The sequence below is a fragment of the Streptomyces rimosus genome, from assembly GCF_008704655.1.
Classification (GTDB): Bacteria; Actinomycetota; Actinomycetes; order Streptomycetales; family Streptomycetaceae; genus Streptomyces; species Streptomyces rimosus.
This window is the reverse complement of the sequence record NZ_CP023688.1, coordinates 803,216-859,143: the sequence shown is the minus strand read 5'-3', so window position 1 is coordinate 859,143 and position 55,928 is coordinate 803,216. Positions and strand designations below refer to the sequence as shown.

At 71.0% G+C, this 55,928-nt stretch carries 60 protein-coding genes and 1 pseudogene (1 of these 61 cut by a window edge); 17 read left to right on the top strand and 44 right to left on the bottom strand.

From position 1 onward, the window contains the following. Window positions 1-91: 91 nt before the first annotated feature. The 5 genes from CP984_RS03445 to CP984_RS03425 form a co-directional block, all read right to left on the bottom strand. Window positions 92-1,147 (bottom strand): tellurite resistance/C4-dicarboxylate transporter family protein, encoded by a 1,056-nt coding sequence (locus tag CP984_RS03445; RefSeq protein WP_003985722.1) that lies wholly within the window; start codon window positions 1,145-1,147, stop codon window positions 92-94. A 118-nt stretch (window positions 1,148-1,265) separates the two neighbouring features. Next, window positions 1,266-2,057, bottom strand: coding sequence for a respiratory nitrate reductase subunit gamma (narI, locus tag CP984_RS03440; RefSeq protein ID WP_003985723.1), 792 nt, complete (start codon window positions 2,055-2,057; stop codon window positions 1,266-1,268). Next, window positions 2,054-2,680 (bottom strand): nitrate reductase molybdenum cofactor assembly chaperone, encoded by a 627-nt coding sequence (narJ, locus tag CP984_RS03435; RefSeq protein ID WP_003985724.1) that lies wholly within the window; start codon window positions 2,678-2,680, stop codon window positions 2,054-2,056. The genes narI and narJ overlap by 4 nt, the downstream gene beginning before the upstream one ends. Beyond that, complete coding sequence (narH, locus tag CP984_RS03430) at window positions 2,677-4,317, bottom strand: nitrate reductase subunit beta (RefSeq protein WP_078605324.1); 1,641 nt, start codon at window positions 4,315-4,317, stop codon at window positions 2,677-2,679. Before narH ends, narJ begins: the two co-directional genes overlap by 4 nt. A 1-nt stretch (window position 4,318) precedes the next feature. Next, window positions 4,319-8,008, bottom strand: a complete 3,690-nt coding sequence (locus tag CP984_RS03425) for a nitrate reductase subunit alpha (protein WP_139679716.1) — start codon at window positions 8,006-8,008, stop codon at window positions 4,319-4,321. Window positions 8,009-9,384: 1,376 nt separating this feature from the next. Here CP984_RS03425 and CP984_RS03420 point away from each other — a divergent pair. The 3 genes from CP984_RS03420 to CP984_RS03410 all read left to right on the top strand — a co-directional run bounded on the left by CP984_RS03420 (window position 9,385) and on the right by CP984_RS03410 (window position 12,024). After that, window positions 9,385-10,140 (top strand): GAF and ANTAR domain-containing protein, encoded by a 756-nt coding sequence (locus CP984_RS03420; protein WP_003986270.1) that lies wholly within the window; start codon window positions 9,385-9,387, stop codon window positions 10,138-10,140. Between the two features lie 117 nt (window positions 10,141-10,257). After that, the gene (locus CP984_RS03415) at window positions 10,258-10,947 is read left to right on the top strand and encodes an ANTAR domain-containing protein (RefSeq protein ID WP_003986271.1); all 690 of its coding nucleotides are present in this window, start codon (window positions 10,258-10,260) and stop codon (window positions 10,945-10,947) included. 183 nt (window positions 10,948-11,130) lie between these two features. Then, the gene (locus tag CP984_RS03410) at window positions 11,131-12,024 is read left to right on the top strand and encodes a DUF5655 domain-containing protein (RefSeq protein WP_003986272.1); all 894 of its coding nucleotides are present in this window, start codon (window positions 11,131-11,133) and stop codon (window positions 12,022-12,024) included. A 131-nt stretch (window positions 12,025-12,155) separates the two neighbouring features. Here the strand turns inward: CP984_RS03410 and casA are convergent, their stop codons facing one another. From casA to CP984_RS03295, 24 genes and pseudogenes are all read right to left on the bottom strand, one after another. Continuing rightward, entirely contained in the window at window positions 12,156-13,724 is a 1,569-nt protein-coding gene (casA, locus tag CP984_RS03405; protein WP_003986273.1) for a type I-E CRISPR-associated protein Cse1/CasA, read from the bottom strand. A gap of 1,360 nt (window positions 13,725-15,084) precedes the next feature. Further along, the gene (locus CP984_RS03400; RefSeq protein ID WP_003986275.1) at window positions 15,085-15,366 is read right to left on the bottom strand and encodes a hypothetical protein; all 282 of its coding nucleotides are present in this window, start codon (window positions 15,364-15,366) and stop codon (window positions 15,085-15,087) included. A 301-nt stretch (window positions 15,367-15,667) separates the two neighbouring features. Then, entirely contained in the window at window positions 15,668-16,306 is a 639-nt protein-coding gene (locus CP984_RS03395; RefSeq protein WP_226048600.1) for a ScbR family autoregulator-binding transcription factor, read from the bottom strand. Window positions 16,307-16,374: 68 nt separating this feature from the next. Then, on the bottom strand, window positions 16,375-16,677 hold the full coding sequence (locus tag CP984_RS41110; protein ID WP_003986277.1) for a hypothetical protein: 303 nt from the start codon (window positions 16,675-16,677) through the stop codon (window positions 16,375-16,377). Window positions 16,678-16,712: 35 nt separating this feature from the next. Then, complete coding sequence (locus CP984_RS03385; RefSeq protein WP_030185293.1) at window positions 16,713-17,834, bottom strand: DnaB-like helicase N-terminal domain-containing protein; 1,122 nt, start codon at window positions 17,832-17,834, stop codon at window positions 16,713-16,715. Further along, complete coding sequence (locus tag CP984_RS03380) at window positions 17,834-19,078, bottom strand: DNA cytosine methyltransferase (protein ID WP_003986279.1); 1,245 nt, start codon at window positions 19,076-19,078, stop codon at window positions 17,834-17,836. The genes CP984_RS03385 and CP984_RS03380 overlap by 1 nt, the downstream gene beginning before the upstream one ends. Then, window positions 19,075-19,953 carry an adenine nucleotide alpha hydrolase family protein gene (locus tag CP984_RS03375; RefSeq protein WP_032922125.1) on the bottom strand — a complete coding sequence of 293 codons (879 nt, stop codon included), beginning with the start codon at window positions 19,951-19,953 and terminating at the stop codon, window positions 19,075-19,077. The genes CP984_RS03380 and CP984_RS03375 overlap by 4 nt, the downstream gene beginning before the upstream one ends. Before the next feature lie 105 nt (window positions 19,954-20,058). Further along, the gene (locus tag CP984_RS42575; protein ID WP_129820972.1) at window positions 20,059-20,424 is read right to left on the bottom strand and encodes a hypothetical protein; all 366 of its coding nucleotides are present in this window, start codon (window positions 20,422-20,424) and stop codon (window positions 20,059-20,061) included. A gap of 181 nt (window positions 20,425-20,605) precedes the next feature. Beyond that, window positions 20,606-21,406 (bottom strand): hypothetical protein, encoded by an 801-nt coding sequence (locus CP984_RS03365; RefSeq protein WP_003987074.1) that lies wholly within the window; start codon window positions 21,404-21,406, stop codon window positions 20,606-20,608. A 327-nt stretch (window positions 21,407-21,733) separates the two neighbouring features. After that, window positions 21,734-22,345, bottom strand: a complete 612-nt coding sequence (locus CP984_RS03360) for a hypothetical protein (protein WP_003987073.1) — start codon at window positions 22,343-22,345, stop codon at window positions 21,734-21,736. 84 nt (window positions 22,346-22,429) lie between these two features. Then, window positions 22,430-24,217 carry a type IV secretory system conjugative DNA transfer family protein gene (locus CP984_RS03355; protein WP_003987072.1) on the bottom strand — a complete coding sequence of 596 codons (1,788 nt, stop codon included), beginning with the start codon at window positions 24,215-24,217 and terminating at the stop codon, window positions 22,430-22,432. 339 nt (window positions 24,218-24,556) lie between these two features. Beyond that, entirely contained in the window at window positions 24,557-24,838 is a 282-nt protein-coding gene (locus CP984_RS41870; protein WP_226048599.1) for a hypothetical protein, read from the bottom strand. A 307-nt stretch (window positions 24,839-25,145) separates the two neighbouring features. Next, entirely contained in the window at window positions 25,146-25,403 is a 258-nt protein-coding gene (locus tag CP984_RS42765; protein ID WP_003987070.1) for a hypothetical protein, read from the bottom strand. A gap of 40 nt (window positions 25,404-25,443) precedes the next feature. Then, window positions 25,444-25,752: pseudogene (locus CP984_RS42760) on the bottom strand (DUF317 domain-containing protein); the annotation flags it as partial. 223 nt (window positions 25,753-25,975) lie between these two features. Beyond that, window positions 25,976-26,332, bottom strand: coding sequence for a hypothetical protein (locus tag CP984_RS03340; RefSeq protein ID WP_003987067.1), 357 nt, complete (start codon window positions 26,330-26,332; stop codon window positions 25,976-25,978). Window positions 26,333-26,360: 28 nt separating this feature from the next. After that, the gene (locus CP984_RS03335; protein WP_030185265.1) at window positions 26,361-27,164 is read right to left on the bottom strand and encodes a DUF317 domain-containing protein; all 804 of its coding nucleotides are present in this window, start codon (window positions 27,162-27,164) and stop codon (window positions 26,361-26,363) included. After that, window positions 27,161-27,541 (bottom strand): hypothetical protein, encoded by a 381-nt coding sequence (locus tag CP984_RS03330; RefSeq protein WP_003987481.1) that lies wholly within the window; start codon window positions 27,539-27,541, stop codon window positions 27,161-27,163. The genes CP984_RS03335 and CP984_RS03330 overlap by 4 nt, the downstream gene beginning before the upstream one ends. 274 nt (window positions 27,542-27,815) lie before the next feature. Beyond that, window positions 27,816-28,223: a hypothetical protein gene (locus CP984_RS03325; protein WP_030185261.1), complete on the bottom strand. Its 408-nt coding sequence runs from the start codon at window positions 28,221-28,223 to the stop codon at window positions 27,816-27,818. An 86-nt stretch (window positions 28,224-28,309) separates the two neighbouring features. Beyond that, window positions 28,310-29,068 (bottom strand): hypothetical protein, encoded by a 759-nt coding sequence (locus tag CP984_RS03320; RefSeq protein ID WP_030185257.1) that lies wholly within the window; start codon window positions 29,066-29,068, stop codon window positions 28,310-28,312. A gap of 23 nt (window positions 29,069-29,091) precedes the next feature. Then, window positions 29,092-29,787: a hypothetical protein gene (locus CP984_RS03315; protein ID WP_003986992.1), complete on the bottom strand. Its 696-nt coding sequence runs from the start codon at window positions 29,785-29,787 to the stop codon at window positions 29,092-29,094. Window positions 29,788-29,800: 13 nt separating this feature from the next. Continuing rightward, window positions 29,801-30,658 (bottom strand): hypothetical protein, encoded by an 858-nt coding sequence (locus tag CP984_RS03310; RefSeq protein WP_003986993.1) that lies wholly within the window; start codon window positions 30,656-30,658, stop codon window positions 29,801-29,803. Then, window positions 30,655-31,440 carry a hypothetical protein gene (locus tag CP984_RS03305; RefSeq protein ID WP_003986994.1) on the bottom strand — a complete coding sequence of 262 codons (786 nt, stop codon included), beginning with the start codon at window positions 31,438-31,440 and terminating at the stop codon, window positions 30,655-30,657. Before CP984_RS03305 ends, CP984_RS03310 begins: the two co-directional genes overlap by 4 nt. Continuing rightward, window positions 31,437-31,874, bottom strand: coding sequence for a hypothetical protein (locus CP984_RS03300; protein ID WP_003986995.1), 438 nt, complete (start codon window positions 31,872-31,874; stop codon window positions 31,437-31,439). The genes CP984_RS03305 and CP984_RS03300 overlap by 4 nt, the downstream gene beginning before the upstream one ends. Before the next feature lie 98 nt (window positions 31,875-31,972). Continuing rightward, window positions 31,973-32,470 carry a hypothetical protein gene (locus tag CP984_RS03295; protein WP_003986996.1) on the bottom strand — a complete coding sequence of 166 codons (498 nt, stop codon included), beginning with the start codon at window positions 32,468-32,470 and terminating at the stop codon, window positions 31,973-31,975. A gap of 504 nt (window positions 32,471-32,974) precedes the next feature. Between CP984_RS03295 and CP984_RS03290 the strand changes: the two genes are divergently transcribed. The 3 genes from CP984_RS03290 to CP984_RS03280 all read left to right on the top strand — a co-directional run bounded on the left by CP984_RS03290 (window position 32,975) and on the right by CP984_RS03280 (window position 35,302). Beyond that, window positions 32,975-33,508 (top strand): hypothetical protein, encoded by a 534-nt coding sequence (locus tag CP984_RS03290; protein WP_003986997.1) that lies wholly within the window; start codon window positions 32,975-32,977, stop codon window positions 33,506-33,508. A gap of 251 nt (window positions 33,509-33,759) precedes the next feature. Beyond that, window positions 33,760-34,377, top strand: a complete 618-nt coding sequence (locus tag CP984_RS03285) for a GIY-YIG nuclease family protein (protein ID WP_003986998.1) — start codon at window positions 33,760-33,762, stop codon at window positions 34,375-34,377. A gap of 157 nt (window positions 34,378-34,534) precedes the next feature. Next, the gene (locus CP984_RS03280; protein WP_030191976.1) at window positions 34,535-35,302 is read left to right on the top strand and encodes an IS5/IS1182 family transposase; all 768 of its coding nucleotides are present in this window, start codon (window positions 34,535-34,537) and stop codon (window positions 35,300-35,302) included. A 68-nt stretch (window positions 35,303-35,370) separates the two neighbouring features. On the opposite strand, the gene CP984_RS03275 is transcribed toward CP984_RS03280, so the two are convergent. The 10 genes from CP984_RS03275 to CP984_RS03225 form a co-directional block, all read right to left on the bottom strand. Beyond that, window positions 35,371-36,477 (bottom strand): hypothetical protein, encoded by a 1,107-nt coding sequence (locus CP984_RS03275; RefSeq protein ID WP_003979455.1) that lies wholly within the window; start codon window positions 36,475-36,477, stop codon window positions 35,371-35,373. 90 nt (window positions 36,478-36,567) lie between these two features. After that, window positions 36,568-36,912, bottom strand: coding sequence for a hypothetical protein (locus CP984_RS03270; protein WP_003979454.1), 345 nt, complete (start codon window positions 36,910-36,912; stop codon window positions 36,568-36,570). Continuing rightward, window positions 36,909-37,364 carry a hypothetical protein gene (locus CP984_RS03265; RefSeq protein ID WP_003979453.1) on the bottom strand — a complete coding sequence of 152 codons (456 nt, stop codon included), beginning with the start codon at window positions 37,362-37,364 and terminating at the stop codon, window positions 36,909-36,911. The genes CP984_RS03270 and CP984_RS03265 overlap by 4 nt, the downstream gene beginning before the upstream one ends. A 32-nt stretch (window positions 37,365-37,396) precedes the next feature. Then, entirely contained in the window at window positions 37,397-38,515 is a 1,119-nt protein-coding gene (locus CP984_RS03260) for a hypothetical protein (RefSeq protein ID WP_003979452.1), read from the bottom strand. Next, window positions 38,508-39,248, bottom strand: a complete 741-nt coding sequence (locus tag CP984_RS03255) for a glycosyltransferase family 2 protein (protein WP_030181308.1) — start codon at window positions 39,246-39,248, stop codon at window positions 38,508-38,510. Before CP984_RS03255 ends, CP984_RS03260 begins: the two co-directional genes overlap by 8 nt. Before the next feature lie 43 nt (window positions 39,249-39,291). Beyond that, window positions 39,292-39,906 carry a hypothetical protein gene (locus CP984_RS03250; protein WP_003979450.1) on the bottom strand — a complete coding sequence of 205 codons (615 nt, stop codon included), beginning with the start codon at window positions 39,904-39,906 and terminating at the stop codon, window positions 39,292-39,294. 10 nt (window positions 39,907-39,916) lie between these two features. Continuing rightward, window positions 39,917-40,705 carry a hypothetical protein gene (locus tag CP984_RS03245; protein ID WP_003979449.1) on the bottom strand — a complete coding sequence of 263 codons (789 nt, stop codon included), beginning with the start codon at window positions 40,703-40,705 and terminating at the stop codon, window positions 39,917-39,919. A 354-nt stretch (window positions 40,706-41,059) separates the two neighbouring features. Then, window positions 41,060-41,626 (bottom strand): hypothetical protein, encoded by a 567-nt coding sequence (locus CP984_RS03235; protein ID WP_003979448.1) that lies wholly within the window; start codon window positions 41,624-41,626, stop codon window positions 41,060-41,062. 10 nt (window positions 41,627-41,636) lie between these two features. Further along, on the bottom strand, window positions 41,637-43,145 hold the full coding sequence (locus CP984_RS03230) for a hypothetical protein (RefSeq protein ID WP_003979447.1): 1,509 nt from the start codon (window positions 43,143-43,145) through the stop codon (window positions 41,637-41,639). Between the two features lie 25 nt (window positions 43,146-43,170). Then, a complete protein-coding gene (locus tag CP984_RS03225; protein WP_003979446.1) occupies window positions 43,171-43,623 on the bottom strand; it encodes a DUF6238 family protein in 453 nt (150 codons plus the stop codon). 143 nt (window positions 43,624-43,766) lie between these two features. Here CP984_RS03225 and CP984_RS42570 point away from each other — a divergent pair, with 143 nt between their 5' ends. Further along, a complete protein-coding gene (locus CP984_RS42570; protein WP_255304207.1) occupies window positions 43,767-43,901 on the top strand; it encodes a hypothetical protein in 135 nt (44 codons plus the stop codon). A gap of 78 nt (window positions 43,902-43,979) precedes the next feature. Here the strand turns inward: CP984_RS42570 and CP984_RS03220 are convergent, their stop codons facing one another. From CP984_RS03220 to CP984_RS03200, 5 genes are all read right to left on the bottom strand, one after another. Then, window positions 43,980-45,452, bottom strand: a complete 1,473-nt coding sequence (locus CP984_RS03220; protein ID WP_003979445.1) for an SCO6880 family protein — start codon at window positions 45,450-45,452, stop codon at window positions 43,980-43,982. A 76-nt stretch (window positions 45,453-45,528) separates the two neighbouring features. After that, a complete protein-coding gene (locus CP984_RS03215; RefSeq protein WP_003979444.1) occupies window positions 45,529-46,890 on the bottom strand; it encodes an SCO6881 family protein in 1,362 nt (453 codons plus the stop codon). Between the two features lie 15 nt (window positions 46,891-46,905). Next, entirely contained in the window at window positions 46,906-47,574 is a 669-nt protein-coding gene (locus CP984_RS03210; RefSeq protein WP_003979443.1) for a hypothetical protein, read from the bottom strand. Next, window positions 47,574-47,891, bottom strand: coding sequence for a DUF6112 family protein (locus CP984_RS03205; RefSeq protein ID WP_030181320.1), 318 nt, complete (start codon window positions 47,889-47,891; stop codon window positions 47,574-47,576). The genes CP984_RS03210 and CP984_RS03205 overlap by 1 nt, the downstream gene beginning before the upstream one ends. A 317-nt stretch (window positions 47,892-48,208) precedes the next feature. Continuing rightward, window positions 48,209-49,330, bottom strand: a complete 1,122-nt coding sequence (locus CP984_RS03200; protein ID WP_003979441.1) for a C40 family peptidase — start codon at window positions 49,328-49,330, stop codon at window positions 48,209-48,211. A 498-nt stretch (window positions 49,331-49,828) separates the two neighbouring features. Between CP984_RS03200 and CP984_RS03195 the strand changes: the two genes are divergently transcribed. The 10 genes from CP984_RS03195 to CP984_RS03150 all read left to right on the top strand — a co-directional run. Beyond that, a complete protein-coding gene (locus tag CP984_RS03195) occupies window positions 49,829-50,584 on the top strand; it encodes a DNA-methyltransferase (protein WP_003979440.1) in 756 nt (251 codons plus the stop codon). Window positions 50,585-50,833: 249 nt separating this feature from the next. Next, window positions 50,834-51,391 (top strand): DUF4913 domain-containing protein, encoded by a 558-nt coding sequence (locus CP984_RS03190; protein WP_003979439.1) that lies wholly within the window; start codon window positions 50,834-50,836, stop codon window positions 51,389-51,391. Next, window positions 51,388-51,867: a hypothetical protein gene (locus CP984_RS03185; protein WP_003979438.1), complete on the top strand. Its 480-nt coding sequence runs from the start codon at window positions 51,388-51,390 to the stop codon at window positions 51,865-51,867. The genes CP984_RS03190 and CP984_RS03185 overlap by 4 nt, the downstream gene beginning before the upstream one ends. Window positions 51,868-51,883: 16 nt before the next feature. Continuing rightward, the gene (locus CP984_RS03180; RefSeq protein ID WP_003979437.1) at window positions 51,884-52,585 is read left to right on the top strand and encodes a hypothetical protein; all 702 of its coding nucleotides are present in this window, start codon (window positions 51,884-51,886) and stop codon (window positions 52,583-52,585) included. Then, window positions 52,555-53,340: a hypothetical protein gene (locus CP984_RS03175; RefSeq protein WP_003979436.1), complete on the top strand. Its 786-nt coding sequence runs from the start codon at window positions 52,555-52,557 to the stop codon at window positions 53,338-53,340. Before CP984_RS03180 ends, CP984_RS03175 begins: the two co-directional genes overlap by 31 nt. A gap of 243 nt (window positions 53,341-53,583) precedes the next feature. Next, window positions 53,584-53,931, top strand: a complete 348-nt coding sequence (locus tag CP984_RS03170; RefSeq protein WP_003979435.1) for an SH3 domain-containing protein — start codon at window positions 53,584-53,586, stop codon at window positions 53,929-53,931. Window positions 53,932-54,000: 69 nt separating this feature from the next. Continuing rightward, window positions 54,001-54,468, top strand: coding sequence for a hypothetical protein (locus CP984_RS03165; protein ID WP_003979434.1), 468 nt, complete (start codon window positions 54,001-54,003; stop codon window positions 54,466-54,468). After that, window positions 54,465-54,908 carry a hypothetical protein gene (locus CP984_RS03160; RefSeq protein WP_003979433.1) on the top strand — a complete coding sequence of 148 codons (444 nt, stop codon included), beginning with the start codon at window positions 54,465-54,467 and terminating at the stop codon, window positions 54,906-54,908. Before CP984_RS03165 ends, CP984_RS03160 begins: the two co-directional genes overlap by 4 nt. A 33-nt stretch (window positions 54,909-54,941) precedes the next feature. Beyond that, window positions 54,942-55,337 carry a hypothetical protein gene (locus CP984_RS03155; RefSeq protein ID WP_202479933.1) on the top strand — a complete coding sequence of 132 codons (396 nt, stop codon included), beginning with the start codon at window positions 54,942-54,944 and terminating at the stop codon, window positions 55,335-55,337. A 36-nt stretch (window positions 55,338-55,373) separates the two neighbouring features. Then, window positions 55,374-55,928: the 5' portion of a winged helix-turn-helix transcriptional regulator gene (locus tag CP984_RS03150; protein ID WP_003979430.1), read on the top strand. The gene runs 279 nt beyond the window's last position; the window shows 555 of its 834 coding nt (coding positions 1-555); it begins with the start codon at window positions 55,374-55,376; its stop codon lies beyond the right edge, outside the window.

Below are 55,928 nucleotides of genomic sequence, written 5' to 3'. Positions count from 1 at the left end.
CCGGGTGGGGGACCATGGGCGGATAGCGCTACGGGCGGCCCGGCCGGTTCTGATGGAGGACCGCGTTCACGGCGACCGGGTACGGAGAAGGTCAACCGGCCGGCGGTCGGCGGCTCCTGCCGCGCAGCGACGTGGGCCCGGAACGGGGCCACTGGGCGAGTATGGCCGTGCCGACCAGTGCCCATGCGGTCAGTGCCGCCCACGCCGCAGCCTGCCCCGCCTTCTCCCACAGGCCGGCACCCGTCGCGCGCGCTGCCTGCTGTGTGGCCACGGCGTACATGCCGATCGGGAAAACGGCGGACCACCAGGACGGTTCATAGCGCAGCGGTACCCGGTGCCGGATGTGCCGCCACGCGCCGGCACCCAGCAGTACGGGGATCAGCACTGTCGCCCAGCCCGCCACCAACATGAGCACCGCGGTGACCACTGTCCTGACCGGCTCGTACCAGGAGGCGGAGAGCAGCACACCAGCTCCTGCCAGGACGCTGATGGCTCCCGCTCCCATCGCGATCCAGTACACCGGAGTCAGTTCCGCCGGTGGGACGCCGTGCCGTCGCAGACGCGTCCAGACCAGCGAGGTGATCGTGACGTACGCCAGTACGCCCACCGCCCAGCAGCACAGGCCCGCCACCGCCGTGGCGGGCCCGGCCCGCAGTTCCGTGGCGGCCACGACGACCGACTGCGGGCCGACCACGAGCAGGAACCAGCTGCCGTCAGCCCGCGCCGGCCGGCTCCGGGCCGCGGTGACGACAGTGCGCAGGAGCGCTGCGCAGCAGAGGGCACCGCCGGTCAGCAGGACGATGGCGAAGGGGCGCCAGTCGCCGGTGGCCAGGTTGGTGGCCAGCACGTCGGATGCCGCCACGAAGGTGAAGAATCCGAAGGCGCGGGCCGGGTCTGCGGCGTCCTGCGCCACCCGGCCGCGGTGCGCGGCGATCCGCCACGCGGTCGCTCCGACGAGCATCACGTAGAGAAGTACGCCCAGGCTCAGCAGCAGTCGGGCCACTGTATGGGCACCGACAGACGCGGCCGCCCGTGAGACGATGCCCGCCGCCATGACGGAGGCGAAACACGCCGAGGGGAGACGCCCGATGCCTTCCCGCATGCGCGCCCGGTAGCTGTTCGTTGTGGTGGTGGCCTGGTGGCCCATGGATGCTCCAGCAACTGCTTGGGGCTGTGGGCCGCACGCGGTATCGGCTTGGCCGCCTGGTGGGTTCGTGATCGTCGTTGCAGCCAGGCAGGTGGCCCGGCAGCGTCCGGTCCGGGTGTCACCCGGGGGTGCGGCGGGCCGTACGGCCGGGCGTCGGGGCGGCCTTTCGGGCCGGGTGATCCACCCGCGGGGCCTGGGACGGGGTGCCTGGCCGGTACGGGCCGCGGCCGCCGACGCCGCGGCGAGAGCGGTAGACGACGTAGGGGCGGATGACGTAGCCGAGGGGTGCCGTGAAGGCGTGGACCAGGCGGCTGAAGGGCCACAGGGCGAACAGGGCCATGCCCAGCAGGGCGTGCAGTTGGTAGGTGAACGGTGCCTGGGCCATGGCAGCGACGTCGGGGTCGAGGGCGAAGAGGCTGCGGAACCAGACGGAGACGCCCAGCCGGTAGTCGTAGGGGTTGGTGGCACTGGAGGCGGTGGCCACCAGCCCGGCCAGCAGGGCGGCGGCCAGCAAGGGGTGGACGAGGTGGTCGCTGCGGCTGGTCGCGGCGCGTACAGCCGGCACGCGCAGGCGGCGGTAGAGCAGGATGCCCAGCCCCGCTACGGCCGCGATGCCTGCTGTCCCGCCCACGGCCAGCGCGAAGAGGTGGTACATCGTCTCGCTGACATGCAGATGCTCCGTCAGGGACTCGGGCACGAGCAGTCCCGTCACATGGCCGCCGATGACCAGGAACAGGGCGTAGTGGAAGAGGGGCCCGCCGATGCGCAGCAGGCGGGACTCGTGGAGCTGGCTGGAGCGGGTGGTGAAGCCGAAGCGGTCGTAGCGGTAGCGCCAGGCGGTGCCGCCGACCAGGACAGCCAGGACGAGGTAGGGCAGCACTCCCCACAGGGCGATGTGCACGTGAGTCACCTGCGGGCTCCTTCGCTGTGTGCGGACGCGTCGGCGGGAAAGAGGTCGAGCCCTACGTTCTCGGAGGGCGGGCCGGTGCGTGCCAGGGCGAGAGCGGCGGCGCGGTCCCCAGCGGCAGGGGCGGGCAGAGTGTCGCGTACGGCGCGCAGCACGTCGGCGTACGGGCTCCGGTGCTTCTCCAGGGCGTGGCCGAGCAGTTCGACGGCCGGGCGGTGGTCGCGCAGCAGGCGCAGCCCCGGCTCGGGGCAGCGGGCGGCGAATTCCAGTACGGCGGGGAGGTAGTCGGGCAGCTCGCCGTCGCTCGGCTGCCAGCCGTGGGTGCGGTAGAGGGCTTTGAGCCGGGCGAGGGCTGCGCCGCGGCGGCGGGTGTCGCCGTCGGTGTAGTACGTCAGGTGCAGGGTGCGGCGTCGGCTGCGGTCGAAGGTGAGGACATAGCAGGCGGCCAGGTCGAGGAGTGGCACGCCTCGGGCGTGGTCGCAGTAGCGCAGCAGCGCGGCTGGCGCCTCGCCGGGCAGCGGGCACATCGTCTCGGCCACGGCGGCCAGCCGTACGGACCAGTCGCCGTCGGGATAGGACAGCAGGAGGGAGGCTGCCTGGTGGACGGCGGAACGCAGGGTGGTCACCGTTCGTTCTCCCGGCGGCGGGGGAACAGACCGCTGGGCGTGCCTCGGCCGTTCCAGTTCAGCAGGTTGACGCGGCCGCGCAGCCCGTCGCCGGCCGGTGCCGGTTCCGTGGCCGGCGGGGTGTGGAAAGCTTCCATGCCCGGGAGGCCGGCGTCGTACATGCCTGGGCCGCCGTCTGCGTCCAGGCTGCACCCGTCGTCCGGTGTGTCCGGGGGAACCGTTCCGGTGTAGCTGGTGGGGATGACGTAGCGGTCTTCGTACTTGGCCAGTGCGAGCAGCCGGTACATGGCCTCGATGGAGTCCGCGCCGAGGCCGACGGCCTCGGCGATGGCGGGGTCCCGGGGGTCGCCGAGGTTGATGCGGCGCATGTACGCGCGCATGGCGGCCAGGCGGCACAGGGCGGCTTCGACGGGCGCCGGATCGCCCGCGGTGAAGAGATGGGCGAGGTAGTCCAGCGGGATGCGCAGCGCGTCGATGGCGCCGAAGAGGCTGGCCGGGTCCTCGCCGTCGTGGCCGGTGCGGGTGAGGGAGTCGACGATGGGGGACAGCGGCGGCACGTACCAGACCATGGGCATGGTGCGGTATTCCGGGTGCAGGGGCAGTGCGACGCGATACGTGTTGATCAGGGCGTACACGGGGGAGCGGCGGGCGGCGGTGATCCAGTCGTGCGGGATGCCGGATTCCTCGGCGGCGCGGGCGATGCCGGGGTCGGTGGGGTCGAGGAAGCAGGTGAGCTGCGCTTCGTAGAGGTCCTTTTCGTCGGTGACGCGGGCGGCTTCGCCGACTTTGTCGGGGTCGTAGAGCATGACGCCCAGGTAGCGCAGTCGTCCGACGCAGGTTTCGGAGCAGACGGTGGGCTGGCCCGCTTCGATGCGCGGGTAGCACAGGGTGCACTTTTCGGCTTTGCCGGTGTGGTGGTTGAAGTAGACCTTCTTGTAGGGGCAGCCGGTGACGCACATGCGCCAGCCGCGGCAGCGGTCCTGGTCGACGAGGACGATGCCGTCCTCGATGCGCTTGTAGAGGGCGCCGGAGGGGCAGACGGCGACGCAGGAGGGGTTGAGGCAGTGTTCGCAGATGCGGGGGAGGTAGAACATGAAGGCCTGCTCGTATTCGAGGCGGACCCGTTCGTTCATCTTCTTCAGGACGGGGTCGTCGGCGAGGTGGTCGGGGCCGCCGCCGAGGTCGTCGTCCCAGTTGGGGCCCCAGGTGATGTCGGTGGGGCGGCCGTCGATGAGGGAACGGGGCGGTGCGGTGGGCAGGTCGTCGCCGAGGGGCGCGGTGGTGAGGTTCGCGTAGTCGTACGTCCAGGGCTCGTAGTAGTCGCTCAGGGCGGGCAGTTCGGGGTTGGCGAAGAGACGGGCCAGCCGACGGGCCCGGCCGCCGCTGCGGGGTACGAGGCGGTCGCCCTTGAGCCGCCAGCCGCCCTTCCAGCGCTCCTGGTCCTCGTAGGCGCGGGGGTAGCCCTGGCCGGGCCGGGTCTCGACGTTGTTGAACCAGACGTATTCGGTGCCGGAACGGTGGGTCCAGGTCTGTTTGCAGGTGACCGAGCAGGTGTGGCAGCCGATGCACTTGTCGAGGTTCATGACCATGGCCACCTGGGCCATGACCCGGCGGGTGGGGGGTGTGCCGCGAGGCATGTCAGTACTCCACGTTCTGCGAGCGGCGCCGGATGGTGGTGACCGCGTCCCGCTGGTTGCCGGTGGGGCCGTAGTAGTTGGCGGCGAAGGACAGCTGGCCGTAGCCGCCGATCAGGTGGGTGGGCTTGATCAGGAGTTTGGTGAGGGCGTTGTGCACTCCGCCGCGCCGGCCGGTGGCCTGGGATTTGGGCACGTTCACCAGGCGTTCCTGTACGTGGTACATGAACACGGTGCCGGGCGGCATGCGGTGCGAGACGATGGCCCGTGCGACGACCACGCCGTTGGCGTTGACCGCCTCGATCCAGTCGTTGTCGGCCACCTCGATACGTGCCGCGTCCTGGACGCTGAGCCAGATGACCGGGCCGCCGCGGGCCAGTGTCTGCATGAGCAGGTTCTCCTGGTATTCGGAGTGGATGGACCACTTCGAGTGCGGGGTGACGTAGCGGACCGTCACCGAGCGCGCGCCCTCCACTCCCGCCATCGGAGGGTGTTCGCCCAGTGCGGCCAGGTCCAGCGGCGGCCGGTAGACGGGGAGCTGCTCGCCGAGTTCGGCCATCCAGTCGTGGTCGAGGTAGAAGTGCTGGCGGCCGGTGAGGGTGTGCCAGGGCTTGCGGTGTTCGGTGTTGATCGTGAACGGCGCGTACCGGCGCTCGGGGCCCTCCTTGCCCGACCACTCGAAACTGGCCGCCACCTGCACCGGGCGGGCTTGGGTGTCGGAGAAGACGATGCGCCGTTCGGCGACCGAGGCGGCCAGCTCCTCCAGTCCGCTGTCGGGGCCGCAGCGTTCGGCGAGGCGCGCGAACCCCTCGGCGGCCAGCCGCCCGTTGGTGGTGCCGGACAGGGCGAGGATCGCCTCGCAGAACTTCACGTCCGTGTCCAGCAGCGGGCGGCCGCTCGCCGCGCCGTCGGCGGCCGTCCCGCACCGGTCCGCCAGCCACCTGGCCTCCGCCCGCGGGTACACGGTCACGCCCTTGACGGTCATGCCCGCCTCCTCGGCCAGCGGCCCCAGGCTCGCCAGCTTCGCGGCCACGGCGGTGTAGTCCCGCTCGACGAGCGCGAACGCCGGCAGGTTGTGTCCTGGCTGAGGCCGACCCGCCTCCCGCCAGTCGGGCACCGTTCCGCCGGGCTGCGCCGTCTCGCCGGGTGTGTCGTGCGTCAGCGGGGTGGCCACCAGGTCGTAGCGGGTGTCCAGGCGCCCACGGGCCAGTTCGCTGAGCTTCGACGCCAGGCCGTGGAAGATCTCGAAGTCGGTACGGGCCTGCCAGGGCGGGATGATCGCGGGCGAGAAGGCGTGTACGTACGGGTGCATGTCCGTGCTGGACAGGTCGTGCTTCTCGTACCAGGTGGCTGCGGGCAGGATCAGGTCCGCCATCAGGGTCGTGGAGGTCATACGGAAGTCCAGCGCCAGCAGCAGGTCGAGCTTTCCGCGTGGCGCCTCCTCGTGCCAGGTGACATCGCGCGGACGTGCCTCGGAGGGCGCTTCTTCGGCGCTCGCGTTGTCGTCGGCGCCCAGCAGGTGCCGCAGGAAGTACTCGTTGCCCTTGGCGGAGGAACCGATCAGGTTGGCCCGCCATACGGTCAGCACCCGGGGCCAGTTCGCCGGGTCGTCCGGGTCCTCGCACGCGAACCGGAGCTGCCCGTCCCGGAGTTGGCCGGCGACCCACTGCCCCGGTTCGCTCCCGGCGGCGCGGACGCGTTCCCCCAGGGTCAGGGGGTTGTCGCTGAACGTGGGGGCGGAGGGCATCCAGCCCAGGCGGGCGGACTGCGCCACCAGGTCAGCGGTGTGCCGGCCCGCGAACAGACCGCGACCCGTCGCGGAGGCCAGCGCGTCGGCGCGGTAGGACTCGTACCGCCACTGGTCGGTGTGCAGGTACCAGAACGGTGTCCCGGCCATCTGCCGCGACGGCCGTACCCAGTCCGCCGCGCTCTGCAACTGCTGCCACCCGGCGTACGGGCGTACCTTCTCCTGGCCGACGTAGTGCGCCCAGCCGCCGCCGTTGACGCCCTGGCAGCCGGTCAGCAGCAGGAGCGTCAGGAACGACCGGTAGATGGTGTCCGAGTGGAACCAGTGGTTGGTACCGGCGCCCATCACGATCATGCAGCGCCCGCGCGTCTTCTCGGCGGTGTGTGCGAACTCCCGCGCCGCCCGTACGACGGCGCCCGCCGGAACCGAGGTCAGCGTCTCCTGCCAGGCCGGGGTGCACGGCAGCGCTGCGTCGTCGTACCCCTGGGGCCACTGCCCCGACAGACCCTGACGGTGCACGCCGTACCGGGCCAGCAGCAGGTCGAAGACGGTCGTCACCCGGCGGCCGCCCAGTTCGCGCACCGGCACCGCCCGGCGCACGGTGCCGGCCTCACCTTCCGCGCCCTGGTCGAAGCGTGGAAGAAGGACCTCCACACTGGCCGCGCCCTGCGCCTCGTGGAAGGTGAGCAGCGGGTCCACGTCGCCCAGGTCGAGATGCCAGCGGCCCGCGCCGCCCTCGCTCCAGCGTTCCCCCAGCGTGCCGGGCGGAGCCACGGGAGCACCCCGCCCCGCGTCGAAAACCACCGGCTTCCACTGCCCGTTCTCCCCGCCGTCGTCCTCCTCGGACAGGCCCAGGCCGGCCGCCGTGACGAACTTCCCCGGCACGAAGGACGCGCCGTGCGGCTCCAGTTCGACGAGGAAGGGCAGGTCGGTGAAGGTTTTGACGTAGTCGGTGAAGTACGGGACCTGGCGTTGGACGAAGCATTCGCGCAGGATGACGTGGCCCATGGCCATGGCCAGGGCGCCGTCGGTGCCGGGGTGGGGATGCAGCCATTCGTCGGCGAATTTGGTGGCGTCGGCGTAGTCGGGGGAGACCACCACGACTTTCTGGCCGCGGTAGCGGGCCTCGGCCATCCAGTGCGCGTCCGGGGTGCGGGTGACCGGCACGTTCGAGCCCCACAGCATCAGGTAGGCCGCGTCCCACCAGTCGCCGGATTCCGGGACGTCGGTCTGGTCGCCGAAGACCTGCGGGGAGGCGATCGGCAGGTCCGCGTACCAGTCGTAGAAGGAGAGCATGGGCGCGCCGAGCAGGGCCATGAAGCGGGCGCCGACCGCGTGCGAGGCCATGGACATCGCGGGGATGGGGGAGAAGCCGGCGATCCGGTCCGGCCCGTAATGCTGGAGGGTGTGGACATGGGCGGCGGCCGCGATCTCCAAAGCCTCGTCCCAGCCGATGCGGACCAGGCCGCCTTTGCCGCGGGCCTGCTGATACCGGCGGCGTTTGGCCGCGTCCCCGGTGATCTCGGCCCAGGCCGCCACCGGGTCGCCGAGCCGGGCCCGCGCTTCCCGGAACATTTCCACCAGCACGCCGCGCGCATACGGATAACGCACCCGCGTCGGCGAGTACGTGTACCAGGAAAAGGACGCTCCGCGCGGACATCCCCTCGGCTCGTACTCCGGGCGGTCGGGGCCCACCGACGGGTAATCCGTCTGTTGTGTTTCCCAGGTGATGAGCCCGTCTTTGACGAACACCTGCCAGGAACACGAGCCTGTGCAATTCACACCGTGGGTCGAGCGCACCACCTTGTCGTGCGCCCACCGCTCACGGTACGGAGCGTCGTTGACCTGCTGGTCCGTGCGGTAGACCGCGCGCCCGTCCGGTGTTGTGGCGGCCCCTTGCAACTGCCGGCCGAGCCGCAGCAACCGTTCCGCCGCCGCACCCGCCATACGTTCCGCTGCCTTGCGTGTTCCGCGTTGCGTCACGTCCGGACGTCTCCTCTCCCCATGCAGCGGCACCCTGTGGCCTGCCAGCGGGCAAGGGCGCAATTCCGGCCCCATCCTGACCCCGAGATCACGCTTTCAACCGCTTCGGAGAACACAATTGGGCAGAATTATACGCAACGTTCCCATTTCTTTACTCTACGTGCCGCGCGCATATGCGAGCAGCGTTTGCTTGTATGGCGCGGGGTATATACATCGCCGGAGATGTGTAGTGAGCGGGACGGCGCGGCTGTGAAAGTCAGGCGTTCGGATATGGGTGGCAAAGAGGTGTAGCGGGGACCGCCACGGAAGGAGAGGCTCGCCTCAGTTCGTCACACGGCCCACTGCGAGCCACGACCTCCACGGACGGGATGCATTTTTTCTATTCCTTTATCAAAAAAGTGAAACCAGTGATGCCTCAAAGTCATGCGGGGTGTGCGGGCCCGGTTCGGAACCCGCTCGGCATCGAACCGTCCGCGGCGGAGTCGAGGCCGGAGCGTGGCCACCAGCCTTGTAGTTGCCGCAGCGGCAGCTTCTGCCGAGCTGACCAGAGCTGGAAATACCGGCCCGGCACAGCACCCATGAGCAGACATCGGTGGCCACCGCCGATTTCCCCGGTATGCCGCAGGCCGCTGTGGATGCCGGAGTGGTGGACCACGCCCTGCCTCTGGACGCCATCGAAACGTTGTTCCGCGCCTTCGCCGACCACGTCCCGCCCCGCCTGACACGCCACCCCGCCCGGCACCCGGTTCCATCCGACCGGCGGTGGCCGCGCGGGCGAAGGCGAGGTACGGCACCGATGTCGCCGGAGAGTCCGTGGTCGTGGTCGACAGAACAGCGCTGCTTGGAACAGTCGGGGTATGGCGGTGGAGGCTGTACGGCAGCGAGCGCAGCAGACTCGGGAACGGGCGGCCGAGTTACGAAGAACGGTCCGACCCGTGAGCGAGGAGAACCGGCGAGCGAGGAGAACCGGCGGCTGCTGGACGAGCACTGCCGGCTCATGCGGATCCAGCGAGCGGCCCCGCGCCGACGCAAGGAAGCCTGATCGCGGCACACACCCACGGCGGCTCGCCGGGGCGTGTATGACGTGCCGTCCGCGCCGACGCACGGGGACAGCGCCAGACGGGAAAGGCCGGCGACGGTGGCCGCCGGGCAGTGCAGTCCGCGACGGATCCGGCGTGCATGCGCATCGCTGCCGAAAGCTAAAGCTGTGCCCAGGGATTGGCGGCGGTCCGTGCCGGTGCCACGCTGAAGACGCGACCCCGTACCGGGCTGTCGCTGAACCATGCCCCCCCCGGCACGACCACGCCATATCCCCGAAGGAAGGGGCGGGAGCGAGTGTCATGACCGCTGAGCAAGAACGGCTCTCCCGCGTAGAGGAGATCACTTCGGTTTTCGTCGAACTCGCCGACACCCTGGTCGCCGAGTTCGACGTGATGGACTTCCTGCACACCCTGACCGAACGCACCACCCGCCTGCTGCCGGTGGACGCGGCCGGGGTCATCCTGCTGAACGCCCAAGGACGCATGGTCGACGCCACCGCCTCCGACGAACAAACCCGGCGTCTGGAGCTGGCACAGATCGAATGGCAGGAGGGCCCCTGCCGCGACTGCATCCACACCGGTGCCCCCATCCCCGACACCCCTCTCGACACCCACCAGGCCGAGGAGCACTGGCCCCGCTTCACCGAATGGGCCGCCGAACGCGGCTTCGCCGCGGCGGCCGCGGTGCCCCTGCGCCTGCGCGAGACCGCAATCGGCGCACTCAACCTCTTCCGCACCCGCCCCCAGGCCCTGGGCGAGCCGGACCTGCGCCTGGCCCAGGCCCTGGCAGACGCCGCGACCATCGGCATCCTGCAATACCGCGCCATCCGCGACCAGACCCTCATCAACGAACAGCTCGAAGGCGCCCTGGGCACCCGCGTGGTCATCGAACAGGCCAAAGGCATGCTCGCCGAACGCCTCGACCTGACCCCCGACGAAGCCTTCACCCGGCTGCGCGCCCGCGCCCGCCACCACCAGATCCTGCTGACCGACCTCTCCCACCAGGTCATCAACGGCCAGGCCGATCCCGAACAGTTCAACGCACCACCCGCGTAGGGGCCCGCCCGCTGCCCCGGCAACGGTCAGCACCAGCTCAAGCCCGCTTTCCCGCGAACACACCGGAAGGGCCAGGCAGATGCCCTCCCCCCCCGTGATCCCCCGGCCAGCCCGCTGATGACCGCCCTCCTGGACACCCTGGGCAGCCCTCCGGGCCTGGGCCTGCTGCCCGCCGACCGCTGCGCCCAGGCACTCGGACTGACCTGCGTCACCATCTCCGCCCGAGCCGGCGGCCACGCCCCCGAACTCATCTGGTCCGCCCCCGACGACCGCCTCGGTACGGCCCTGGAGGATGTGCAGTTCACCCTCGGCGAAGGCCCCACTCTGGGCTGCCTGCGCGACGGCCGCACGGTCACCGAACCCGACCTGTCCCGCGTCGCCGGCTCCCGCTGGCCCACGTTCCTGCCCGAGGCCCTGCAGGCCGGGGCCCGCGCCCTGTTCGCCCTCCCGCTGGCCATCGGGGCCGTCCGGCTCGGCGCCTTCACCGGCTACCGCACCCGCCCCGGCCCCCTCACCCTCCAGCAGCACCTCGACATGCACACGTTCATCGACACCGCCACCTTCCTACTGCTGGCCCTGCTGCCCGGCGCCGACGGCCGCCGCGATCCGGCCACCGACCTCGCCACCCTGCACCGCGCCGAGATCCACCAGGCCACCGGAATGCTCGCCGTCCGTCTCCACCTCCCCCTCGACCAGGCCCTGCTCCTGCTGCGCTCCCACGCCTACTCCACCGGACGCCCCATCCTCGACCTCGCCCGCGACATCATCGACCACCGCAACCCACCCGGTCTGACGGGCCCCACATGACACACCCGGCAGCAGGCCGGCGGCGCCGGCAAGCCGAAGATGCAAGGTCAGGCTGGGCAGATCCGGATGTCACCAGGCAATGCGTTCCCTTCACTGCCCAGTCAGCGCAGACTCACGGATGCAGCGATGGGGAAGAACGGACACTTCGCAGGCGTTGCAGGTCGCGGAGTCGAAGAGGGGAAGGTGACGGGGCTGAAGCTGTTCCACACGATGAACGGCAACGTGGCCGAGGTCGCGCCGCGTCTTGCTGAGGTCGAGGCGGACGTGCAGCACCTCATCGAGGCGCACATGGAGACGATGCTGGGCGTGCGGTTCCTGGCGAGCGAGTACGGCACCGGGCCGGTGCACGGCGGACGGATCGACTCGCTGGGCCTGGACGAGAACGACGCGCCGGTGGTCGTCGAGTACAAGCGCGGAACAGATGCGGGGGTGATCAACCAGGGCCTGTTCTACCTGGCGTGGCTGATAGACCACCGGGCCGAGTTCGGCCACCTGGTCCGTGAGCGCCTGGGGGCGGCAGCCGCGTCCCGGGTGCGGTGGAGCGCGCCGCGGCTGATCTGCGTGGCGGGCGACTTCACCCGCTACGACGTGCACGCGGTGCGCGAGCACCGGCGCAGCATCGACCTGGTGCGCTACCGCTTGTACGGCGAGCAACTCGTCAGCTTGGAGACGGTGGCCTCCGTCACGGGGCAGACGGCGACATCCGGGACGGCCCGTCGCCGGCGCGCGGCCAACACGACGCGCGGGCACCTGTCGCAGGGGGCGATGGCGGAGCTGGCCGCCGCGGTCGATGAGACGCTGCTGGGCCTGGGGCCGGACATCACCAGGGCCGAGAACCGCCTCTACCGGGCGTACCGGCGGCTGCGGAACTTCGCCTGCGTGTGCCCGCCGCAGAAGAGCAAGCTGCTCGTCTACCTCAAGGCCGACCCGCAGGAGACCGGCCTGGTGCCCGGCTTGACCCGGGACGTGACGGGGCTGGGCCACCACGGCACCGGCGACCTGGAGGTCCAACTGCGCACGGAGCGGGACCTGGAGCGCGCCCAGGACCTGTTCCGCCTCAGCTACGCCACGACGTAGCGCACCCGTGCCGGCGGCCCGCCCGGGGCTCGCGGACGGGGTGAAGTTGTGCGTGGGGCAGAGACGCTGGCGGGCGAGCCATTGGGGAGGCGCTGGCGCGCCGTCGGTATCAGCGGTGGCGGCCGTGGTGCTCATCGCGTCCTCTTCCTGGTCGAACGGGTTGCGTGGGTACGGGGGAGGGTCAGCTGGGCTCGGGCCTTGGCGACCGCGCTCATCCCGTGCACGGTGGCCTTCAGCGTCGCGGTGGCCTGGTCGAACCGTTCGAGGGCCAGGCGGCGGAAGGCGGGCCGCCGGTCCGGGTCCGGGGCACGGACGGCCTGCCAGAACTCCTCCTCGGCGCGTTCCCAGTAGCGGGTGCGCGCCGCCTCCACGAAGCCGTGCCGCTGTTGGGGATCCCGCTTGACGTGGACGTCGAGCCAGGCAGCCGCCAGGGCGCGGGCCAAGTCGCCGGCGGCGGCCTCGGCACTGCGCCGGGCGGTGGCGATGGCTGCTGCGCCCTGAGGGTCAGCCTCTTCGATGTGCTGCAGGACGGGGGGTGTGGTGGCGGCGTACCACTGGTTGTCCTTCTCCTGGCGCTCCTGGTCCCAGGCCAGCACCCGCACCCCCAGTTGACGCTGGACCTGCGGGGCAAGCTCGGCCACGGCGTCGAAGACCGTGGGGCGCCGCAGCGTGCTCTTCGAGCCGGGCTGGGTCTTGAGCAGCATGGCGTCCAGGTCGCGCCAGGCCGAGCGGGCCCGGTCGGCGCGCACCGGCCCGCCCTGGGTGCGCTCGATGACGTAGGGGTCGACGGCGGCCGGCAGGTCGACCGCGGTATTCCAGGTGATCTTGCAGCTGGTGGTCTGCCCGGCGTCGTCGCCGGTGAGCAGGAGCGCGTGGGCGGTGCGGCGGGTCAGCAGCGACACTGGCCCGCACGCCGCGTCCGGGGCCAGCGGGTCGGGCAGTTCATCTCTCTCCCACGGCGCCAGGTCCGGGCCCGAACCGGTGGGCCAGGCCGACGGACCGGGCACGGAAGCCACCAACGACACGAACAGCCGCTCCGGCGCGTGCGGGAAGTATGAGACGAGCGAGCGGTACGGCCCGGCCTTACAGGAACCACCCTTACGGGAGCCGTGGGTGCGATGCGTGCCGGTACCGGACGGGCCGTATCCGTACCAGGCCAGAAGCCACTGCACCGCATCCGGCCCCGCCACCGGCACGTCCTGGGCGATGTGCGTGGTCCACACCGCGTTGCTCCCCGAAGGACGGTCCATCACCAGCCGGCCGGGCGCCTGCCCCTTGCCGCACTCCTGCGCGAGCCGGATGTCCTGGAGGAACGGCTGAGCGCTGTAGTACAGGTTCCAACGGTGCGCGTGGGCTTTCAGGTACTCGTCCACGCGGTCCGCGTCGAACCGCCCGGTGGCCAGGAGATCATCACGTGCGTCAGGCCACTGGGCCGAGGTGCCGGTATCCAGGCCCGCCACCCGTGCTGTCACCGCGGCGAGCAGGCGACGCGCGACGGCTTCGACCGGAGGGACCGCGAAGTCGAGGTCGGCGAACAGATGGGCGCCCTGGAAGAGGTGCCGCAGGCCCACCCGGGTGCATTCTCCGGGGCTGGCTTCTGGTAACAGGGACCGCAGTTCCGCGGTCTCGTCGGCGTCCAGGTCGGAACGGACCCGTACGGGAATCCAGCCGATATCGGCCACGGAAAACGGGTAGGACATGCCGCCTTCTCTTACTTGATGGACAGGCAAAAAGAGGCTCGCCGACACCAGAGGGACGGCGAGGGGGCCGATATGCAAGCAGGGCAGGCCAGGGCACGCAAAATGATCTTCAGGCGGTGATCGAGGTGTTGTCAGTGGGAGCCATTAGGGTCCGCGCCGCCGCAGCGCAGACGTCTCATGCTCAAGGCGGGCAGGCGTAACAACGGCTATAGGGAACCGAGAGGCTGGAGAAGTGGAGACACGCCCTGATGGCACATCAGTTTGCGGATTCCCGTGCGTCCTGACCGCCAATCAGTACAGCGGGTGAGTCAGCTTCGAGACTCGACCTCTGGCCGCTGTGATTCGCCTCAGCGCAGCAGGGTTCATGGCAGGACGCCTTGCCCGCCCATGATGTTGGCGTTTCGCCGAACACATGGGATCGTGCCTAGCTGTAGAGGCGTGTGGGATTGCACACAGAAGGCTCCTGGTGGCATGGACCGCAGGCACGGCGGCGGACGTGCAATGGCGTTGCGTACCGCCGAGTGGGGTAACTAGGTATGTACTGTTATACGGCGCTGGGAAGGAGGCCGACGCTGCCGGTCTTCCTCCCAGCCGTCGTTTTTTACGGAGAGGGGACAGCGCGGTATGCGCCGGGAAGATTCGGCCCGAAGATCACTATGGGACGCCCCGCTGACGCAAGGAGTCCGAATCGTAGTCTTCGCGTTCCTCCTGGTCGTGCTGACGCTGTGGTGCGTGGTCGTACTCGCCACCCTCACCGACCAGTGGCTTGCCTGGGTGCGATGGGGCCTCGCGGTGATCGGCGTCCTCGGGGCACTCGGGCTGGCCTGCGTGAGTCTCGTGAAGCGATGAGGCATTAACCACCGTTGGCGGCAGTGATGCCGGGGATCTGTGGTGTGAGCAGGAACAGGAACACGCGCCCTCCGGCCCCAGCCGCGCGCCGAGCGCCTGGGGATGTGCCTATGAGGCTATCCGTTCACTGGGATATTCCCGTGTCGAAGTGCATCCGGCACTCCTGCGATGACGGACAGGGCGGACTGAACGTTTAGTACACCCCTAGGGCAGCCCCGGCCTCAAAGGCCGGGAAAAATCGAGCACGTCGTTAAATTCGGGAGCCGCCCGCTCCGATCGCTATGGCACTCGGGACGCGTTCGACGTCGTGATCGCCACGATGACGACCGGTCGAAGGTGGCCATGACCCCAAGCGACTACCGCTCGCGGCGCTGGCCAAACGGCGCAATGCTCCGAAGCGCAGCAACAGAGGGCGGTGCCTGTTCGACGGCGTCCACGGACCTTGCCGTGCGGCATCAGCTGCTCATCGGCCCGCTGCCGCCCCTGGTCGTGAGATGAGGGCGGGCCGGGCTCATTGCTCCAGGTGAGCGGCCAGGAGAAACTCCGTTTCCGGAGACAGTGTGGCTACGCGGACATGGTCACCGTCGCGGTAGGTGAGGCTTCCAGGTACGTCGTCCACCGCCGGGTGGTAGTCCGCGCGAGACAGTGCCGTCAGGACGGTGGTGCGCAGGCCCTCACGGAGCATGAGCGACATCCCGAGGGGGACAGCGAGGTCAATCGAGGGGGCGGCGAGCGCGGCGTTGATGAGGGCGCGGATCTCCTGCGTCGTCATCAGCATTTGTCGTTCGGCCATCGTCCCAGTATCCCTATGAGCCCGGCCTGATGCTATCCGTTTCGCCCCTCATGGCCAGTCAGGTTGGCGGCAGTTGGAAAAACCCGGAGGCGCTCTGGTCGCACCTGCCGGCGCCTCCGGGAAACGCCTGCCGTTGTCTTCGGTGCTGGCCACGCCTGCGTGCGGCGACGGCGAGCCGGTGACGGCAACGAGACGGGATTCGCGGCATGCATCCGCCGGGCGTATGCGTGCTTTCCCGCAGGTTGGCGGACCGCGGTCTGCAGGGGCCGGCGCAGTAGCAGCCTGCCGGGTGCCGGTGGTTTTACGCTGCCGGGCAGTCCCATTGGGAGCTGAAGGTCACGCGTGACCGGGCAGCCGGGGTGGCGATTCCGGGCAGCAGGTAGCGCCACAAGGCGACCAGGCGGGCGTGCAGGTCGGTGCGGCCGGTGGCGATCTGGGACAGGAGCTGCGTGCCGGAATAGGAGCTGACCAGCGTCCAGGCCAGTTCCTGTACGTCCACGTCCGGCAGCAGCTCGTCCTTTTCCTTGGCGGCCAGCAGTTGGGAGGCGAAGAGACGGACCCAGTACTGGTAGGGGGCGTCGTCCGGAGTGCCGAATTCTCCCTGCTCGACAGCCAGCCGGACTCCGGCGCGCAGCAGGGCGTTGGTCTGCAGTTCGCCCGCGAGGTAGAGGTTGATGTCGATCAGGCGTTGCAGGCCGTCCTCGCCGCCTGGGAGCTTCAGGCCGTCGCCCTGCCCGAGCATGACGGCATGGGCCAGGCATTGTTTGCCGGAGAAGTGGAAATACAGCGCACCAGGTGTAATTCCGGTCCGGGTGAGGGTCTTGCTGATGCTGGCGCCACTGTAGCCGTATGCGTCGAACACTTCGGAGGCTGCCCGGAGGATCTTCTCACGCGTTGCGGCTGCCCGCTCGTGCACTTGCTGCATCGTCTCTTTCGTCATCCCTGGGCGATGTCGTCGTGGATCTGCTGGGCCTGGTGGGAGACGTCCCGGATCTCGTCGCGGTCCAGCTAGTGCAGGGGGTGGCCTGCCCAGTCCCACTCGGTGTCGATGTCTTCTTGGAGCACGGGGGTGATCTCGACGGTAAGGCCCGCCGCGCGCAGGGCCTGGGCGGCGTGCTCGGCATAGTGGGGCTCTTCGTGGTCGATGCGGGCCAGAACGAGGGCGTGTTCGCCGGTGGGACGGAAGCCGTGGACGCTCAGCAGGGCCCGGGCGGTGGTGGGGGAGGAGTCGGTGAGGGTGGCGGTGACGGCGGAGGTGTGGTGGGGGTGGCGGTCGAGGCGGACGTGGGCGGCGGTGTCGGGGTGGGGCATGGCGCTCGCTTCCGGGCCCCGGCCGGGCAGGTGGGCTATCGGGAGACGCGGGTGGTCGGTGGGGCAGGGGCGGCCCGCAGGCGGGGCCCGGCGCGGGGTACGGCCGGGGAGCGCGGTGTGGCGGGAGCGTGGCTGGCGCGCTGCCAGCGGGTGCCCAGGGCGGTCAGGTTGGCCAGGGCGCGGCGGCTGCCGGTGGCGAGCTGGTGCGGGGTGTTGGCCGCATCGTCGGTGAACGCCCGGATCTGCACGGCGGTGGTGTGAGCCTGGGCGAGCAGGGCGCGCCGCAGGATCTTCTCCCCCCAGTGCTCGGGCGTGCCGACCGGGGTGGCAAGCAGGCCGATCAGGTCGGCGGGGGTGAAGTTGGCGTGCAGCAGATGCTGGTGCTGGGCTTCCCACAGCACGGTGACCGGATCGATGGGCTCGCGGCGGTGTACCAGCGCGGTCAGGCATGTGAAGAGCTGCCCGTGCAGCGGCAGAACGAAGTCGTCGGGTTGCAGCCAGCGCATCTCCCGCAGCCTGGAGGGCTGGGCGGTCGCACACGCGAGCAGCGCCCGTTCTTCCTCCAGCGCCTCCTCGCCGGCGGTGCGTCGGGCGGGGGCCGGGTGGGGAGTGCGGGGCAGGGAGCCCGGGTGCGGGGCGAACCGGCTCGACAGCGTGTTCAGGAAGCTGGAGAGGGTGTCGCACTGGGCCAGGACGGTGGCGGTGGGGTCGGGCAGCGACGCCTCGGTGGCGGCCTGGGCGAGGCGGTCGGCGTGCTCCCGCACGGTACGGCGAGTGTGGTCGGCCTGGATCATGTGGGCGTAGGCCGCTGCGTGCCCGGGCCAGGGGCAGCGGTGGACGAGGGTGTGCAGGTAGGAGGCGGTCAGGCCGGGGGCCTGGGGCCGGGCGGCTTGCAGGACGCGGTCCAGCCAGACCGGGGCGCGGCGGTGCTGTTCGGCGTCGGGAACAGGGGCGGTGTGCATGGCCGTATACAGGGCGCTGTGGGCAGGGGCGTCGAAGTGCTCGGGGGCCAGCGGGCCGAGTCCGTCTAGGCGTGCGGGTTCGAGGAGGAGGGCGCCGAGCAGGGCCTGCTCGGCGTAGTGCACCGGGGCCGGAGGATGCGCGTCCGCCAGCTCGGCGTCTTCGTCAGGGCGGGGTGCAGAGGGACGGGGGTGCATCAGGCGGCGAGGGTGAAGTCGTCGGGGCCGAGGGGGCGGCCGAGGTGCGGGGCCAGCAGGTGGGCGGCGAGCCTGGGCGGGACGGCGTTGCCGATCTGGGAGAACTGCTGGCCCTTGTTGCCGGCCCACGGGTAGTCGGCGGGGAAGGTCTGCAGCACGCCCGCCTCGGCGGCGGTGATGCGGATTGCCTCCGGCACGGGGGCGTCCTCGCCCGCTGTGGTGGTGGCGGGTTCGGCGATCCAGAGGCATTCGTTGGCGCGGTGTCCGAAGAACAGGGTGCCGGCGGGCTCGTCGGCGCGGCGCACGGTGGCGTTCGTCTGGCTGTTGGTGCGCAGCGACCACGCCCACTCCGGTGCCGGGCGCGCGGACGGCGGTGGGCTCTCGTGGGCCGCGACGGCGGGCTGGCTGCGGCGCCGCAGGCGCCGTTCGGTGCCTGCGGGGCGCGGTGGGTGCTGCCAGGTGCCGCGGTCCCGGGCGTCGGCCAGGGCTTTGCGCGAGCCGGAGGGAAACGGCTCAGGGCCCCCGCCGGGTCCGCCCCCGGCGCACACGGTCGGTACCGGGCGGTCGGTGGCACCCCAGCCGAGGGCTGCGGCCATGGACACCCACGGCGCACGGCCGGGCCCGAACAGGGTCTCCGGCTCGCCGTGTTGTGCGTGGGTCGGCGGCGGGGGCTCGGCGGGGCGGGAACGGGAGGCGAGCAGGATCGCCCGCCGCCGCGTCTGGGGCACCCCGAAGTCGGCCGCGTTGAGAATCCCGCACCACACGGAGAAACCCCACGACCGCAAGATCGCCGCGTACTGCTTCCACAGCGGTGCGACGTCGGGGACCTCCTCCATGGCCACCCATTCCGGCTCGCCCACCGTGTTCAGCGCATGGAGGTAGCGCATGGGCTCGGCGGCCAGCAGCGACCGCTCATCCCGGCAGGCACCGAGCAGCTTGTCGCGGGTGTCGCGACCGGCGGCCAGGTCGGCGACGGCCTGGTGGACCAGCGGCTGGTCGAGCAGGCCGAGCCGCTTGCCGGCCATCGACCACGCCTGACACGGCGGCGAGGCGATCACACCGGTGGTGCGGCCGACGAACGGCCCCACCGGATAGCGGGCGACGTCGGTGCGCAGTGTCAGCTGCCCGGCTGCGGCGCGGGTGCGGCAGGCCCACGCGTCCCGCTCCAGCCCGATGTCCCGGACGCCGAGCAGCGACAGGGCGTAGGACCAGCCGCCGGGTCCGGCGAACAGGTCCACGATCATGCGGCCAGCCCGAAGTCGTCCTGTGTCGGCTGCTCGCCGCGGCAGGCCCAGGGCGAGCAGCCGTCGGCCACGCCCTCCTCCAGCACGACGCGGGCGTCACCATCCGGGGCCTGGTCGCCCAATTCAGCTTGGCGAGCGGCCCATTCGGCGGCGGTGACGTGGTCGATGGGTGCCTGGTCGAGCGGGACGCGGGAGCGGTGCAAGAACGCCTGGCCGAGCAGCCGGTTGCCGGAAGCATTGGCGCGGGCGTTGCCGCTGCGGATAGCCGCGTCGAAGGCGACGACGTCGGCCCACTCGGCCGGGCTGTGGTCCCGGATGTGCCGCCACTGGGCGTTGCCGTGGAAAGGGCAGCCCAGGCAGCTCGACTTCGGGGTGTCGGCCAGACCGCGCTGCTTCAGGTAGCGCAGACAGTCGGCGCGCGACCAGTCCAGCTCGATCAGGGGGTGCCGGTTGCGCATGTAGGCGACGTCGGCGTCCTTGGCCCGGTGGAACTCATCGGTGGAGATCCCGACCCACTGCTCGACGAACACGCCCTTGGGGATGCGCCGGGGATACGGGTAGCCCAGGAGGGCGCGTACCTGCTTCTTTATCGGTTTGATCTTGTATTCGCCGGTGCACTGCCGACGGGTCATCCCGGCCTTGCCGTCCTGGTTGAGGACGTGCAGCGGCATGGACGCGAACCGGTGGCCGGGGTTGAGCGCGTCCTCGCGGATGTTCCCGGCCGAGACGCGCAGCACGGGTATCCCGGCTGGTTCGGCTACCTCCTTCTCCAGGCGGTCGAGATGGGCGTAGACGGCTGCCGGCTCCCAGCCGGTGTCGGCGAAGATCGCGCAGTCGACGCGCGGGAGGATTCCCTCGGCGGACAGGGCGAGCAGGGCACTGGACTGGACTCCGGCGCCGAGGGAGAGGGATCGGAAGGCGGGGGTTGCGGGAATGGGGCGTCCTTGCGGTGTACGGGGGCGGCGCCCGCGGGCGTGCGGTCAGCGCCGGGCGGGGGCGGCGTGGGGCGGGGCGGGCGCCGGCGGCGGAAGCGGTGCGGCGGGGGCCTGCGGCGCGGCGAACGAAGGGCGCACGCTGTCGAGGCCATCGGCCAGGTGGCGGGTGGTGTCGGTGGCGTCGCGCAGCCATTCCCAGATGGGGGCGGGCAGTTGGCGGGCGTTGTCCCGGGCCCATTCGAGGATTTCGGCGGCGTTGCGCAGCTGGTCGGCGAGCTGGACCAGTACTGCCTGCTTCTGGTCGCCGTCGCGTGCCGTTCCGAGGACCTGCAGGAGTTCGTCGAGGGCCGTGGGCAGCGGTGAAGGGGCGGTGGGCAGGCCGTACAGGCGGGCGTGCAGGGAGCGGGCCACGACGGTCACCGGGCCGCCGGAGCCCCGGTGGCGGAAACGGGGGTCGGCCTGGCGCCGCACATTGAAGCTGGCGACTACGTCGCGGGGCGCGGCCTCCGGGTGGATCTGGGCGGCGAGGGCGAGGGCGATGACGTGCGGGGTGGGGGCGTCGTCGGTGGGCGTGAGATCTCCCGGGGACGAGTTAGAGAGAGCGGCTGGGGGTGGCTTTGGGCGCCGGGGCCGGGCGGGCGGCGGTGCGCGCGGGGGCCGGAGGCCGGCCGAAGGTGGCGATCAGGTCGCGGCGGCCGTCGGCGCTCAGGTGCACCCGCTCGTCGTGCAGCCACAGCGGGCACTTCTCGCGGGCGACGAGGCCGCGGTCCTCCAGCGAGCGCAGAGTGCTGAGGGCGATGCGCCAGTCATCGCGGTGCAGGTACGGCTTGTCGTCGGCGATCGTCACTTCGCCGCGGGCCACCGCGCGCAGCGCGGTGTACTGGGCGGGGGAGAAGGCGGGCGGCTGCTGCGGCGGGATCTCGCCGCGGCGGCGCCGTTCGGTGACGAAGAGTTCGGCGGCTGTCAGCGTGTCCTGGGGGGCCGGGGCGGTCAGCTTTCGGACGAGGATGAGACGGCTGTTGGCCGTCTCAAGGGCCTGCCGGTAGGTCAGCAGGGGCCCTTCGCCCTTGGCGGGAACTCCGGCATAGGTGTCGTCGAGGATGTCCTCGGCGTCCAGAAGGTGGTCGGCTGTGTCGATGGCCAGGTGGGCGAGCTGCCGGACCCGCGCGTACACGGTGCGGATCTCCGGGCTGTGGTACATCCGCTGGGCGTCGAGGCCCTCGACGATGTCCAGCGCCAAGCGGGCCAGATCCTGGGTGGGGATGGACTGCTGCGTCAGAGCGGTCGCCGGACTGAGGCCGTCCAGCCGCAGGCAGGACAGGTAGTCGTGCTGGCGGGCGAAATCGCCCCCCAGGAGCAGGAGCTTTTCGGCCGGAGCGGTGGGTGCGGTCATCGGCGGCGGGACGGTTCCGTTCGGTGAGGGGCCTGCGGCGGTGTACCGGGCCGCCGCGTTCGCGTGGCGGCGGAGGCGTTTACGAAGGTCGCCGGCGCGGGGCGGACGGCTTCGCGGTGGCTGCGGGTTTCGCCTGGGCAGGGGCGGGGACTGGCTCGGCGGCTGGCTCGCTCTTGTGCAGGTAGTCGAGAGCTGGGCCAGGTACAGCCGGTGCGTGTGACCGGCAGGCGGCGTGGAACTGCGCACGTGAGACTCAGTCATCGTGGTCCTCCCGCCGCGACGGGACGGGACGGGCCTGGAGGCCAGTTCGGCACTTCGCCTGGGCGGTCAGCGGGTACGGCGCGGCCGGTCAGGAACCGGGGCTGCGGGCGGTGTGGCGGTGTGGCTGCTCGTACGGGCGGGAGCTGCGGGGATGTCCTCGGGCGTGCGGAAGCCGAGCCGGATACGGGTGCCCAGGTTCTCCATGGACAGGGCGGTCTCCGCCTGGACGACCGCACCGAGCTGTCGCGTTTCATCTGTGCCGACGGGCAGGGCGTAGCCCTCCCGGGTGGGGGTGAAGCCGTGGTTGGCCAGGATGCGGCGGGCGGCGTCGGTGCGGGCGGTGGCGGTGACGCGCTCGCCGGAGACATGGAAGTGGACGTCCGGTTCGGGCAGCGGCTCGTCCGGGTTCCAGCGGGTGGTCCAGCTGAGGTCGGTCACGTCCCAGGTGTGCTGGAAGAGGAAATGCATGGCTTCGCCGGTGCGGGTGTTGGCCTGCTCCCCGGCGTAGGCGGGCGGTAGCAGGTACAGCGGGCGGCCCGGGCCGCTGGGCTGGTGGGCGGTGAAGCCGTGGTCGGTCAGGATGCGCTGGGCTGCGGGGAGGGCCCGGTTGAGCAGGACGAAGGTGTGGCCGTCGTCAGTGGATCCGATGACGACGTCGTTGTGGTCGAGGAAGGCCATGGTCTCCGAAGGGGCAAAGCAGTGGTCGGGTGGGAGAGTTGCCGCTCGGTGGCGGCGTCAGGGCCGGGGCATGGGCGCCGGGGGTCAGGTGGCGGTGGTGAAGTCGGTCTGCGCGGGGGCTGCCTTGGCGACGGCGCGCTCAGTGATGGCCTTCGAGGCGCGGGCGGAGGCGGCGGACAACTCCTTGGCGCCGGGCTCGGCGTACCAGGGGCGCAGGTCGAGCATGGCGGCGCGCATGCCGGTGGCGAAGCACAGGGCGGTGCCCTTGGCCAGGGCGCGGATCGCGTCGGCGGGCAGGATCCGCTCCTGGCGCATCGACACGGAGGTCGACTTCCCGGACTCGGAGTGCGAGATGGAGGTGGTTTCCACGTCGTGGTCGCCGATCATGCGGCTCAGCTTGTCCGCGAAATCCGGATCGTCGATTCCGCTGCCGATGACCTTCACGGTCGAGGCGGACCACATGGCGTCCATGCCCGCGTCCCCCCAGACTTTCTGGCCCTGCCGGTAGGACTGGAGGATGGTGATGGGGATGATTCCGCGGCTGCCGAGGTGGGAGTACAGGTCCGGCAAGTCGCTGATCTTGCACACGTTGGCCGCCTCGTCGAGGATCGCCAGAGCCGGCGGGTCAAGACGTCCGCCGGCGCGTTCAGCTTCGGCGGTTGCCGCCCGCATCACCGCGTCCGCGCACGCCGCGATCAGTGCCGAAGCGCCGCCTCCGCCGTCCTTGCTGAGCAGGTAGAGCGTGTCGGTGGAGGTGACGAACTGCGACGGCCGGAACTCTGCGACGTCCTTCTGCGGTGTCACCCACGCCGCGATCTCGGCGTTGAGGAGGGCCGCGGCGTACTGGCGGGCCGTCTCGTAGATGCCGTCACGGGTCTCGGGCGGGCCCTCGACGGTGCCCTTGAGCTGGGCGGCGACGGCGGCGAAGCCGTGGTCGCGCAGGATATCGAGCGGGGTGCGGTCGGCGGGGAAGGCCAGCCAGGCCATGATGTCGGTGATCGGACGCTCGTCGAGGGCAGCGGCCAGCAGCAACTGGCTCAGGATGTTGGAACCGGCCTTCGACCAGAAGTCCCCCTGCTGCGAGGCGTCCACGGAGGCGGAGACGAAGTGGCCGGCCAGCCGGTTGGCGCCGTCCAGGGTCTTCGCGGTGGCGAGGGGGTTCCACCACATCTCGCGAGTGGCGTGGGCGATCTGCTGCGGGTCCATTGACCACACCCGTCCCACTTCCGCTCGGGCGTCGAGCGTCGTGGTGTAGGCGTCGCCCGCCGCCTTGTTCGAGGTCAGCAGGACAGGGCCGGGGGCGGACAGGATGGAGGGGATCGCCAGCGAGGTGGTCTTCCCCGATCGCGGAGCCATGATCGCGACGGCGACATCCTCGTAGCCCATCCGCACCTCGTGCGGGGTGCCTTGGAGGTTACCGAGGAGAATGCCGGTGTCCTTGGCCTCGATGTGCTTGGTGTCCTTCAGGCTCGGGCGCAGGGACCGGGCCTTGGCCTCGATCGCCTTGGCCATCAGCGGCTCGATGTCCCGCGCCTTGGCCATGCCGGTGATCTTTTTCTTCCGACTGCCGCTGCGGTTCTTGTGGCGGGCCCACAGGACACCGGCTGCGGCGCCGAGGGCGAGGAGGACGGCGCCGGGAACGATGCGGGCGCCGACAAGCAGGGACGTTTCTGTGGCCTGAGGCCAGAGCTGGTCGGGATGGAGCAGGGCTGCGGTCGGCTGGTACGGCGCCCACGGAAGGCCGGTGAGGCAGGCGGTGATGTTGCCGGACAGCCAGGCGAGGTTCGAGAAGGGGACGACGATGGCGAGGACTCCGAGGAGGAGCCGGAAGGCGATGTCGTACCCGTCGGAGCTGTTGGACGAGGGGGGCAAGGGGGCTACGTGCCTCCGGGCGGGGACAAAGAGGCCAGCGGCTGCGGCCGTTTCAGGCCGGCGGCCGTCGCAGGGCGCTCGCTCGCGCTCGTCGGCAGAATGCTCGCGACGGGCGGTGGGGACGTGGTCTTCCCGGCGGGAGAGGACCTGCTCGGTGGGCGCGTCCCGGTCGCGTCACAAGACCGGGCTGGCGGTCGGGAGGCTGAACGGCTGCTGGCGCGCGGTAAGGGGGCTGGGAACGGCGATCAGGTGCGGTGGCGTGTGCTCACCGAACCGGGGTTTCCACGCGTTCGGGGGGCCGGTGAGTGTGACAGTGGTGGTGTGGGTGCCGGGGCCCGGTCATCTCCGTACCGAGGGTGACCGGCCGGGGGCAGGGGCAGCGGTCGCGGTCGGCGGCGGGGCCAGGGGTGTGGAGGAATGCCGGGATGCGGAGTTGATGTCCTTAAGGACGTGGCCGTGGGTGGCCCAGTCGTCCAGGTAGCTCCAGGATTCGGCGTGGTGCTCGGCGAGCGCTTCGTCGAAGGCGGGGGTGCCCGGCCGGACGTCGGCGGGGAAGCTGCCGCGCGTGAGCAGCCATTGTTCGTGCAGGGCGTCGAGGCGGTCGAGCGCGGTATGCAGCACCCCGAGCCGGTACACCCAGTGGCTTTGCACCGCACCGGTCGGCATGCTCCGCAGCTGTGCCTCGGCGGTGGCCAGCAGGTGGCGGGCGCCTGCGCGGATGTTCTCGAATGCTGCGGCGGTGTCGGCGTCGCGCTGGCTCTGGCGCAGCCCGTAGGCGTGGTCGTCGTGCGGCCAGCCGTCGAGGTCGGTGTGCTCGTCGGAGTAGGCGTCCCAGGCATCGAGGATCGCCTTGCTGTCGTGGACATAGTCGTCGAGGTGCTGCAGGAACTCGCGGTGAGCGGTGTGGTCGGGGGAGACGGCGGGGGTCCTAACGGGTCAGCGGTGGGCGGCCGGACGAGCGGGGTACGCCGGCCCTGGGCGGGGCTGCGGCGGGGCGGGGCGGTTGCTGGCGACGGGCGGCGCGTACCTGTGCGCGGATGGCATCGAGCCGGTTGGCATGCGCGGCGACGACCTGTTCGGGAGTGCGCGAGCTGGGTTCCTGCACGACGCTGTGGTGGGCGGTGCGGTCGAACATGCCGCGCTGGAGCGGGGCGGGATCGGCGAGCCCGGTGATGAAGGCGCCCAACGAGATGGTCGGGGACCTGGCCGTCGAACCGGGCGTGCCAGATGCGAGGGCCCAGCAGCGTGCCGTGCCCTGGCTCGCAGGTCTCGACGTGCCAGAAGCCCCGGAGGCTCTCCTGATCAGGACAGCGTTCTACATGGCACATGCGGTCAGGGGAGTGGGCCGTGCCCGCGTCGCTCAACAGCCATCCCGCCGACTTGAGGGCCTGGAACGGGCCCGGCGGCCGGGGCGGCGGCGGGCCGGTGAGAGCGTCGGTGAGGCGGCCGAGGATCTCGGCGGGCACGAGGTCACCGAACTCGGCGTACCAGCCCGGCTCGGTGTCGGTGGGCTCGGCCCCCGCAGCCGCCACCATGCGGAGGTGACGGACTGCGGGTCGAAGTGCAGGGTGCACCGGCCCTGCGGGCTGCGCAGGATGACCTCGGGGCTGAACGGGTCGGAGGTGCGGGCCCATCCGGCCGCGGCGAGTGCGTGGGTGACGTGCCGGGCATCGCCGGCGCCGGCGAGGTGACGGGGGCTGGTGTCGAGGGGGATGCGCCGGGGGAGCTGGTCGGCGAAGGCGGCGAGCTGCCGTTCGCTCACCGGCACGGGCCACACTCCGCTTCGGTGCCGCAGGCGCTGGCGTGCAGCGCGCGCAGGTCGTCGAGGACGTAGTGGAGGGTGTGCTGGTCGGCCTGTTCCCATGCGGCGGTGCGCAACTCCATGACCAGCAGGTCGGCTTCGAGGCTGCGCGGGGTGTCCGGGTGTTCCTGTACGGCGCGGGCCAGGGCGCGCAGGGCGTCGGCGAGCTGGACGGGAAGACCGGTGTATTCGTCCAGCAGCGGCTCGACCAGGTCGAGCGCCTGCTGGGGATCGGGGCTGTCACGCAGGTAGTCGGTCAGGCGGGACAGGGTCTCGGTCGCGGTGCGGATGGCATCCGGGGTGAGTGCGGGCACAAGGCTCCTCGGGAGGTCGGCGGCGGGGTCAGCGGCGGGCTCGGGGGCCGCCCGCGTGAGCGTGGGGGCGGGCCGCGGTGCGGGGCCGGGCGCTGCGGGCGGTGTTGCGGGCCCAGGTGGCGGCGCGGGCGGCAGTGATGCGCGCCTGCTGCCAGGCGCTGAGCTGGGACGGCAGGACGGACACCGACGTGGTCTTGATCTGGGTGCTGGGCGGGACACGGCCGAGCGGGCGCATCACGGGCTCGGGGCTGGCCAGGGCGGCCGAGAAGGCTTGCACCAGGTGCATCGGGGTGCTCGAGGCGAACTGGGCGTTCCAGCCGTTGCCCTGCTCGTCCTTCGCCCCGGACCACCACATCGCCGCGCCGTCGGGGCTCTGGTGGTATTGCATCCAGGCGCTGCCGTCGGGGCTGGTTGCGGTGACCTGCTCAGCGTCGGGTTCAGTGCGCCAGCGCTGCCCGTGAAGCGGCGCCCACACGTTGGGGGCGTGCGCGGACCGGGGCTGGGTGAGGGCGTCGGTCAGGCCCGCGACGATCTCCACCGGCGTCTGCCGGCCGAGGTGTGCCCACCACTCGGGCTGGTGCCGGCTCGCGGCGCCGTGGATGCTCCACCCGCCCGGCTGGACATAGGGGTCGTAGGCGATGCGGACCGCGCGGTCCGGGCTCTGCATGAACAGAGGGCCGTCCGTTTTGGACTTGTCCCGCCAGCCGCAGGCGCGCAGAAATTCGGAGACGTGCCGGACATCGCCGCCGCCGGCCAGGGCGCGGGGCTGGACGAGGTAGTGCTGCTGGGCCTGCTCGCCCGCACCCCAGTTGTGCCACTGCTTCTTTTTCACCGGCGCCGCCGGACGACGAGCGGAGCGGGCACCGGCGGCGCCGCCCTGGTGGCGGGGTGGGCGCTGGCGTGCTGGAGGGTCTCGCGGTGCTCGTCCAGGCCCAGCGCGATGTCGTTGAGTTCGTTCGAGGCCCGGCCGAGGGCGAGCCACACCTCCGCTGGCAGCGCTCCCCGTTCGGCCTCGGCCTTGGCGAACACGCTGCCTGTGATCACGAGGTGGGTGACGCCGCCGAAGACGCCGTTGTCGGGATCAAGGATGCGGGCGAGGGCCTGCGGGGCTTCCTGCGGGGGCAGTTGAGCGAGGTGGTCGGCGAGCTGGCCGAGCTGGCGGGTGATCTCGTCGGCCAGCCGCACCGTGTACGGGGTGGGGTGGGACATGCTCCTCCGGGTCGGGAACGGTCAGTGGTGCTGGTGGTATCCGGTCCGCTGGGACTCGGCGCGGACGGCCTCCGGGCGGGCGCCGGCCAGCGGGGAGGGGCGGTCCGGCCCGGTGGGGAGGCAGGCGCGCAGATAGCGGCGGAACAAAGCGGTGGCCAGGCGGGGCTTGAGACGGTTCGTGGTGGGTGGGGGTGTGCGGGGAGCTACGGGTTTCTCCGAAGGGTCGGGCGATGCGGGCGGGCGGCCCGGCGGGGTCCGGGCCGCCCGCCGGGCCTTAGGGGGTGCGCCGGGGCGGCGCGGGGCGCGCGGGGGAGGCGGCCGGAGCCGGGCGCTGCACCGCCGGGTGGGACTGGGTGGCGTGCAGGTCGCGTAGGGCCTGCTGGTAGACGGCTTCGTCGAAGACGGCGGAGGTGCAGTTGACCTGGTACCCGGCCTGAAGGAGTGCGGGGATGGCCCGGGTCGCCAGGCGCTTTTGCTCGTCGGCGGCGAGATGCTCGGGCACCACGTGCCAGATGTAGACGGGGTCGGCGGTGCGGACCTCCTGGCGTTCCAGACCGAGCTGGTCGAGCAGGGTGTGGAGCCTTTCGGGGGCGCCGGTGGGAGTGTCGGCGTGGATGGTGGTGGTCAGCGGCTTGACGCAGATCTCGACGTCGGTGCCGTGCTCGTCGGCCAGATTGGCCATGGACGGTTCTCCAGTTAAGCGACGGCGTGCTGGGGGCGGAGGGCTGTCGCACGGTGGCAGCGCCCGGGAGCCGGGCCCGCGTTGGGTTATCGAGCCCTGTTGGCCGGGGTGCGGGACGTAGCGGGGGCCGGCGGCACGGCAGCCGGTGTGGCGGTGGGCGCGATCCGGCCCGAGGGATGCTGGAGTGCGGTGGTGATGCCGTGCGCGCCGAGTTGGCGGCCGGTCTCGCGCACGGCGCGGGCCTGCACGGTGGTGTCGTCTCCGCTGAGGCGGTAGATGCCGGTCTGCTGGTCGGGGACGAAGCTGTTGGCCGCCAGGACGGCGGCGGCCGTCTCGCCGACGGGTGCGGCAGCCAGGCTGCCGTCCGGCTGCCATGTCAGGACGACCCGCTCCGGCTGGGACGGCTGGACGTCGGCGGCAGCGTTGTGGCGCACCTGGGCGAGCGCGGTGTCGTAGCGGGCGAGTAGGTCGCCGGCGACCTGCTCGGCGCTCAGGAAAGGATCGTCGGTCAGCGCGATGCCGTTCGGCTCGGGTACTGCGCGGTATGCCTCGTCGGGGAGGGCGCGGGGGGCGACGGCGGCGATGAGGAAGCCGTCGCGTTCGTCGTGCCGTTCAAGGACGGCGAGCTGGGCGCCGTCCGGGCGGCTCAGGACGGCTGCCTGCTGCAGCGGATGCTCGGCGAGGGATTCGGCGATCAGGTCCAGGTCCCAGATCCGGTCGCCCAGTTCGGCGAGATCGTGCTTGGCGCCGGGCGGGTGGTAGGTGCTGGTCCAGGCGTCGGGCAGTTCACCGGCCAGGACGTCGGCGTAGGAGGCCAGGCGCTCGGAGTTTTCGTGGTCGTGCATGGTGTCCTTGAGCGAGGTGGGGGTCAGCGGCGCGGCCCGGCGGCCACGGCAGGCGGCGGGGCCAGGGCCGTGCGCGGTGGAGGCGGGCAGGCGCATACGGCGGAGCGCTCGCGTTCGGTGGCGGGGACCTGTTCGGTGCAGGTGCTGCGGCCGGGGTGCGGGGCGTGCCGGTCGGCGAGGGCGTTGCGGGTATGGCACAGGTCGGTGCGGAGGGTGTGCAGGCGCTCGTCGGCGAGGTAGCGCAGCCGTCGGGCGATGTGGGGGTCGGCCGCATCACCGAGGCCCTCGTGGAACTCGGCGGTGGCGGCCAGGATGTCGCCGAGGGCGGCAAGGACGCCGTCGTGGGCGGCGGTCAGCTCGGTGAGGGCGTCGGCCGCCTCCTCCGTGGTGGTGGCCGTGCGGATGCGCTCGGCGAGGTGGGCGACGGAGGCGCCCAGCGGCAGGTAGCTGACCGGCCGGGCGTCGGTCTCGAAGCCCGCGTCGCAGTCGACGTGGTAGCCGGCGGTGCGCAGCCGGGCGACGGCTGCGGTGGCGAGGCGGGTCTCCTCGTCGGGGGCGAGGCCGGCCGGGGCGCGGTGGTAGGTCTCGTGGACGCGGACGACGGGGACGAGCCCGGCTCGCTGGAGGACGCTGTGCGCCTGCGGATCGCCGCCGCGGGCCAGGACCTCCTCGGAGTGCGGATCGCGGCGCACGGTCAGGAAGCGGTCGGCATGGGGCAAAGAAGCGATTCTCCTACGGTGAGTGGCGCGTGGCCGCCGTGGCGGTGGGCGGTGTCGGGAGGACGGGGTGTGGCCGGGGTGGAGGGTTCAAGCGGGTGGCGGTGGTGTGGAGGTCGTGCTGGATGCCGTAGAGGCGGCGGGCGATCAGCTCCAGGTGATGTGCGGTGTCGGGACTGGCGGTACCCGGCTGGTCGGCGAGGCGGTGGGCGGTGTGCTCGATCAGGCCGCGCACCGCGGCCAGCGGCCCGCCCTGTTCGTCGGCCAACTGGGCGAGAACCGCGGCGAACTTTGCCGAAACGCTCGGCACAGGCCGGGTACTGCCCCGCTGCGGGGAGGCGGTCCGAACGGGGGTGAGGCGCATGGCCGCTTCGATGAGGCGGGCCTCGTCCGAGAGCCGCCGCATCAGGTCGGCGGGCTGGCGCTGCCACGCGCCGTCCAGGCGGATGAGGTTGGCGATCACATCGAGGCGCCCGGGTTTGCCGTGGACGGCGATCCAGTGGCAGCCGTTGGGGTCGCCCGGCGTCTCGATGCCGGCAGCGCGGGCCAGGCGGTGGGCAGCCTCAGCCCACTCCGCACCGGACAGGTCCCGGTCGTCGGCATGCAGCCGCACATCAAGGTGGAAGATGGCCCGCCGGTCGCCCCGGGGACTGGCAGCGAACGGATGCTCCAGAAGCGGATCTTCCAGGTGCTCGGCCCACTGAGTGGCGGTCCACGTCGCCTGCTCGTCGTCCAGAAGGTAGGAGTCCAGCCCCGGCCAGTAGGCAACGACGGCGTGCTCGGTCAGACCACCCTCGATGGGCGCCCCGCGCCCCAGCGCCTCGCTGAGCGGGTCGTGCGGAGTGTGGGTGCGTTCGTTGACGCGCGGAATCACGTCGGCGTGCCTCCGAAAGCGCGGGCGGGCAGGCGCTGGTGGAGGTCACGGGCGGCGCAGATCAAGGAGCGCTCACGCACCAGGTCGGCGTGCACCGCAATGTCACCGGGCGGCAGAAGATCCAGGGCCCGGTCGAGGGCGGCGAGCCCATCGTCGTAGCGGCCGAGCCGGCGCAGCGCGCCGGCCCTGCGGAAGAGCACGATCGGATCGGTGCCGGGGGCGAAGGCCGGCCGGGCGCTGAGGGCCAGGAGCCGCTGCGTGCCCTGGTCCAGGTCCTGGCCGAGCCACAGCCCGTGCAGCAGTACGTGCAGCGTTTTGTCGTGCTCCCCGGCCTCCGCGAGGACCTCGTCCATGACGGTCAGGCCCGCGGGGCGGGACTGGCCCAGCAGCGCGAAGGCGTACAGAGCGCGGCTGTAGCAGTCCAGCGACCGCAGCGCGGTGTCCGGCAGCTGTTCGACCAGGGCCTGGAGGGTGGGGCAGCGGAAATCGAACCGCAGGGCGCTCAGGTACAGATGCCGGAAGGTGCGGGTGGTGACCGGATCGGGGCCGGCGGCGGTGACCTGGGCCGGGGGCAGCAGGTCGAGGACGCTGTGCCCCGCGGCGCGTGCCGTCCAGGCGACATCCGCGCACACCTCCGCCGACTCTCGCCAGTCGGCATCGAGGTCGTGCAGGTCCTGGGCCAGGCGGTCCGGCCAGGAGGCGGCGCCCAAATCAGCGGTGGCCCGGGCTTTCGCCGTGAGCAGGGCCAGGGCGCGGCCGGGGCGGCGGACGGGGAGGGTCACCGGCCGCTCTGGGCGTCGGCGATGTGCACGAGCTGGCCGAGCGCCGTGGTGGTGTACCAGCCGCAGTCGACCAGGGTGTCGGACTCGGGGTACTTCGCCAGGAGGTGGTCCTCCACGGCGCGGAGGTAGATCAGGCAGTCGGGGCAGCGGCGCGAAAGATGTACGAGGTAGCGGGGGTGGGCGGTGACGTAGGTCTGGGCGCCCCCGGTGGCGTCGCGCAGCCGCCATCCGTCCTCGTCGGTCGGGGTGTGCCAGGACGGGGCGACGACGCGCATCGCATCCCCCCACAGCTCCCCGCCGGCGACCCCTTTGAGGACGACGACCTGGTCGCCGGCCTGGAAGTGCTGATGGGTGATGTCCCGCGCGGGGGTCAGCGGGTCGTGCGTCGGTGCGAAGGCCGGGGTCGGCGGAGGCGTCCGGGACGGCGGGTTCATGCAGATCCTTCCACGCGAAGCGGGCGGCGGGAGGATCAATAGTCCGGACGATCGCCGGTTTGGCTAACCGGCGATTCCCGGCTATGTTCCGGCCTCACTCAGCGGAACGGGTTCTCCGTCCCACGGTCCTGCTCGGTGGCGGCGTCGAGGAGTTCGAGCAGGTCAGAGCCCTCCGCGTCCCTCTGGTCGATCCACCATCCGGCGCGGGTGACCACGCGCGCTTTCTCCTCCAGTTCCGCCCAGTCCGGCTCGTCCCAGGCGCCCTCGACGACCAGCGCGGTGTGCGCGGCCGTCATCAGCTGGTGGCGGGACCGCTCGCCCCAGTCCAGGACCCGCTCGGGGCCCTCCAGCGGCGGCATGTCGAACTTCTCGGCCCACTCGGCGGCGGCTTGCTGCTCCTCGGCACGCTTGGCGGCGAGCCACGCTTCCTTGGAGCCGGTGTCGGCGTCGCGCGCCGCCTTCCAGCAGTCGGTGCAGTCCTTTCCTGTGAGCCAGCGGGCGAAGCCGGCTCGGCGGTCGGCGGGGCGGTCGGACAGGTCGTGGACGACCGAGTGGCCGCACTGGTGCTCGACGGGGAACTGGGTGCGGACAGCCATAGATGCATCTCCTTGAAGACGTTCGTCAGTGGGAAGTTCGGGTGCCTGATTAGGCGTGCTCGCCGTGATGCCGACCTCAGAGTTCGAGGTGTGGGGCGGCCGGTAAGCGGGATGGTGAAGGCGAGGGTGGCGTCGCTGGCGGAAGGGGGACGATGGCGACGGGAGCAAGGCCATGAGGAGGTGACCTGCGCGGGTGCCGCACAGGGGCGGGCGACGCGTGGGTCTGGCACCACGCCGGTGAGGCGCGGTGTGATTGTGTCGTTGGTTCGAGAAGGTGTCGGGCAACGGTTCCGGTAAAGCTGGGGACCTTAACGGGCCTTGGTACAGCTACCGTTTCGTAACCAGGGAACAAAATCGTTTTGCGGCTGCCTTGCAGAAGAGCTCCGAGCAGGTCCTGCTCCGGCCCCTCCGGTCCCGGAACCGGGACAGAGTGCTTGACGTGGCCTGCGTTGAACCATCACTGTTCGACCGCGTGCAGCGCTTCCAGGGGAGGGCAGTTACACGATGCACGGACGACTCGACGAGGTAGTGCCCGCTCCGGTCCGCGCCCAGCTCCAAGCGGCGGAAGCCTCGCTGCGCAAGGTAGCCACCGCCGACCTGCCTGCACCGGTACTCATGGCGTGCGCCCAGCGCGTGGTGGCGGTGGTGGGCACCATGTGCGGCAAGCTCTCGGAGTTTGCGGCGCCAGGAGCGGACAACTTCCTGAACGCCGAGCGGTGCTGCGGCGGTGCGAGCACCATGCTCGCCGACAACCTCGGGGTGCATCTGGTCGAGAAGTACGGCAGCGCCGCACGTGACTGCGACCTGTCCGAGGTACGCGACGGCATACTCACCTTGAAATGGCGAGCGACCGAGCTGGACATCACCGAAATGGCTGCTTGGCTTGCCGGTTCCATAGCGAAAGCAGACGCGGCTTTTGAGAGCGTGGTCCACCGCAGCACCGCCCCGAAGAAGCTGTGCGACACGGCAGCCGCTGCCGCAGAACTTTCCCATCAGGCGTGGGCGTGGCTCGCCGGGGACAGCGGCGGTTGGCCATAACGGGAGCGGATTCGGCCCTGTCCATGGGATCCAGTGGTTGTGACGTCGTGAACCGGCCCCAGCGGGACGACCCAAAGTGGCCCATTTTGTGAAGATCGCCAACAGTACGGAGCAGTTCACCGCGAGGGCATGCCCGAGTCCAGTGGGGCCAGCCGAAGTCGCTCCTTCAAGCGTCACGACCACCAATGTCAGTGGCATCGGCGACCATGGCCCTGCCCTGCACCACCCCACCACCCCTGAGAGGACGCCTCGTGGCCCAATCCTTCACCGTGCACCTGGCCTTCGGTAGTCACCGCATCGAGAACGTCACCTTGCAATGGGGGGTTGGGATGGACGGTGATACGCGCAGAGACGCTCCCAGCTGGGGCACTGACATCGAAGTCCCGGCTGTGATTGAGCTCCTCGATCTGATTACAGCTGGATCGGTCACTGCCGAGCAGGCCCGAGACAAGCTGGTCCGCCTGGCAGTTGCAATCAACGAGCGGAAGAATCGTGAGTATGAGGAGATGATCGAACTGATGGAGCAGCCCACGCCTCGTGCAGTGCGCGAAGAGAGTTGCTTCGATGACCGCTGGGTGTACGCCGTATCGCCCGACGGCGCCCCTGACTCGATCAAGATCGGTGTTGCGAAGGACATAGCCCAGCGGATCAAGTCGTTGCAGTCAGGCTCTGCGACCACACTGGAACTTCGCTGGAGCGCTCGCGGTGGGTACCCTCTTGAACGCTACCTGCATGAGCAATTCAACGTCAGGCGCACCCACGGGGAGTGGTTCGACTTCGAAAGCTGCCCAGACCCCGTCGCAGAGATCGACAATGCCGCTCATGCCTTCCTTCGGCAGTACGCCGAGGAAAGTCTCGCAAATTCCTAAGCTCACTGTACTCGGGCATGCCCTCGCCGTGGACTGCTCCGTACTGTTGCCGGTCTTCGCAAAATGGGGCCATTTCGGGCCGTCACGCTGGGGCCGGTCAACGTCACCCTAAAAGTTGTCCCGTAACTGATGGGGCCGCTGGGACGTTGATCGGGGCATGGGTGGGGTGATGTCAGCAGACGATCCGAAGTGGATCGAGCCGTTCACCGGGCTGAGTCCGGCACAGTTCAACCGCCTGGTCGCGCTGGTGCGTCGTCGTGGCGGTGACGTCCAGCGAGGCCGGCCGTGGCGGTTGCCGCTGGAGGACCGGGTGTTACTGGTTGCCACGTACTGGCGCACGAACCTCACGTTGCGGCAGGTCGCGCCGCTGTTCGGGATCTCCAAGTCGGCCGCGGACCGGATCCTGGACCACCTCGCGCCGCTGCTGGCGATCTCACCGGCCCGCCGCAAGCGCGAGGACACCGTCTACATCGTCGACGGCACCCTGATTCCCACCCGGGACCGCAGCGTCGCCGCTTCCAGCAAGAACTACCGGTACTCGACGAACCTGCAGGTCGTCATCGACGCCAACAGCCGCCTGGTCGTGGCCGTCGGCGCTCCCCTGCCCGGCAGCCGTAACGACTGCCGGGCCTTCACCGAGTCGGGTGTCGACATCGCCTGTCGAGGCGTTCCGGTGCTCGCCGATGGCGGATATCAGGGCACCGGCCTGCTCATTCCTCACCGCCGTCGACGCGGGCAGGAAACCCTGAGCCCGCAGCAGGAAGCCGAGAACAAGGTCCACCGCAAGGCCCGCGCACGCGTCGAGCACGCCCTGTCCCGCCTGAAGAACTGGAAGATCCTGCGGGACTGCCGCCTCAAGGGCAGCGGCGTTCACCAGGCCATCCTGGGCATCGCCCGCCTCCACAACACAGCCCTCACCGGATAATCCCCACCCCATACGGGACAGCCTTTAGCCAGAGCCAGAGACAAGCAGCTCCCTGATAGCAGAATCGGCTATGGGTGACGTGCGGTCGTCGTGGTGCGCTGTGGCGGCGCGGGCGGAGGCGTCGTCTCCAGGGCAGGGCGCGGGCGGATCCGCGGGGGCTTCGGAGTGCGGTGCGGTGGCAGGACGGCGACGGTGGCGACGAGATCCTCTGCCGCGTCGTGGACTTCCTGCACGAGGAAGTCGAGTTGCCGTCCGAGGGCGTCGAGCCGGGCACCGATCTGTCGGCCCTGGGCGGTCTCGAGAGCGTACGAGAACTCTGCGGCGGTGGACAGGAGGTGCTGCAGGCGGACCATCGGGCCGGCGTCGTAGCCCGTTTGCGTGGCGCTGAGCAGGGCATCGGCGACATCACCGGCGGCGCGAGCCTCGACCACCTCCTGGACCAGTTCCTGCAGGGGCCGCTCGGGGGCGGGCTCCGGACGGTTGAACCGGGACGCGGCGTCGGGGCGCAGGACTCCGGGCGGCACCGGGCGCGGCAGCGCCTGTCCGGCTGTCCACTCGTGGGCGTAGTGCCCGATGACCTCCCAGCCCGGCGCACCCGGGTCTCCGGCGAGCGCGACCACCGTGGAGTCCTCGTCCTCGACGAGGTAGGCGAGCGTGATGCGACGGCCATCGGCCACATACCACGACTCGAACAGGTCCAGTTCACCTCGCCGTCGCGCGGCCTGGGCCATTTCGGTCCACATCTGCCGTTCCTCGTCGGTCAGCCCGGGCTCGGGCTGGTGGGTCTGTTCGGCGAGGTCGGCGGCGATGGTGCCGTAATCGGCCCAGGCGGCGAGATGGGGCCACACCAAGGTGTGCTGCTCGCGCTCGGCGGCCGAGCCGGGAGGGGCGGGACGGTCGAGGATGCGGACGATCTCCGTGTGGGAGGTGACGAGCGCGTCGAGCAGGTCCCGCCACGCGCGGGTGTGCCGGGCGGGCGGCAGCCCGTCGACGGCGCTGCGGGCAGCGTCCAGCAGGGGGCCGGCGTGCGCAGCCAGGTACGTCGCGTACGTGTCGACGGCCGCGTGGTTGCGGCGGGCGCGGGCTGCCGCGGCCACCTGGTGGTGGACCGTGCGCCCGTAGCGGTCACGAGCGGTGTCGAGAGCGGCCTCGGCCTCGCGGTCGATGGCAGCCATGCGCAGATGGAAGTCGCGTACCCGGGAGGAGAGGGTGACGATGTCGGTCGCGTGAGGGTCGGGGATCTGTTCCTCCTGGTGGTGTCGACATCAGCGGTGCGGCGCGCGGCCGGGCGGGGCCTGCGCGGTCGTGGCCGCCGGACGCCTCGGCCCGGAGGCGACAACCGCCGCGGGGGCCTCGTGGTGCAGGGTTGGGTCGAGGCGTACGGGATAACGGGCGGCGCTGAGCATCTCTGCCGCCCAGGTGGCGTGTGCGTTCTCCCAGTTGCGCCCCATGTCGAATGGGAGGCGGACCCACTGGCCATGCAGGGACGGCTCGAAGAGGAAGCCCGCTCGGCTCAGGGCGTTTTGGGCCAGGGGATCGATGGCGCCTTCGACTTCGACTTGGTCGCCCTGCCCGCGGGTGATGCTGATCGGCTCGGCGTCGGGCGTCATCGCGACCGCCCGGCGGGAGAGGCAGGCAGGTGGACGGTGGGCGCGTAGCTGGGCTTCGGCGGGATTGGCCGCGTGGTGGGCGCCGACGTGGTGGGCGCCGAACGGCGCTGTGACACGCGGCCGGCGGCCTGCGCGATCCGGCTGCGCTGCTCCGAGAGTCCGTGGGGCTTGATCGGGCGTGGCGGGTTGGCCGATGCGGCAGGATCGAGGGCGACATCGGCGTGCACGGCGTACCCGCTGCGGCGCAGGTCGTGGACGGCCTGCCGGGTGCGGCGCGGGCCGTCGCGTTCGGGCTCGGTCAGCCGGAACAGGCCCGGCTGGCCATCTACGGGCTCGAACTGCTCCCGCACGAGGTACCAGTGAGCCAGGTGCGCGGGCATGTTGGAGGTGGCGGAGGCGACGAAGCCGTGGTGTGGGTGGGTGCCGAAGGCGAAGTGGGTGCCGGGGTCCAAAGAGAGGGTGCTCCTAGCGTGGGTGGCCGCAGTCAGCGGCGGGGTGCGGGCCGGGCCGGCGGGAGGGCGAGGGGCGGCGCCGAGGCCGTGAGGACGGGCCGCGGGCGTGGGCTGGCGGCTCGTGCCTGCCGGAGGAACGCTTCGCCGCAGGTGAGCCAGGTTTCGATGGCCGGCCATGTGCGGGCGTTGCGCTCCGTGGGGGTGAGCGGGGTACCCAAGGCGAGGTCCTCGCGAACCGTTTCGGCATTGCTGAGGGTGTCGGCGAGCTGCGCGAGAGCCTCAGCGTCCTCGGGCCACGGGGTGGCGGCGGGGCGACACCGGTCGAGCAGGGCGGGGGCGTGGTCCGTAACGGTGAGGAACTCATGCCAGGTGGTGTCCAGGAACTGTGCGGTGGCGGTGCCGAGCGCGTCGAAGCTGAGCGGGGTGGCGTCGCTGTCGCGGCCGGAGGCGACCATCGCGGTCCAGGTGCGGTGCTCGGTGCGAATGCGATCGAGAGCGTCGGCGACGGCCGTGGTCCGGCGGGCGTGGAGGGCCCGGTCGAAGGCGGGCAGGTAGCGCTCGGTGATGGCCTGGGCCGCCCGTCCGGGAAAGGGAGGCAAGACGATGCTGGCCGGGGCGTGCGGATCGCCGTAACCCTCCTCGAACGGGCTCGGGGAGAACGCGCCTACCAGGTAGTTGAGTCGGTGGCCGGGGCGCTCCGCCAACAGCAACGTGGTCTCGGAAGTCCCCTCGGTGAGGGTGAGGGTGGCGGCGTACGGGATGCGCTCGCTTTGGACCGCGCGGGCGAGTTCCCCGCTGTCCCACAGCCAGGGCACGAGGTCCCCCTGCCAGACAGGATGGGAGTAGAGCTCCACCTGCGCCTCCCACGGCCCGGGCAGCAGGCGGGCGATGTCGTTGGCAACGTCGCCGATGAAGCGCTGGCTGCTGGTCGTCACCGTGGCGCCGTGTGCCTCGGCGCGGCGGACCAGGTCGGCCACGGTGGTGCGGGAGACGTCCGGGTCCTCGGTCGGCAGGCGGTACACCCCGGCCTCACCTCGCTGGAAGCCGGATTCGACCAGCGCCTTGCCGGCGGAGGCGTACTTTTCGCCGGACGCGATGGCGATGATGCCCTGGTTCCGGCTGTAGGAGAGGATGATCTGCGCGTCAGCCACGGCGGTGCTCCCCATGGCGGACGGCGGCGCGCAGGCTGCGCCCGTAGTGCCAGGCGTGCTCTCTGGCTGCCGCCTCCAATTGGTCGTACGCCGGTGCCTGGGTCATCTGACCTGCGTGTTTGCGGTAGCGATAGACCGTCAGGGGCAGCAGAATTCCGGGGGCCAGGCAGGTGACGCCTACGGCCGCGCAATAGTCCTCCCCTTGAACGAGACCGCCCATCGGGGCTGCGCGGACGAGGTCGGTGCGGGCGAGGAGGGTGGTCGGCCCGATCGGGATGGTGTCGGCCGGCGACTTCCAGTACGTCCACACGTCACCGGCCTCATGCCGTCCGGGCGGCGCCGGGCAGCGCCACAGGGTGGTCGAGCCGTCGCGGTGAAGGTCTTCGCTCCATCCGGCGCACCAGCCCACACCGGTCGCCTCCAGCGTGCCAAGCCGCGCGGACATGGCGTCATCGGTGAACAGATCGTCATCGTCGGCCCAGTTCACGTACGGGGTGCGGACATCGTTGAGCGCCAGGTTGCGGGCACAGGCAGCGCCCACGGACCGGGGTACGGCGACCGTGCGGACCCGAGGGTCCGCTGCGAGTGGCGCCGGCAGGCGGGCAGGGTCGGCACCGTCAACTGCAATCACTGCCTCCCAGGGAACGGACTGCCGGGTCAGGCTGGCGTGCATGGCGGTCAGGTAGCCGAGGCGGTCCTCGAGCAGGCGGGTGGCGATGACGACCGTGATCAGAGGCGTGGGCAGGGCGATCTCCGGAAAGCGGGGACAGACGGGGTCAGCGGCGGACGGCCGGGCGGGACTCTGCGAGCGCTGCTGCGGGAGCGGACCGGGGTGGCCGTACGGCGCGGGCGGACGGTCCCGGTGTGAGGACGGGGTAGGACCAGTGGCCCGGGTGATTGCTGAATGCCGTGCGCGGATCGGTGTCCCAGCCGATGACGGGACCGGCTTCGGCGTGGGGCACGGGGATTACTTCGATGCCGTGCGGGCGAAGGATGTAACCCCACTGCACGTCCTGGTCGGCGGCGGTCTCTTCGGTGACCGTCATGCGGACCGGGGGCGAGCCGTCAGGGGTGATCAGGTGGTCCAGGGTTCTGCTGGCCCACTGCTGCCCGCCGGTCAGAGCCGAGACGATCTCGTGCGGGGCTCCGTAGAAGAGGTCGGTGCCCAGCTCGTCCCAGCCGACGGTGACGCCGTCCACGAGATGCTGGGCCATGGCCTCGACGTCCCGCCCGAACTTGTGCTGGAAGGCGGCGAGGAGCATGGGCAGCTTCTCGCTCGGTGTGCCGTCGAGGTGGACGTAGATGCCGTCGTAGCCGGTCTGGGTGGGCCGGGCGATGAAGGAACGGGTTGACAGGGGCTCTCCAGAGATACGGGGTGCCGGTTCGCGCAACGCGGTCGGGCTACCGGTGGCGGGCCGCCACGGAAACGCCGGCCGGTGCAGGGGCGGCAGGCCGCGCGGATGTGGCGGGGGGTGCCGCCCCCTGTGGTGCGGCGCGGAGGTTCACGCCGATGCCTTGGGCGGCGAGCTGCTGTGCCACGGCTTGGACGCGCAGCGCGCGGCCGTCTTCGCCGTACGCGGCGGGCAGCAGGAAGGCGGCCTGGTGCGGGTGGTACTGGAAGCCGTGGGCGTACAGCGCCAGCCGGGCCTCCGCGGGCACGCTCTCGTACGGCACGCCCAGGGCTCCGTCGCTGTAGTAGGTCAAGGTGAGGGTCTGGGCGACCTGGGGCGGGGCGGGCCGGTGCGGGAGCTCGGGCTCGGTCGCCGCGTTGCGGAGCACCCGGTGCAGGGCCTGCTCGTAGCGGGGCAGCAGCCGACGGGTGACCTGGAAGGCCGCCCGGGCCGGGGCGTTGGAGACGGCGATGCCGTTCGGTTCCTGGACGCCGGCGAAGTGGTGGGGACAAATGCCGTCGCCGTCGGGTTCGAGCGGGGCGACGACGAACTGGCGGGGATACAGGGGGCGGTCAGTGACGTAGAGCCGCTGGCTGTCGGGGCCGTGGAGGACGGCGTCGTGGTTGAGGACGTACTGGCTGACGATGTGATCGACGTGACCGAGGTCCCAGAGCTGCTCTGCGAGGGGGAACTGGTCCGCGTACCGCGCGTGGCGCTGGTACTCACTGGTCCAGGGGCCGGGCAGGCGTGCGGCAAGCTCGACGGCGAAGGCAGCCAGGTCGGTGCGGGGGGAGGTCATATGCTCCTAGAGGGTGGCGGTGGTCCAGCGTTGGTGTGTTCGCCGCGCCTGTGACGGCGGGTACGCGCACACGATGCAGGTGCTGAGACCGGAGCGGATGTCGCACTGCAGGCCGCGCTCTCGCAGCGGCGTGGTGATGTGCGCGTGACAGCGCCCTAGTTCCTGCCTCAACGGGGTGTTCACGTTGCGATGGCCGGGAAGCAGCGTGAGCGTAGGCCCGTGGGGGCGCGAGGTGCTCTCCTCGTCAGCGGCCACGACTCCTTTTACGGGCAACTGGCGATCGGTGCGGTGGAGGCATCCGGCGCGCGGTGCGGGCTTCCGGGTTCGGCACCGGATGGAGTTCGCTGGCCCGGTTCAGCGGTGGCGACCGCTCGGTCCAGGCGAAGGCGGCGGTACGGGGCTCTCCCGGTGGGAGGGTGTGGGGGACATGCGATGGGAGTCGAGCTGGCCGTTGAGTTCCTTGACCGTGTCGCCCAGCGCTTCCGATGTGCGGCGCAGGTAGGCGCGGGCCGTGGCGTGGTCGATGACCATGCGGTTTTTCAAATAGTGCTGGTCGGCTGGGGTGCGCGGCAGGCGGAGGGCGGCCTCCGCGGTCTCCGAGAAGTGCGACGCTGCGTGGGCCGCCATGGTGCTCGCCCTCGCGAGGTGATCCAGAGTGGCGTGGTCGGCGCGGCTTGTGCTGTGGGGGCTCGTGGCGAAGTCACCGGTGAGCCGCAGGACGTCGCGGGAGAGGTCCTGCGCGCCGGTGACGTGCTCGAACAGCTCGGTGAAGGAGGGCTCGGCCGGTATGCGGCCGCTCTCGTCCAGCAGGTGCCACTTCTGGGCGTTGTCGGCGGCCTTGGCCTTCAGCGCGTCCAGCGCGCCGACAAGGTGAAGGGTGCCGTCACGGGGTATCAGGTTGCGTTGGACGGTGGGCTCCATGATCGTCTTTTCAGTGCATGCGGGCGTCGGTGTCGAAGAGCTGGCCTTCGTGGGGGTGCAGAAGGTGCTGGACGATGAAGGAGCGTCCGGCGACCTTCCAAAGTCCGCGGCCCCGGTTGAGGTGGGAGATGGCTTCGGTCTCCACCGAGGTGAGGCCGAGCAGGGCGGCTGCGGCGTGCAGTTGGTCGGTTTCCTGGCGGTAGACGATGCGGGTGGAGCAGTCGGCCAACAGCCCCTCGGCGAGGGCGCGTCCGCGGGATCCGGCGTCGCCGGCGGTGAGCAGGTCGGACAGCCGGTGGATGACCATGAGGTTGGCGATGCCCAGGCCGCGGCTCAGTTTCCATTGGGACTGCATGCGTTGCAGCAGGCCCGGGTGGCGCATCAGACGCCACGCCTCGTCGTAGACGATCCACCGCCGGCCGCCGTGGGGATCGGTGAGGGCGGATTCCATCCAGGCGGAGGCGCAGGTCATGGCGAGGACGAGGGCGGTGTCCTCGCCGGATCCGCCGAGCCGGGAGAGGTCGATCGTCAGCATCGGGGAGCTGGGGTCGAAGCGCACGGTGGAGGGCGCGTCGAACATGCCGGCCAGATCGCCGTGGATGAGCCGCCGCATCGCGTGGGCGAGGTCGCGGGCCGCCTCTCCGAGCCGTCCGGACATCATCCCGGCGGCCTCATCGAGCTGCTCGGGGTTGTTGAGGGCGGCGGCGACATCACCGAGCAGCGGGGTGCGGCCGGTCTCGGCAGCGCAGGTGACAGCCGTGTCGAGGGCGACGTCCAGGGCGGTGTGCTCCATGGGCATCAGGTCCCGGCCCAGGACGGTGCGGGCCAGGGAGCCGAGCAGCAGCAGACGGCGCTTGCGGATCTCGCTGGCCCAGTCGGCCTCGGAGATGCTCTCGGGCCGGGGCGCGGCGTCCAGGGGGTTGAGGCGGCCGGGCAGTCCGGGGCCGAGGGCAACGGACATGCCGCCGAGCGCCTGGGCCACGGGCGTCCACTCGCCCTTGGGGTCGCACGGGACGTAGACCCGGTAGCCGAAGGCCACGGAGCGCAGCGCGAACGATTTTGCGAGCGCGGACTTGCCCTGCCCGATCACCCCGGCCAACAAGATGTTCGGGTTGGTGAAGCCTTCGATTTTGCCGTACAGGGCGAAGGGGTCGAAGACGAACGAGGCTTCGGCGTGGACGTCGCGACCGATGTAGATGCCCTCGGCGCCGAGGCCGCCTTCGGCCAGGAAGGGGTAGGCGCCGGCCGCGATGGCGGTGGTCATGCGGTGGGCGGGGAGCTTGAGGCGGTTGCCGCGGGCGGAGCCGGGCCCGGGGCGTCCGGCGGGCGGGTAGAGCGGTGCGGGCGCCTGGTGTTCGGCGGGTGCGGTGCCCGCCGGGTGGGCGGTTGTTTCGGCGCGGGCTTTGGCCGAGGCTTCGGCGAGCTGGCGGCGGGCGGCCTTGCGGCTGGCCCGGTCGGTGCCGTGCGGGGTGAACAGGGGGGATGCGGAGGCGCGGCGGCGGGCGGGCCGGTGGCTCATCGGGCCCTCGATTCGGCGGTGGTGTTCAGCGCACGCATGCGGTGGTGTGCGGTGCACGGTTCAGGTCGGTGGGGGTGGTCTTGCGGCGGACGCTGTGCCCGGCGGCGAGGTGGCGCTGGCAGATGGTGAGGACCGGCGGTCCTTCCGGGAGCCGCTCGGGGCGGCACTCGGCGGAGTCCGTGGCCGAGGACGGCAGCAGATGGAAGGCCGCGTGGGCCTCGGCGGTCGCCTGCCACAGCCGGGTGTGCGCGGTGGCCAGATGCCGTCCGGCGCCGGGATGCGCCGGACGGGCTGCCTCGGCGAGCTGGTCGAGGAGCCGGTGCAGCGCGGTGAGATGGGCGTGGAGGACGTCGAGGTGGAGGCGGTCCACCGGCTGCGGCGGCACGGTCCGGTCCAGGGCGCGGGCGTGGTGGCGGATGCCGGCGGTAGCGGCGCGGAGGTAGGGGTGTGCGTCGCTGGTGGTGTTCGAAGAGGTCAAGAGGATCCTTGCTGCCGTGGGGCAGGCGGTGACGGCCGGTGCGCTGGTGGCACTGGGGTGCCGTGTCAGCGGGAGCGGCGCGGTGCGGGGGCGGCGGGCCGAGCGGGCAGGCGGCCCGGGGCGGTGGCCAGCGTCTCCAGCCGGTGGATGACGGTGTCGAGCCGGTCGCTGGCCTCGACGGCCGTGTTTTCGCGTTCCTCTTCGTAGGCGGCGCGCTGTTCCTCGATGACCTCGCCTTCGGCGTCGCGGTAGGCGTCCAGGCGCTGTTGGTGGCGTAGCTGCAGCTCTTTGAGTTCGGCCAGCAGCTCGTTCAGGGCGTCGGTCGGGTGCGGGGAGGGGGGCAGGTCGGCCTCCGGTTACAAGGTGGTGCGGGCGAGGGGCAGCGCGGCGACGGCGAAGGCGTCGGGCTGCTGGTAGTTCAGGCGGCGCAGATCGACGCCGGCGGTGACGGCGGCGGTCTCGATCTGCGCGCAGGCGGCGTCGAGGAGGGCGTCGGTTTCGGCGGTGACGGTGACCAGGCCGGTCAGGGCGACGTCGGCGTGCCCGGCGATCAGCTGCCGCTCGCGCTGCTTGACGTCGGCGTACTCGACGGAGTCCGCTTCGTTGTCGACCTGGCCGCGCCGGGCGCGCTCGCTGGCGTCCGCGACGATCTGGGCCTTCTTGCGCTGGACGTCGCGCAGCGCGGATTCCAGGGCCTGGGGTACGTAGATGAGGGAGAGGCTGCGGCGGACCCCGGCGGTGAACATCAGCCCGTGCAGGAACCCGGCGCCCATCTCGGTCCGCGGCCAGTTCTCCACCCAGTAGGTCGCGTGCCGCGCGCTGTCGGTGGCCAGGCGGTCGTACTCTTCGACCTGGACGACGGGGCCGGCGGCGGCCGGGTCGGCTTCCGCCCGCCCGGTCTCGGACCACTGCTGCACAGCAGAGAGGGCTTGGGGGTCGTAGGCGGTACGGATGACGGCGGCGACCTCCCGGGCGCTGAGCCACCCGGTGACCGTCAGTCCGGCGTTGCGGGCGGCCTGGGCGACGCTCGCGGTGGTCTGCTGCATGACGGTGAACGCTCCGGGCAGCCCGCCGCCCGCCTGCGTTATCAGGCGCCGGGCGGCCTTGAGGTCCAGGGAGATCGCGAGGTACGTCTCATGGGGGGCTGCGGCGGGTCCGGCGGCGGCGACCAGTTCGGAGTAAACCTGTCCGGCGACCGGGGTCTCGGGCCGGCCGTGCTGGGCCCAGTGCCGGGCGAGGGTGTCGCCGGAGTCGGGCACGGTGCGCTCCAGGACCTGCACGGTGGCCACCTGCCCGGTGCGGGCGAGGCCGGCGAGCGCCCGGCCCCAGCCGTTGACGTTGTGGTTCTGGGTGGCTGCATCGAGCAGGACGAAGGCCCGGGAGGAGACGCGGGCGATGGCGGTGAGCGTCTGCTGGTGCGGGTCGTGGACGGCCGCGGCGTCCGTGGCGGAGTCGCCGGGGGTGACCACCTTGAGGGAGGCGGCGGTTCCGGGCAGGTGCAGGACGCCGTCCTGGCGGGGGCGGGTGACGGGCCGGGCGAGCCACAGGGTCTGCCCGGTGCGGCGGCGGTGCGCGTAGCGGGCGACGACCGGTGCCCAGTCGATCAGGGACCGGCCATGCCGGCGGATCGCTATCAGCGCGGTGACCGCCGCCCACACGGGCGCCAGGGCAAGGATGCCGAGCAGCCCGGTGGAGACAACCGTTACCAGCGCAAGCGCCAGGGCTGAGGACAGGAGAACGAGTTGGGGGATGGTGAGCCCGAGAAGGATGCCGCGGCGGCTCCGGTGCGGGAACTTCACCGTGAGGGGGGCGGTGGCTGGATCGGACAAGAGGGGCGTGTTCCTGGAGGCGCGGGCCCGGGGGCGGGAGGCAGGTGCCTCCCGCCCCCAGGAGTCGGGCAGGTGATCAGAGGCCGGCCGGGGGAGGCGGCGGTGAGGCCGGACCGGTGGTGCCGGTGTCCTGCATTCCGGTGGACGGCGGGGCGCCCTGCGGCGGCGGGGACGTGGTCGGCGGGCTGGACTGCCACCCGCCGGCCTGGCCTTGTGCGGCGCCCTGTCCGGAGCCACCCGGCCCCGGGCTGCCGCCCGGCTGGCCGCTGGTGTCGTCCTTGACACTGGTCGGCGGCGGCTGGACGGTCTTCTCCAGGCCGGTCTTGGCGGCATCGCCACCGGGCGAGACGCCGGAGCCTGCGTTCGAACTGTTCTTGTCTCCGCCGGAGGAGGCGGAGGCGATGTCGCCGGGGAAGCCGCCGTCCGGTCCCTGCGGGGCGGCTTCCGCTCCGGCTCCGGCTGCGGCGCCGCCCGTCCCGGCAGTCGCTGCGGCGGAGGCGGCCTTCTTCCCGGCGCGCTCGGTGTGCTGCTTGGCGAGCTGGGCACCGGCTCCGCCGGCACGGTGCAGCGTCTCTCCGTCGCTGCCCTCGGCAGCCCAGTGGACGAACTTGAAGGTCATGTACGGGCACAGCAGAATCAAAGCCATGATCACGATGCCGGCGAGGACGTCGGCGAGTGCGGCCAGGCCGTCCTTGGCCTCGGTCTTGCCCATCGCGGAGATACCGAGCACGAAGATGATCGTCATCAACAGCTTGCTGGCCACCAGGGTGGCGGTGGCTTCGATCCAGCCCTTGCGCCAGCGGCGGGCGGCTTCCCAGCCGCCGCCGGCCCCGGCGAAGACCGCCAGGGTGACCATGACGAGAATGCCGACCTTTCTGACCATCATGACGCACCAGTAGAGGATGGCGCCGATGGCGACCCCGAGTCCGGTGAAGACCATCACGAGCCACCCGAGGCCCGACAGGGAGGTGAGCTGGCCGACCTTGACGATGCGGCGCACCGCGGACTCGATGTTCAAATTTGCGGCTTTGAGCAGTCCGGCGGACAGGGCGTCGACCACTTCGATGGCGACGGTGGTCAGGGCGATCGCGGCGAAGGCGAAGATGACGCCGGATATGGTGCCGGTGAGCGCCTGGCTCAGGGCCTGTCCGTCGCGCCGGACTGCCGCGCGGGTGAGCTGGGCGCAGAATGTGGCGACCAGCAGGACGAGGCCGATGGGCAGGATCGTCTCGTAGTTGTCGCGGAACCAGGTCGCGTTGAGGTCGACCTTGGTGGTGGTGTCGACGGCTTTGGCCGCCAGGTCGGCGGCGGCAGCGGCGAGTTCGCCCGCGGACTTCGCGAGCCAGTCGCCGATGGCCTTGCCCGGGTCGGAGGCGAAGTCCACGGCCTCGCCGACGGCGCAGACCTTGTCCGCGAGGGGGAGGTCACAAAACCCCATGGGGACTCCTTTCGGTCAGGGCGCGACGCGCGGGGCGATGGCGACCAGCGAGCAGTCGTGGGACGGGCGGCATTGCACGGCGAGGGTGATAGAGCGGTCTTCGGCTCCGCTGCCGCCCTTGGCCCAGGTGATGGTCTGCTTGCCGGTGACGGTGACGGCGTAGATGTACGCCTTGGCGATCTCCGAGGGGTTCTCCGCCAGGGCCTGTTTGAAGGCGGCCGGGTAGTGGGCCTCGGCGACGGTGGCGCCGGCGTGCTGCTTCTGGTCGGCCATCCGCGACCACAGGAGCGGGTCGGGCACTTGCGCGGAGACCGAGGCCCAGTCGTTGTACTGGCCCTCCTTCGTCATCCACGCCTGCATGCCGGCGGACTGCTGGTCGTGGCTGGTGGTGCGGGTGTCGTACGTCCAGAGCATCGTGGCGGCGGCCTTGGCGAACTGGACCGGATCGGAGATCCGCGGCGGGCGGGCCACCGGGCCGGCCCCGGTGTCCGGGCCCTTCGCGGGCGGCTCGGAGCTCGGCGCCGGGGACGGTGCGCTAGAGGGGGCGCTGTGCTCCTCGCCTCGGCCGGTGAAGAAGGCGGTCGCGGCAGCGAGGGCCAGCAGGCACGTCAGCCCGATCGCCAGCAGGGCGATGCGGCGGTTGGGCGGCCAGCCGCCGCCATAGCGGAAGAATCGGTTGCGCATCAGTGGACCTGCGAGCCCAGGGCCGAGAAGAAGGCCACGAGGCCGTTGGCGGCGCCGAGGCCGAGGGCGGCGCCGGCGGCGACGGTGGCGCCCTTCTTGCCGTTGGCTTCGGCCTGGTGGCCGCCGGTGTGGTGGCCCCAGGCCCAGACCCCGAGGCTGACGGCGAGGGCCCCGACGACGGCGATGATGCCGAACAAATTGATCGAGTTGACGACGTTCTTCAGGACGGCCAGGCCGGGCAGGCCGCCGCCCTTGGGGGAGATGCCCGGGTCGAAGGCGAGCTGGACGACGCGGTCGGCGAGTGGTGACACGGGGATGGCGGGCTCCTTGCGTGCGCAGGGCAACGGGGCCCGGCGGACAGGAAGGTGAGAAGAAGGGGGAGGGGCGCGCGAGCGGCGCGAGGAAGGGGTGCAGGTTCCGGCCGGACGTACCGGGCGGGCGCGCGTACGAGGGGCAACCGGTTGGACGCCGGGTGTCGCCCTGCGGCCATGGGCCACCTGCCGAAGAAGCAGGTTGCCGGGCGGGAGCGGAGCTGGCGTCCGCGAAGGCAGAAGCTCTCGGGCGCGGCTCAAAACCGCCAAGTTGTCGGCGCGCATGACAACATGAGCCGGGCTCGCGCAAGAAGGGACCGGGGTCAGACGACGCGGCGGGCGGCGAGGACAGCCATGCTCTTGATCGGCACGATCCGGACCGGCTTGCCGGTGCGCGGGGCTTCGATGACCAAGCCGTCGCCGAGGTACATCGCGACGTGCTCGGGGGCGGCGGCGCTTCCGCGGCTGAACACCAGATCACCCGGCTTAAGCGTCTTCGTGGAGACGGCTTTGCCGTTGCGGACCTGGTCCTGGGTCACCCGGTCCAGGGCGACGCCGACGTGCTGGTATGCCTGCTGCATCAGCGAACTGCAGTCGCAGCGGCCCATCGGGTCCGCGCCCCGGGGAGCGGTGCACTGGCCGCCCCACTGGTACATCGTCCCGAGCTGCTGCATCGCCCAGGTGATCGCTTTGCGGGCCCGTGGGTCGGTGTCCTTCGGGATCGTGTACCCCTTCGGGACCTTTCCCTCGGGGATGTTCCCGAACGACGAGCCGTCGCTCGCAGTGCCGCAGCCGGAAGCCGTGGACGGCGGCTTGGCGCCAGCGGCGCCGCTTTCCTTGCCGCCGCCGGGGAAGGTTGCGGCGATGGCCTTCTGCAGCGCGGTGCTCAGCTGCTCCCACTGGGCATAGGCATCCGGGTAGCCGGACTTCTGTACGGCCTGCGCGGCCTGCGGGACGGTCATCTGCTGCCAGCCTTTGACCTTGAGCAGTGCCTTGTAGAACCGTTCGCTCGCGTAGACGGGGTCGCGGATATGGGCGGCGGTGCCCCAGCCCTGGCTGGGGCGCTGCTGGAACAGCCCGAGCGAGTCGCGGTCGCCGCTGCTGAGGTTGCGCAGCCGGCTCTCCTGCATCGCGGTGGCCAGCGCGACGATATGCCCGCGCCGGGGCACCTTGAGGCTGATGCCGGTGGCGACGATGGTCTGGGCATTCGGGACCTGCTCACCGGGCAGGTCCAGGCCCTTGATCCGGATGGTGGAGGCGTTGGCACCGTCCAGGATCTTGGTCACCTGCTCGGTGACCTTGCCGGTGTCCAGACCGGGGAAGCACGGGCTGGTGGCGCTGGTGCTGGTGGCGGCTTGGCTGGAGCTGGCCATCATCATGGCCGCGCCGCCGAGGAGAAACGGAGAGAGGACGACGACGCCGATGCCGGCGGCGAGCGCTTTCAACCCGAGGGGCCCGCTCGCCGGTCACGGTTCTCGGGCAGGGGTGGGTAACGCGTGGTCATGCAGGCGTCCTTGGAGTGTGATGCCCGACGAGCCGTATATGCACCGAGTGGTGCAAGGGAATCGGCGGCCGGGCGGGTGTTCTGAAGGGGCCGCTGCGGGCGAGGTGCCGCTCACTGGGCGTGGGCAGCCCGGTGTGCCAGGGCAGAGGGACTCTGCGCGAGGCCGGGTGGGGAATCCAGCGGCGGGGTGCGCCGGGCGGTTCAAAAACAGTAGGGCCGGATCGGCGGTTGACCAAAAAGTCCGCGTGAGGTGCCGGAATCCAGCCCCTCGGCAACACACTTCTTGGTCGTCGGCGAACTCGCCCCTACAGTTTTGGAACTCCCCTCGTCCCTCGGTCTGCGGCCCCGGGCTTCTGTGTGCCCCTTTCCGGCCCGCTGGGGTTCACGTGCGAGACGGGTAGTTCCCTTTGTGCTTCCACACCCGAATCGGGGTTTCTCTTTGCCTTTTTCCCTGCACCAGGGCGATGCCCTCGGCGTCCTCGCCGGCCTTCCGGACGGCTGCGTCGACTCCGTGATCACCGACCCGCCGTACAACAGCGGCGGGAGGACCGCGAAGGAACGCACCAGCCGCTCGGCGAAGCAGAAGTACACCTCCACCGACGCCAAGCACTCCCTCGGCGACTTCACCGGCGAGAACATGGACCAGCGCAGCTATGCCTTCTGGCTGACGCAGATCATGACCGAAGCCCACCGGCTCACCCGCACCGGGGGTACCGCGCTGCTGTTCACCGACTGGCGTCAGCTTCCCGTCACCACGGACGCGATCCAGGCGGCCGGCTGGCTGTGGCGAGGGGTGCTGGCGTGGAACAAGCCGCAGGTCCGCCCGCAAAAGGGCAGGTTCAAGCAGTCGTGCGAGTTCATCGTCTGGGCGTCGAAGGGGGCGATCGACGGCTCCCGGAACCCGGTCTACCTGCCCGGCCTGTATTCGGCCTCGCAGCCGTCGGGGGTGAAGCGCCAGCACATCACGCAAAAGCCGGTCGAGGTGATGCGGGAGCTGGTCAAGATCAGCCCTGAAGGCGGCACAGTGCTCGACTTCTGCGCCGGCTCCGGTTCCACCGGCGTCGCCGCCCTTCTCGAAGGAAGGGATTTCATCGGTGTGGAGAAGACCGAACACTATGCGTCCATTGCGGCCGACCGCCTCACCGAGACGGTGCGCGAAACTCTCACCCAGGACGACGTGGCTCTCACCACCTGATGCCATAACTTCCCCACTGCTCGGGCGGGAATCAGCGTCACCTCCCGGCCCCGGGCAGCGCTCCGCCACACCGCCTGGGTGGCCGGACGGGCGGTCTGCACGTAACCGCTCCCGCTTGCCCACTTCTCAGCCTTCTAGGAGGCCCTCTTTATGTCCGAACCAGTAGAGCCCGCACCCGATGGGGATTTGGAGCCGGTCAGGGTCTCCGATTCCCATCTGGAGGGGATAGAGGCCAGCGTCCGGCGGCTGATGGATCAGTCGGCGCAGCAGGCGCAGCAGCTCGACCAGCTGGCCTCCGCACCTGCCCCCGGCGGATCGCCGTTCGCGGCGTTCGGCATGCCGGGCTTCGGCGGACCTCCTCCGGCAGCGCCACCGGAGCCGCGCCCGATTCTGGAGCTGGACGGCGAGGAACGCGAGGACGAACTCGACGCGCTGTCGGACTGGGTCGACGACTTCCTCCTGCCCGTCTACGGGGCGGAGGTCACCACGGCGGCGCCCTGGTGCCTGCAGTGGCAGGAGCATGACGACGTTGTGGCGTGGCTGCACGCCCTGTGGCTGGCCTACCAGCAGCACAAGGACCCCGAGGCGGGCCTGTCCGGCCTGTTCGTGTGGCACCGGGACTTCCTGACGCACGCCATCGCGGCGATCCGCGCGCCCGGCGGGCCGCTGTCGGCCTGTATGACGTCCCCGGAGCGGCCCGCCCACCGCATCCTGCCCGGCCCGCCGCCCTCCGCCCGTACGGAGAAGGTGACGACGAGCGACGCCAAGCCCTCCGGGAGCGGTGAGCCGTCCGAGCAGGCGGCGTGAACGGGGGCGAGCGGCGGCCGGCCTTCGGCCTGAGTTTCGACCCCCGCGCGCTGACGGATCTCCTCCAGGCCCCCGGCGACGTCCGCGACCTCACCCTGGCCTACCTGCAGGAAGTGGTGAACGCCGAGCGCTTCGGGCTGCGGCTCACCGGCGACTTGGAGGGCTACCGCAAGCTGTTCGTGGATTCCCGCAAGGACTGGCGCGTCGTCTACGGCGTGCGTCCGGCACCCGAGATGTCCGCGCACCAGCGGGAGATCCATGTCGTGGCGGTCCGGCCGCGGGCCGGCAACGACGTCTACGACGAGGTCGGCCGCCGCCTGGGAATGAATCGCCGACCGCTGAGCGCCCGTACCCACGCGGCCCGCGCCCGCTCTCCGCAGCTGACCACCGGCAATCCGGCACCGCGCCCCTTGCCCTCTGCCATGCCGGGCCTCCCGCGGCCCGCGCACAACGCTGCCCGCCCTCAGACCCGTTAAGCATCTGGAGCCGCCTATGCGCGATGATCCCGCCCCGGCAGCAGCCCAGCGTGCGGTCTCCCCGCTCGACCATCGCGTCGAGGCCGCCACCGGCCATGACATCGACACCCTGTGGACCCATCGCGACCGCAGCCTCCTCGACGAACCCCATGCCCGGCTCGTCGACCAGCATCGCGAGCTGGCCCAGGCCGAGACCGGCGTGACCTTCTACCGCACTCTCCTCCACCGCCTGTCCAGCGGCGAGTTCCCCGTCGACGGAGCCCTGTTCGAGCGCATCGACCGCACCGTGGACCAGCTGGAGGAGGCCGCCGACATTCGCGACACCGCCGCCCGCCGGGTGCTTGCGGCCCTGGAACCAATCGAGGCCGCGACCGCCACGCCACCGGCACCCCGGCGGGAACAGACCTCGGCCGCCGACCGGGCGGCACTGCTCGCCATCGCTGGTGGAGCCAAGCTCTACGAGCATCTCCTGACCGGCCGGATGGCGGTGACCACGGCCTCCGGCACCCGCATCCCGCACGCCGAGCTGCAGCGGCTGGAAGGCGCCGGCCTGGTCTCCCGGGACACCAGCCACCCCGTTCACGCCGGCCAACCGGTCGTCTTGACCGAGGCCGGATGCGCCGCGCTGACCACCGTGCACCGGACGGCCGCGAACCAGGTGTCAAAGACGGCAGCCCGGCCCGGGGCGTGGCCCTCCACCCCAGCGCGCCGACGCTGACCCTCGACCGAAAGGCCCTGTTGCCCTCTCCTGAATCGACGCCCCCGCCCGAACTCGACCTCCGGCTGGACGGCTTTGATGCCGACGAGCAGACCGCCGAGGCGTTCTGGCTCCAGGTCGAGATAGAAGCCGACATGCTCGTTCCGTTCGCTGAGCATCACACCGCCGACGGCGTCCACAGCTTCTACGTCCTGTTCGACCGCTCAGCCACCTTCGACCACCCAGGCGTTCCCCAGTACATGGCACTGCACCTGAAACGGGACCACGAGAAGCGGTCGTTCGATTATGAGCGTGCTGAGCTGCCGCTGCCTGCGATGGCACAGTCCTGGCTCATCCACCGCGGCTGCCCTCCCGACGCCATCGGCCTCGATCCCGGGCTGGGCCATGCGCCGGCGGACGAGCCGACGCGGGCACTGGAACGGCGCCTGGCGGGCGACGGAGACCACTTCGCGATGGGCTTCTCCTACACCCGCGACGACCCGAACGACTGGGTCACCGTGGTGGCCCTGCGCGCCCTCGACGGACGCCTCACGTCTCCGTTCCGTGTCGTGGTCGAGGAGGTTGACCCCACCGCGTGGACCCACACGCTGCGCGAAGGCGGCTTCGCCACGGTCCACGACGCTCTGCAGTGGTGCGACGACCGGCTCATGGGAACAGCCGGTCCCCTTCCGCCGGTCCGCTCTGCCGCGTCGATTACCCGCCCGGCCAGTCCGCCAAAAGCACCTGTTGCGCGCCCGCCGGGCCGGTCGCGCTGAGTATCACCGCCCGCAGGCGCGGCGAAACATAGCCGACGATCGCCGGTTGGCCAAACCGGCGAATCTCCGGACTCTTATAGGGCCGCAGGGACGACAACTGCGGTCACCCCTCCACACCTTCGCCTTTCAAAGGGGTTTCTTTCGCATGCGCCCGCCGTGACGTCCGCCCGTGCCTTGACCGAATCGCTCGCACTCCGGAGACCCTCTCCGCCTGCAGCTTTTTCACCTGTTAGGAAGACTTCCTTGCGAATTTCCCGCATTGCTGCCGCCGCGGCTGTAACCGCAGCCGTCGCGCTGCCTGCTGTCACCGCGGCGACGGCCAACGCCGCAGCCCCGGCCACCGTCACTGCCTCCAGCGCGTGCAACAAGACCGGGCCGTACCAGATCCACGACGCCAGTGCGGTCACCATCCGCTCGAAGGCGACGACGAATTCCACAGCACTCGGCACCCTCTACAAGACCCACAAGTTCACCGTCCACAAGACGACGAAGACCGGTTCGTGGGTCTACATCACGGACAAGACCACCGGCGTAACGGGCTGGGTTTCCGGCACCTACGTGTACCCGACCGTCTACACCTGTCTCCACTGACAGGGCCTGCCGGGCTCTCACGGCTGCTGCGCCGCCTCACGGAACTCTCGCTAAGGAAAGGAATTCGTTGTGCCTGATGGTGCTGACGACGTCATGGGCGTCATCACCGAGCAGATCGAGGCCCGCTTCGATATGAGCTTCGCCGAACTCCAAAGAGCCGTCACGGCGGCTCCGCAGGCCAACCGTGAGGCCACCGAGATCGTGCACTGGCACGGCAAGCTCGCCGAGTCCCAGAAGCTACTGGAAAAGGCCGAGGACGAACTTGTCGCCGTGCTCGAATCGCAGCCGGACGAACTCGACGACCCGGCCATGGAAAAGGCGCACCGAGTGAATACGGCCGTGACCGCGAGGGACGGGCGGGCCATGGTCGTGCGATGGCTCCTCGACCCCGCCGTCCCGGAGAAGCAGGATCTGGCCGCCGAGCGGCTGGCCCGCCTCAACCGCAGGGCCCGCAGGAGCCCGGCCGTGCAGACCAGCCCACCCACCCGGGCAGCGACTGCCTCGAACCCAGGAGCTGGGCGAGGGGTTCGCCGGTGAGCGTCCAGCTCAAGCCCAGCACTCTGGACGGCCGGCTGCAGGAGAGTTTCTCCGCCCCGGTCGCCGAGCTGTACGCGACCGCAACAGGGCCGGACGCCTCTGCCGCGTTGATCCGTGCCATCGAGCTGCGTTCGTTCCTCGCCATGGCTGAGGAGCAGGTCAACCGGGTGCGTGAGCGCGTGCACGACGCCACGGCGGCCGGGCGCGACATGGACGACCTGTCCGCCGACGACCTGCGCATGGACGCGCAATGGCTGGAGGCCGCGCTCGATGCCCGTAACGGCTACCGAGCCGCGCTCGGTGACCTGCTGCGCACCATGCCGCCTCCCGGCCAGCAGCCTCGCCCCGCCCCCACGGCGCAGCCGGCGGTCATCACCCCCTTGCCTCCGGCCGCCCCGGCACCGCAGCGTGCCGGGGCGGCCCGGGCCCGCCGACCGTGAAAGCCCCGAGTGCCTCACCTGACATCCACCGAGATGGCCGCACGGATCCAAGACCTGTACGGCACGCCCCTGGCCGAACTCAAAGCACACGCCCAGAGCCAGCCGCCCGGCATGCTCGCCGCCCTGCTCGCCATGCACCACGACCTCGCATTCGCCGAGCAGAGCATCACCTTCCACCGCGACCGCCTCACCGAACTTGTCCGCCCCGAGCGGCAGATCGGCGCACACGAGGCATCGCACGTCCTCGACTGCGCCCGTCAGCTCGCTGTAGCGGTCGCCGTCCGCGACGTGCAGGCCAAGGCGGCCTCCGGCGTTCTCCAGAGCCTCGGCCGCGTCGCCGCGCCTGAGGCGCCCCCCGCCCCCGTGCCGACCGAACCCGCCGTGCCCGCTGCTCCAGCCCCGGCAGCGAACGCTGCCCGCAGCCGCTGACCTCCGCGGCCCTTCATTCACCCAGGAGTTTCTCCCTTGGCCACCACCGGTCTGCCTCCCGACACCGCCGCTGACGTTGCCCGGGTCACCGAGGCCCTCGCCATGATCACTCCGCGATGGAACGTGCGGATCATGCTGGCCCTTTCCGGCCCGCCGCTGCGCTACAGCCAGATAGCGGACAAGATGCCCTGGCTGCAGAACGGCCAGCTCCACCCCAAGCTGCGGGCCCTGTGCGATGCCGGTCTGGTCCAGCGCACCGAGCACACCTCGCGGCACGTCACCTACGGCCACACCGACCGCGGAGCCGCGCTGCTGCCGGTACTCCCGCTGGTCGTCACCTGGGCCGAGGAGCACCTGGAGAAGACGGACCGGCCGCTGCCCGCTATCGAGCAGATCGAGGACAGCCTCACCCTGCTCACCCGCCGGCACGCCACCGCCATCCTGTGGGTGCTCAAGTCCCGCGAAGAGGTCAGCGGCCGGGCCCTGGCCCGCATCGTCATGCCCAGTAGCGACGGGACCAACGTCTACCCGCCGCTGCGCCAGCTCGTGGCCGACGGCCTGGTCGACACCGACGGCACCGGGCAGCCATAC

Bases quoted from the DNA above. Each gene is read 5' to 3' on its own strand.
- CP984_RS03385 (WP_030185293.1), bottom strand. From the start codon at position 17,834: ATGCACCCCCGTCCCTCTGCACCCCGCCCTGACGAAGACGCCGAGCTG.
- CP984_RS03300 (WP_003986995.1), bottom strand. From the start codon at position 31,874: ATGAACCCGCCGTCCCGGACGCCTCCGCCGACCCCGGCCTTCGCACCG.
- CP984_RS03325 (WP_030185261.1), bottom strand. From the start codon at position 28,223: ATGGCCAATCTGGCCGACGAGCACGGCACCGACGTCGAGATCTGCGTC.
- CP984_RS03230 (WP_003979447.1), bottom strand. From the start codon at position 43,145: ATGAGCCACCGGCCCGCCCGCCGCCGCGCCTCCGCATCCCCCCTGTTC.
- CP984_RS03275 (WP_003979455.1), bottom strand. From the start codon at position 36,477: ATGGCTGCCATCGACCGCGAGGCCGAGGCCGCTCTCGACACCGCTCGT.
- CP984_RS03215 (WP_003979444.1), bottom strand. From the start codon at position 46,890: ATGGGGTTTTGTGACCTCCCCCTCGCGGACAAGGTCTGCGCCGTCGGC.
- CP984_RS03365 (WP_003987074.1), bottom strand. From the start codon at position 21,406: ATGACCGCACCCACCGCTCCGGCCGAAAAGCTCCTGCTCCTGGGGGGC.
- CP984_RS03320 (WP_030185257.1), bottom strand. From the start codon at position 29,068: ATGCACGACCACGAAAACTCCGAGCGCCTGGCCTCCTACGCCGACGTC.
- CP984_RS03280 (WP_030191976.1), top strand. From the start codon at position 34,535: ATGGGTGGGGTGATGTCAGCAGACGATCCGAAGTGGATCGAGCCGTTC.
- CP984_RS03445 (WP_003985722.1), bottom strand. From the start codon at position 1,147: ATGGGCCACCAGGCCACCACCACAACGAACAGCTACCGGGCGCGCATG.
- CP984_RS03190 (WP_003979439.1), top strand. From the start codon at position 50,834: ATGGATCAGTCGGCGCAGCAGGCGCAGCAGCTCGACCAGCTGGCCTCC.
- CP984_RS03395 (WP_226048600.1), bottom strand. From the start codon at position 16,306: ATGACGAAAGAGACGATGCAGCAAGTGCACGAGCGGGCAGCCGCAACG.
- CP984_RS03180 (WP_003979437.1), top strand. From the start codon at position 51,884: ATGCGCGATGATCCCGCCCCGGCAGCAGCCCAGCGTGCGGTCTCCCCG.
- CP984_RS41110 (WP_003986277.1), bottom strand. From the start codon at position 16,677: ATGCCCCACCCCGACACCGCCGCCCACGTCCGCCTCGACCGCCACCCC.
- CP984_RS03420 (WP_003986270.1), top strand. From the start codon at position 9,385: ATGACCGCTGAGCAAGAACGGCTCTCCCGCGTAGAGGAGATCACTTCG.
- CP984_RS03245 (WP_003979449.1), bottom strand. From the start codon at position 40,705: ATGACCTCCCCCCGCACCGACCTGGCTGCCTTCGCCGTCGAGCTTGCC.
- CP984_RS03360 (WP_003987073.1), bottom strand. From the start codon at position 22,345: ATGGCCTTCCTCGACCACAACGACGTCGTCATCGGATCCACTGACGAC.
- CP984_RS03380 (WP_003986279.1), bottom strand. From the start codon at position 19,078: ATGATCGTGGACCTGTTCGCCGGACCCGGCGGCTGGTCCTACGCCCTG.
- CP984_RS03295 (WP_003986996.1), bottom strand. From the start codon at position 32,470: ATGGCTGTCCGCACCCAGTTCCCCGTCGAGCACCAGTGCGGCCACTCG.
- narH (WP_078605324.1), bottom strand. From the start codon at position 4,317: ATGCCTCGCGGCACACCCCCCACCCGCCGGGTCATGGCCCAGGTGGCC.
- CP984_RS03290 (WP_003986997.1), top strand. From the start codon at position 32,975: ATGCACGGACGACTCGACGAGGTAGTGCCCGCTCCGGTCCGCGCCCAG.
- CP984_RS03400 (WP_003986275.1), bottom strand. From the start codon at position 15,366: ATGGCCGAACGACAAATGCTGATGACGACGCAGGAGATCCGCGCCCTC.
- CP984_RS03210 (WP_003979443.1), bottom strand. From the start codon at position 47,574: ATGCGCAACCGATTCTTCCGCTATGGCGGCGGCTGGCCGCCCAACCGC.
- CP984_RS03155 (WP_202479933.1), top strand. From the start codon at position 54,942: ATGGCCGCACGGATCCAAGACCTGTACGGCACGCCCCTGGCCGAACTC.
- CP984_RS03235 (WP_003979448.1), bottom strand. From the start codon at position 41,626: ATGGAGCCCACCGTCCAACGCAACCTGATACCCCGTGACGGCACCCTT.
- CP984_RS03270 (WP_003979454.1), bottom strand. From the start codon at position 36,912: ATGACGCCCGACGCCGAGCCGATCAGCATCACCCGCGGGCAGGGCGAC.
- CP984_RS03425 (WP_139679716.1), bottom strand. From the start codon at position 8,008: ATGGCGGGTGCGGCGGCGGAACGGTTGCTGCGGCTCGGCCGGCAGTTG.
- CP984_RS03415 (WP_003986271.1), top strand. From the start codon at position 10,258: ATGACCGCCCTCCTGGACACCCTGGGCAGCCCTCCGGGCCTGGGCCTG.
- casA (WP_003986273.1), bottom strand. From the start codon at position 13,724: ATGTCCTACCCGTTTTCCGTGGCCGATATCGGCTGGATTCCCGTACGG.
- CP984_RS03330 (WP_003987481.1), bottom strand. From the start codon at position 27,541: ATGTCCCACCCCACCCCGTACACGGTGCGGCTGGCCGACGAGATCACC.